This window comes from Streptomyces sp. NPDC052687, from assembly GCF_040678395.1.
GTDB lineage: Bacteria > Actinomycetota > Actinomycetes > Streptomycetales > Streptomycetaceae > Streptomyces.
This window is the reverse complement of record NZ_JBFATR010000007.1, coordinates 1-56,457: the sequence shown is the minus strand read 5'-3', so window position 1 is coordinate 56,457 and position 56,457 is coordinate 1. Positions and strand designations below refer to the sequence as shown.

Here is a 56,457-nt window from a genome sequence, read left to right as displayed (position 1 = left end):
TGGAGGCCACCCCGGCGATCAACGACTGGCTGGCCCAGCTGATCGAGGGCGACCCGGTGCTGAAGTCCACGGGCCTGACGATCATCCGCGAGCGGGCGGCCGTCGGCTACCGGCACCTGGAGTACGAGAAGGCCACCGACCGCTACTCGCCGTACCGCAAGATGCTCGCCGCGCTGTGGCGGGAGAGCCCGGTGCCCTCGCTGCGGGACGGCGAGTCCCTGGCGACGATGGCCTCCCTGCTGCACGTCGACCACGCGGGCGCCTCCTTCGCGGGCGCGCTGATCGCCCGCTCGGGCCTGGCCCCCACCGAGTGGCTGCGCCGCTACCTGCGGGCCTACTACACCCCGCTGCTGCACAGCTTCTACGCCTACGACCTGGTGTTCATGCCGCACGGCGAGAACGTGATCCTGGTGCTGAGGGACGGCGTGGTCGAGCGGGCGATCTACAAGGACATCGCCGAGGAGATCTGCGTCATGGACCCGGACGCGGTGCTGCCGCCGGAGGTCCAGCGGATCCGCGCCGAGGTCCCCGAGGACAAGAAGCTGCTGTCCATCTTCACGGACGTCTTCGACTGCTTCTTCCGCTTCCTCGCCGCGAACCTCGCCACCGAGGGGATCCTGGCGGAGGACGACTTCTGGCGCACGGTCGCCGAGGTCACCCGCGAGTACCAGGAGGCGACGCCCGAACTCGCCGACAAGTTCGCGCAGTACGACATGTTCGCCCCCGAGTTCGCACTGTCCTGCCTGAACCGGCTCCAGCTGCGCAACAACCAGCAGATGGTCGACCTCGCGGACCCGTCCGGCGCGCTCCAGCTCGTCGGCACGCTGAAGAACCCGATCGCCGGGTTCTGACCGATCCCCTTGAAGGCCAGGCGGGCGCCCCGGAGTACGGTCCTCCGGGGCGCCCGTCCGCTGTGTCCGCGCCGTGGCTATGCCGCGGGCCAGTCGACCTGCGGAGACCTGTGGTAGCCGATGCCGAGCGCGTCCCAGCGCGGCGCCTGCGCCGCGAGCCGAGTCCGGTAGTCCTCCCAGTCGTGGGCGGCGGCCGGCGACCAGCCCAGCTCGGCGACGCCGGGCAGCCGGGGGAAGGCCATGTGGTCGATGTGCGCGGAGTTCTCGATCGTCTCCGTCCACAGCGGCGCCTCGACACCCCGGACGGCATCTTGCGGCACACCCGGCAGATAGGTGCCCGGGTCCCAGTCGTAGGACCGCTTCACCTCGACGTATCCGGCCCAGGACAGGCCGAGCGGGGTGGTGCGGTCGTACTTCATGTCGAGGTAGACCCGGTCGGCGGGCGACAGGACGATCCCGGTGCCGCTCCGCGCCGCCTTCGCCACCTCGGCCTTCTCCTCGTCGCTGGTGCGGTCCAGGCCCCAGTACTGGGCGAGCGCGCCCCGGGCCGGGCTCGCGCCGGTCAGCTGGTGCCAGCCGACGACGGTCTTGCCGTACCGCGCGACGACCGGCTGCACCCGCTCCATGAACCGCACGTAGTCGGCGTGGCTGGTGGAGTGCGCCTCGTCACCGCCGATGTGCAGGTACCGGCCGGGGGTGAGGGCGGCCAGCTCCCGGATCACGTCGTCCACGAAGTCGTACGTCACCTCCTTGGGCACGCACAGCGAGCTGAAGCCCACGGCGGTGCCGGTGTAGAGCGGGGGCGCCACGCCGTCGCAGTTCAGCTCGGCGTACGAGGCGAGGGCCGCGTGGGTGTGGCCGGGCATGTCGATCTCCGGCACGACCTCCAGATGGCGGGCGGCGGCGTAGCGCACGATCTCCCGGTACTGCTCCTTGGTGTAGTGGCCGCCGGGTCCGCCGCCGACCTCGGTGGAGCCGCCGTACTCGGCGAGGCGCGGCCAGGAGTCGACGGCGATGCGCCAGCCCTGGTCGTCGCTGAGGTGCAGGTGCAGCTTGTTGAACTTGTACAGCGCCAGCCGGTCGATGTACCGCTTGACTTCGTCGACGGTGAAGAAGTGGCGGGAGACGTCGAGCATGGCGCCGCGCCAGGGGTAGCGCGGGGTGTCCCGGATGGTGCCGCCCGCGACCGGCCAGGGGCCGGGCTGGACGGTGTCCTCCTCGACGGCGGCGGGCAGCAGCTGGCGCAGGGTCTGCACGCCGTAAAAGAGCCCGGCGGGCCGGGCGGCGGTGAGGGTGACGCCGGTGGGGCCGCTGTCGAGGCGGTATCCCTCGGCGCCGTAGGGGCCGTCGTGGGCGAGGCGCAGCCGGATGCCGCCGGCGCCCTGGCGGGTGACGGGCAGCGGGTAGCCGGTGGCGGGCCGCAGCAGGTCCGCGAGGTACTCACCGGCCGCGCGGGCCGCACGGGAGTCACCGACGCGGATGCCGGTGGTGCCGGTGATGCGGTACGGGGGTCCGGCCGGGGTGACCGAGGCGGGGGCCGGGATCACCTGGGCGAGCGGCCTGGGCTCGACCGGCGCGGGCGCCGGGGCCGCGCCGGAGGTGAAGAAGCCGGTCGCCGCGACCAGGAGCAGGGAACCGAGAAGGTGCAGGGAACCGGGAAGGTGCAGTCTGTGCCGTCTCACGCGCGCTCCCTTCGGAATGGGTATAGACCACTCTCCCGCAGGCCCGTCTCCGGCAGAACCCTCCGGGCGGAACCGGTGAAACAATCCCCCCATGGCGGAAATCCTTCAGAAGGACGGGACTTGGGTCTTCGACGGCGACGCCCTGCGGCTGACTCCCGGGCGCGACAAGAACGTCGGCCTGCTGCGCAGGACCCTGGGTGAACTCGTCGTCCCGCTCGGCGCCCTGGCGGGCATCTCCTTCGAGCAGGGCCGGAAGTCGGGGCGGCTGCGACTGCGGCTGCGCGACGGCGCCGACCCCCTGCTGCAGGCGACGGGCGGCCGTCTGACCGAGCCTCACGACCCCTACCAGCTGGTCGTCGAGCCGGACCGGTACGGCGTGGCCGAGTACTTCGCCGAGGAGGTGCGCAACGCCCTGCTGCTGGACCAGGTGCCGGCCGGCCCGGTCACCGGGTATCTGCTGCCGGGCCCGGCCGTGCCGCTGTCCGCCGCCGCCGGGGACGCCACGGCGAGCTTCGACGGCGAGCGGGTCCGGCTGGAGTGGAACTGGAAGACGGAGGACGCGAAGGCCGCCGCCGGCACCCGTGTGCTGCCGGTCGAGGACATCCTGGCCGTGGAGTGGCAGCCGGCGGCCGGGCTGGAGAACGGCTACCTGCGCTTCACCGTGCGCAACGCCCCCACCAAGCAGCCGCCCAAGTACGACCCGAACGCGGTCGAGCTGTGGGGCTTCAAGAAGGACCCGCTGATGGCCCTGGTCGCGGCGGCCGTCCAGGCCCGCCTGCCGCACCCGTCGGCACCCGCCGCCCTGTCCGCGCCCGCGCCCGCCGACGCCGCTCCGCTCCCCGGCCCGCGGCCCGTCCCGGCCGAGGACGACCACGACGCCCTGCTGCGCCGCCTGCGCGAACTGGGCGAGCTGCACCGCTCCGGGGTGCTCACGGACGACGAGTTCACGATGGCCAAGCAGGCGGTGCTCAAGCGCATGCAGTGAGCCGCACCACAGGCGCTGCCGCACCCACCCCTGAGCCCTGCCCGGAATCGGGCAGGATTCTTGCAAAACCCCTCCCCTTACTCCAGGATCTACCGGGTGCACGACGAACTGGTTGATCATCTGACGCGGTCCACGCCCCTCAGCCGGGGCGAGGCGCTGCGCGTGGTCCAGGACGTGCTCGCCTTCTTCGACGAGACGACCGAGGAGTACGTCCGTCGCCGCCACCGCGAGCTCCAGGCCCAGGGCCTGGTCAACGCGACGATCTTCGAGCGGATCGGGGCGGACCTCAAATACCGCGCGGTAGCCCCGCCGGAGCTGACGCTCAGGCAGCTGCGGCGGATCGTCTACGGCTAGAAACGGCTAGGAATACCCATATATGTGCGGAATCGTCGGATACATCGGCAAGCGGGACGTGGCACCCCTGCTCCTCGAAGGCCTGCAGCGCCTGGAGTACCGGGGCTATGACTCGGCCGGCATCGTGGTGACCTCCCCCAAGGCCGCCGGCCTGAAGATGGTCAAGGCCAAGGGCCGCGTGCGCGACCTGGAGGCCAAGGTCCCGGCCCGCTTCAAGGGCACCACGGGCATCGCCCACACCCGCTGGGCCACCCACGGCGCCCCCTCCGACGTGAACGCCCACCCGCACCTGGACGCCGGGGGCAAGGTCGCCGTCGTCCACAACGGCATCATCGACAACGCCTCCGACCTGCGCCGCAAGCTGGAGGCGGACGGCGTCGAGTTCCTCTCCGAGACCGACACCGAGGTCCTCGTCCACCTGATCGCCCGTTCGCAGGCCGAGAAGCTGGAGGACAAGGTCCGCGAGACCCTGCGCCTCATCGAGGGCACCTACGGCATCGCCGTCCTGCACGCCGACTTCCCGGACCGCATCGTCGTCGCCCGCAACGGCTCGCCGGTCGTCCTCGGCATCGGCGAGAAGGAGATGTTCGTCGCCTCGGACATCGCCGCCCTGGTCACCCACACGCGGCAGATAGTGACCCTGGACGACGGCGAGATGGCCACGCTGAAGGCCGACGACTTCCGTACGTACACCACGGAGGGCACCCGGACCACGGCCGAGCCGACCACCGTGGAGTGGGAGGCCGCCTCCTACGACATGGGCGGCCACGACACCTACATGCACAAGGAGATCCACGAGCAGGCCGAGGCCGTGGACCGCGTGCTGCGCGGCCGGATCGACGACCGCTTCTCCACCGTGCACCTCGGCGGCCTCAACCTGGACGCCCGCGAGGCCCGCCGGATCCGCCGGGTGAAGATCCTCGGCTGCGGCACCTCGTACCACGCGGGCATGATCGGCGCCCAGATGATCGAGGAGCTGGCCCGCATCCCCGCGGACGCCGAGCCGGCCTCCGAGTTCCGCTACCGCAACGCGGTCGTCGACCCGGACACCCTGTACATCGCCGTCTCCCAGTCCGGTGAGACGTACGACGTCCTCGCCGCCGTCCAGGAGCTGAAGCGCAAGGGCGCCCGGGTGCTGGGCATCGTGAACGTGGTGGGCTCCGCCATCGCCCGCGAGGCCGACGGCGGCATCTACGTGCACGCGGGCCCGGAGGTCTGCGTGGTCTCCACCAAGTGCTTCACCAACACCTGCGTCGCCTTCGCCCTGCTCGCCCTGCACCTCGGCCGCACCCGCGACCTGTCGGTGCGTGACGGCAAGCGGATCATCGAGGGCCTGCGCAAGCTGCCCGGCCAGATCGCCGAGATCATGCGGCAGGAGGCGGAGATCGAGAAGCTGGCCAAGGCCTACGCCGACGCCCGCTCGATGCTCTTCATCGGCCGCGTCCGGGGCTACCCGGTCGCCCGCGAGGCCTCCCTGAAGCTCAAGGAGGTCTCCTACATCCACGCTGAGGCCTACCCGGCCTCCGAGCTGAAGCACGGCCCGCTGGCCCTGATCGAGCCGGCCCTCCCCACGGTCGCGATCGTCCCCGACGACGACCTGCTGGAGAAGAACCGCGCCGCCATGGAGGAGATCAAGGCCCGCAGCGGCAAGATCCTCGCGGTCGCCCACCAGGAGCAGGAGAAGGCCGACCAGACCATCCTCGTCCCCAAGAACGAGGACGAACTCGACCCGATCCTCATGGGCATCCCCCTCCAACTCCTCGCCTACCACACGGCCTTGTCCCTGGGCCGCGACATCGACAAGCCGAGGAACCTGGCCAAGTCGGTGACGGTGGAGTAGAGCGCCCTCCAGGGGCGCGGGGCTGTACCGATACGCGGCTCCGCCGCGCGGGCGCGACCAGCCCCCACCGCCCCGCAGCGGGCCCACGCACGAAAACGGACCCCCACGTGTCGCCCCAGACACGGGGGGTCCGTTTCCTGCGCGCCGGGGCACCGACACCCCGGCCGGCGCGGCTAGCCGGTAGCCGTCACACCCCGGCCTGCCGCACACCGAGGCAGCCCCGTCCGAGAGCGAGTCGGCCGGCGATGGTGGTAGTGCTTCCCGCGGAGACGTCGTGGTCCACGGCGGGCTCCCTTCGCGCATGTGCGGTGGTGCGGTGACCGGTATATGCCCTTCACAAGAGCACAAACACATCCACGAGTAAGCGGATTCTTCCGGCGCACAAAGGGAGTTGAGACTTCCCAGGGCTCATCTCGCCCGGGACGAAGGGGACTTACGGGATCACGACGACGGGGCGCTTCGCCCGCTTGGCCAGCCGTCCGGCGACCGAGCCGAAGATCCGGCCGACGATGCCGTGCGTGGAGCCGACGACGATCGCGTCCGCCTCGTACTCCCGCCCGACTTCTTCCAGTTCGTGACAGATGTCGCCACCGCGCTCGACCAGGATCCAGGGCACCTCGGCGAGATAGTCCGCGCAGGCCAGCTCCAGACCCAGCACCTCGGTGCGGTGGTCGGGGACGTCGACGAAGACGGGCGGCTCGCAGCCCGCCCACACCGTGGTCGGCAGCCGGTTGGCCACATGGACGATGATCAGGCCGGACCGGGAACGCTGGGCCATGCCGATCGCGTACGCCAGGGCGCGCTCACTGGACGTGGAGCCGTCGAAGCCGACGACGACGCCGTGCTTGAAGGCGGGGTCGCACGCGTGGCGCGCCTCTTCCGCCGCCAGGGGCTCGGCCGCCGTGGGATCGGCGACGGGCCGCTTGCGGTCCGCGGGTTCGAAGAATTCGTGACCGGCCATGGCTGTCTCGGCGTTGTGATCCTTTATGGGTGGGGACGACACACTGGGCGACGGCAATGTGCGGCGGAGCTGTGTCCGGGAATCATCTTCCCAACCCCATACCCCCAAGGGTACGGCGGCACGCCTCCTTAGCCCAGATCCCGCGCACCGTCCGTGGGCGGTTCACCGGAGCATGCACGAGGGTGCGCCCGTAACGCAATGGTTGCTGCCCCGTACAGGCGGTTTGCGCGAGATTCAGGCCACGGCCAGGTGACCGACCGGCCAACCGGCCGTTGATCACCGTGAACCATCCCCGCGCACCGTCCGGGGAGCGGCACAGGGAGCACACCACATGTCCTCACAGTCCGGGCCGGACAGTGTGACCGACGTCGTCCGCTGGGCGGCGTTCAGCTGTGTCCTCGTCCCGGTGGTGCTCCTCTGGTACGGCACGTCGCTCGCCGGCGCGGCGGGCACCGCGCTCGGTCTCGCCGCCGTCACCGCCGTCTGCCGGCTGCTGCTGCGCCGCTCCGAGCGGCGCGCGGCGCGGCCGCTCGCGGAGGACCCCGCTCCGCACCGCGGCCGGCACCACCGGACGGGCACCGGGGCGCACCGCGGCGGGCGGCCCGGCGGGCGCGGAAATACACCGGGCGGCTGACCGGTTTCCGCGCACGCGCCCGTATCTTTTCAGCCAACTTCTGGATGTCGTGCATCCCCCGTCCTGAGCACCCCCCACGCCCCGTTTGACCTGCACGGAAAGGGTCTCCGGTGCCGCGCGCACCCTACGCGCTTTGGCCACTGCGACGAGGCGCACTTCCCTGCACGGCCCGCGAGTGCAACGCTTCGTGATCGAATGCTTTACGCCAAGTTGCCAAGTCGACAATGTGCCTGGTGCCGAACTGGCCACCCCGGCACGGCGTGACGCAGTAGATTCGATTTCGATCTTGACTGTCTTACGGCGGGGGACTCGTGCAGGACCGAGGGGAAACGTGCAGGAGCGACACAACCGAGGAGCCGCGACCACCGAGGGGGGCTTAGCAGGATGAGCCACGACTCCACTGCCGCGCCGGACGCCGCGGCCCGGAAGCTCTCCGGGCGACGCCGCAAGGAGATCGTCGCGGTGCTGCTGTTCAGCGGCGGCCCCATCTTCGAGAGTTCCATACCGCTGTCGGTGTTCGGGATCGACCGCCAGGACGCCGGCGTGCCGCGCTACCGCCTGCTGGTCTGCGCCGGCGAGGAAGGTCCGCTGCGGACCACGGGGGACTGGAACTCACCGCACCGCATGGCCTGGAGGCGATATCGCGGGCGGGCACGGTCGTCGTGCCGGCCTGGCGGTCGATCACCTCGCCGCCGCCGGAGGAAGCGCTCGACGCACTGCGCCGGGCGCACGAGGAAGGCGCCCGCATCGTCGGGTTGTGCACCGGTGCCTTCGTCCTCGCCGCGGCAGGCCTGCTGGACGGCCGTCCCGCGACCACACACTGGATGTACGCGCCGACGCTGGCCAAGCGCTATCCGTCGGTGCACGTGGATCCGCGCGAACTCTTCGTCGACGACGGAGACGTCCTGACGTCGGCGGGCACCGCGGCCGGCATCGATCTGTGTCTGCACATCGTGCGGACCGACCACGGCAACGAGGCGGCCGGGGCCCTGGCCCGCCGCCTGGTGGTGCCGCCGCGCCGGAGCGGAGGCCAGGAACGCTACCTGGACCGCTCTTTACCGGAGGAGATCGGCGCCGACCCGCTCGCCGAGGTCGTCGCCTGGGCGCTGGAACACCTCCACGAGCAGTTCGACGTGGAGACGCTGGCGGCCCGCGCGTACATGAGCCGGCGCACCTTCGACCGCCGGTTCCGGTCGCTGACGGGCAGCGCCCCGCTCCAGTGGCTGATCACCCAGCGGGTGCTCCAGGCGCAACGCCTGCTGGAGACGTCGGACTACTCGGTGGACGAGGTGGCGGGCCGCTGCGGCTTCCGCTCCCCCGTCGCGCTGCGCGGCCACTTCCGCCGTCAGCTCGGCTCGTCCCCGGCGGCGTACCGCGCCGCGTACCGGGCGCGCCGGCCGCAGGGTGAGAAGCAGACGGACCCGGAGACCACGCCGGCGCAGAACTCGTCCGGCCTGGGCATGGGCGCAGGTCAGCAGGGTCCGGGCGGCGCCGGCCAGTCCGGGCACGCCGCCGCGCACCACCACCAGGACCACCCGGTCCCGCTCCAGGCGCGCCGCACGGCGGCCGCGAGCGCGGTGGGCTCCTCCGCGTCGATGCCGGCGGACCACCGCGACGCGTATGTGCCGTCCCGCGTCGGCCTGCCGGGCCAGCGCAGCGGAACGTGACCGTGTGACCGCACCGCGGGGCCACGAGGAACCTCCTCGTGGCCCTTCGGCGTCTGCGGGGCGCTGCCGCGCCCGACGCGGGGGATCCGGCGCCGGCGGTCGGCCGTAATGTGGACGCATGAACGATCGCATGGTGTGGATCGACTGCGAGATGACCGGCCTCTCGCTGTCCGACGACGCGCTCATCGAGGTGGCCGCCCTCGTCACCGACTCGGAGCTGAACGTGCTCGGCGAGGGTGTGGACATCGTCATCCGTCCGCCGGAGCGGGCGCTGGAGACGATGCCGGAGGTGGTGCGGGAGATGCACACCGCGTCCGGGCTGCTCGCGGAGCTCCCGAACGGTACGACGCTGGCGGACGCCGAGGAGCAGGTCCTCGCGTACATCCGCGAGCACGTCAAGGAACCGGGCAAGGCCCCGCTGTGCGGCAACTCGGTCGGCACGGACCGCGGCTTCCTCCTGCGGGACATGCCGACCCTGGAGGACTACCTCCACTACCGGATCGTCGACGTCTCGTCGATCAAGGAGCTGGCGCGCCGCTGGTACCCCAGGGCGTACTTCAACGCTCCCGAGAAGAACGGCAACCACCGGGCGCTCGCCGACATCCGCGAGTCCATCGCCGAGCTGCGCTACTACCGCGAGGCGATCTTCGTCCCCCAGCCCGGACCCGACTCGGACACCGCGAAGACGATCGCCGCCAAGCACGTCCTCCCTGCTCAGCAGGGCTGACGAGGCCCGTGGGAGGGGCGCCGCGGAATGTGTGCGCGAGCACCCCTTCGGACCCTGTACACTTTTTCTCGGCCGGTCGGGGAAACGACAACGTCAACCGCCGGTCATGGTGGGTGTAGCTCAGCTGGTAGAGCACCTGGTTGTGGTCCAGGATGCCGCGGGTTCGAGTCCCGTCACTCACCCTGAACGATCAGCCGGTGACCTTCGAAAGAGGATCACCGGCTGATCGCGTTTCCGGCCCCCGGACCCCGTCTCAGTGCAGCGCCTCGATCGCACGGAGAACCAGCGCCCTCGCGTCACCGCCGTACACGGCCATGGCGCGCAGCTGCTCGAACGCCTTGACGTACAGGGCGACCTGCCGCGCGCCTGCGCCCACTCCGCCGTCACACGGGCCCGCCTCCACCTCAGCCGGCCACCTGTCGATCATGCGGCGCACCCTGATGGAGTGGCCTCCTCGTCACGAACCGTCGGCTCGATGGTCACGCGCTCAGTGACGCTGTCGTCGGGTCTCCTAAGCCTCTGCCTGGCCATTGGTCAACTGCCGTCCGCTGGATACTGCCAGTGCCAGGGCAGCACCGGCGGCCGCCGGAGAGTGCGGCCACTGTGCTCGAGCACCGGCGGCGCGCAGTCATCCGGCAAGGGACCACCGTCCATCACGGCCTCTCAGGCGTTTCTCAAGAGGTTGCGTCCGGCCGTCGTGACGGGGGCGGGGGTGGGGCGAACGGCAGTCCGGCCACAGCGCGAAACACCTCTTCAGGGTCCCGGTCGCCCAGCGGGCGGTCCAGGTTTCCGGCGAGGAGGAGCGTCGCGAAGCCGTGGGCCAGTGACCAGGCGGACATGAAGGCCAGTTCCAGGTCGGTGCCACCACGGGCCGCGACGCCCTTGCGTAGCCGCTGAGCTGTGCCTTCTCTCGCCGCGACAAGTGCCGGGTCGTCGGTGCGCAACAGTTCCGGACGGAACATCACCTGGAAGTGCGCCGGATGCTGGATCGCGAAGCGGACGTAGCGAGCTCCCAGGTCGCGTAGGTCCTGTGCGTCCGCCAGCGTCTGCGTGAGCAGGATGTGTCCCTCGGTGGCGATGGCGGTCAGCAGTCCGGTCCGGTCCGTGAAGTGGTGGGCCGGGGCGGCATGCGAGACGCCGGCCCGGCGGGCGAGATCGCGCAGGCTCAGGGCAGACGGTCCGTCGGCGGCGATGACGTCGAGGGCCGCGGCGAGGACGGCGCGCCGCAGATTGCCGTGGTGGTACGGGCGCTGGCTGGTCATGGCAACCAGGCTACGCGGGATCTAGACATTGACAAGTTTCAGGTCGGCGAGCAATCTAGTCAGCGTCAAGTTCTGGGCGGCTACGAGGAGGAACAATGCCGCAAGACCTGGGCCGTGTACGGCATATGTGGCATCTGCTGGAACCTCTGCATGCCGTGCTCTACTACGCGCCGGAGGCTTTCGAGGAGGCCGCCGCGCTCGGCTTCGCGACCGATACGCGATGGCCGAGCTACTTCCCGTACCGGGCCGCGCCCCTCGGGCCAGTACGCCCCGGGCAGATCGCGTCGGTCTTCTACAGCTTCAGCCCGCGGACGGTCGAGCGGTATACCGCCCGCGTTTGGGAGACCGCCGCACCGGGCGATGTGCTCGCTGCCCGGTCCCGGGCGGTCGACCGGACCTACCGCAGGTTGCTCGGCAAGCGCATTGGCAGCCCGGAGCTCGCCGAGGCCGCAGCGCTCGCCCGCCAGGCCGCCGAGGCCGCGGTGACCGCCGGACGGCCGCTCGCCGCTGCCAACGCCGTACTGGAATGGCCCGACGCGCCGCAGCTACGGCTGTGGCACGCCGCGACCGTGTTGCGCGAGCACCGCGGCGACGGGCATCTGGTCGCTCTGCTCACCGCCGGCCTCGATCCGGTCGAGGCGCTGGTGTCCTTCGCCGCCATAGGCGCCGCATCCGACAGGACGTTCCAAAGCCGGGGCTGGAGCGCCGAGGAATGGGCCGCCGCCCGCGAACGGCTGGCCGCTCGAGGCCTGCTGCACTCCGACGGCACCGCTACCCCCGCCGGCCGCCGGTTGCGAGCGGAGATCGAACGGCGCACGGACGAACTTGCTGCCGGACCCTGGACCGCCCTCGGTGAGGAGGCCACGGCCCGGCTCGCTGATCTCCTGGGCGAGTTCTGGGTCGCCGTGCTTGGCTCTGGTCTGCTGCCGTCAGAGACGACGCTGGGCATCGGCAAGGTGTGACACCCACAGCGGACGGCCAGCGCGGTCCGAACCGAGCATGCCTGCAACAACTGAAACACTCACTGCCTCGGTTGAAGCGATCAGTCACGCCAACCACAGGCATTGACGATTACTCCGTGTCCTCGCCGGGCGTGAGCTCTTCGTCCCGAAGTAACTGGGACGGGGTGCTGCCTTGTGGTCACTGGACGTCTCCTGCGTCGAGGGTCCACAGGCGTTCGCGCTCGTCCGCCGATGTTCGTCAGCGTTGTCACGCAGTTAGACACTCACTCCCGCGCCTCCGGCTCAGTTCCTGCGGCGCGCCCTCTTTTTCAGCTCGGCTTGGCCGCGCTTCGTCCAGTCACCTTGGTGGAGGTAGCAGCGCGAGGTGCCCCTCACTGTCTTGTTCTGGCAGCGGCCACCGGCCGCCGTTGGCCGACCGCACTTCCCTTGCTTCCACTCGCCCACCGTCCACCCCCGGTAGTCCAGCTCACCTGTCGACAACCAGGGTGCGTGGCCGTGCAGACGTAGGGGAGGGCGCATGGCAAGCGGCTCCCGGGGCCCGACGCGCACGCGGTCAGTACACCCGTCGCATCTCCTTGATGTGCAGGCTTTCTGCCAGTGAACTTGTGCGGAGGCTCCCCGCTGGCCAGAACGGCAGCGAAGAGGCCAAGGCGAGGTACAGGGAACTGACAGGGAACGAGCTTCCTGACGGTTGCACCGTGGTTCGCCGGTGGCTCTACGAGACCGCGGCCTGAGCGGAGGGCACTGCGGCCTCTCATTTCCTGTGCAGTGCCGACGGAGCTGCTGCAAAACCCGCCGGGATTCGTACCGCAAACACCCGTTTTAGGAGAGCGGTGCTCTGTCCTCTGCGCGGGCTACGAAGGCAGGGGTGTGGGCGGGCTGGGGTGCCCGGCACACCGATCAGTCGGTCGCCGGACCGGGGGGCTGCGCCCGTCACGGCTCGCCCCCCGGATTGTCAGTGGCCGCTGACAGGATGGCGATCATGAGCCGGATCATCTCCTACAACACCGCCGACAAGGCCGACGTCCTCTCCTTCCTCGGCGCCGCCGGGAACCTCACCGCCGATCAGGAACGCGTGCTGGGCATGGTGCGCGAGCGGGCGCGCAGGAGTCAGGAGGAGCTCGACCGGCAGGGCGTCGACTGGGGTCTCGCCATACCCGACGCGCTGGAGCACCTCGTGGCCGGGCGGGCCGACTCGGACGCCTCCTACGCGGCCGGTGCCTATCACCGCGCGCTGCAGCACATCATCGACTGCAACGGCTCCGACCCCGCCGAGCTGGGCGTGTACTCCAAGCCCTCCACCTTCTTCGGCCTGCTCGACGACGAGCTGAGCCGCTGCGGGGTGAGCGGAGACCTCCTCTTCCACCCGTATCTCTTCTCCGGTCCGCCGCAGGAGATCCCCTTCCGGATCCCGTATCCGGTGGACGGACCGCACATCGGCATGTTTCCGCTCGCCAAGGCCAAGCCGGCCGCCGACGCCTACCGCGCGGTGCTCGACCGGGTGCAGGAGAGCTTCCGGTACGACCTGCGGGAGCTGATCGAGAAGCTGGAGTTCGAGCACTCCGAGTGGGAGTACGCGACGGCGGAGATCGATTGGTACACCCAGGACACGATCTTCTTCTCGATCACGGGCTGATCCGTACGCCTGCTAGGAAGAAGCCCGCTCCACCAGTTCCGTCGCCAGTACCACCTGCCGCCGCTCCAGCCCCCGGGACACCGCCGGTCGGCGGTCCGCGATCTCGTCGAGGAGGAGTCCGATCATGCGGCGGCCCATCTCCTGGATGGGCTGGCGGACGCTGGTGAGGGGCGGGTCCATGTGGCGGGCGATGGCGGAGTCGTCGTAGCCGACGAGGGCGACGTCGTCGGGGATGTGGCGGCCGGCCTCGCGCAGGGCGTGGCGGGCGCCCGCCGCGGTGACGTCGGAGGCCGCGAAGACGGCGTCCAGGCCGGGGTGGCGGGAGAGGAGCGCGGCCATCGCGCGCCGACCGCCTTCCTCCGTGAAGTCGCCGGGTTCGATCAGGCTCTCGTCCACCTCGTGGCCGGCGTCGGTGAGGGCGTCGCGGTAGCCGTCGACGCGGCGCTGGGCGCCGTAGACGTCGAGGCGGCCGGTGATGTGGGCGATGCGGGCGCGGCCGCGGGACAGCAGGTGTTCGACGGCGGAGCGGGCGCCGCCGTAGTTGTCGGAGTCGACCGAGGTCAGGGTCTCCGCCGCGGAGCGGGGGCCGCTGATGACCGCGGGGATCTCCAGCTGGGCCAGGAGGTCGGGCAGCGGGTCGTCGGCGTGGACCGAGACGAGGAGGACGCCGTCGACGCGGTGGGCGGCGAGGTACTGGGCGAGCCGGCGGCGCTCGCGGTCGCTGCCCGCGAAGATCAGCAGCAGCTGCATCTCGGTGTCGGAGAGTTCCGCGCCGACACCGCGCAGCATGTCCGAGAAGTACGGTTCCGCGAAGAAGCGGGTCTCCGGCTCGGGGACGACGAGCGCGATGGCGTCGGTGCGGTTGGCGGCGAGGGCGCGGGCGGCCGTGTTGGGGACGTAGCCGAGTTCGGCGACCGCCGCCTCCACCGCCGCGCGGGTCGCGTCGCTGACCCGGGGAGAGCCGTTGATGACCCGGGAGACCGTGCCGCGGCCGACTCCGGCGCGTGCCGCGACCTCCTCCAGGGTCGGCCGCCCGCCGCTGCGACCGCGCGCTCCGTGGCTTGCCATGGGCTTCGCCCTCCCTCGTACACCCGTTGGCCTGGAATGTAACAGTGGTTCGGGCTTCTGGCCCCGGGGGGAGCGCAGGCGACCCGACCGACGGATTCCAGTTAACAGGCCGATAACTGAACGCATCTCTCCGCGTCCGGTCCCTTGACACCCCCGCTCGTAGCCACGAACCTTCAACACATCACCGATGGGAGCGCTCCCACACTACCTGGCACATACACATCCCGCACGTTCCCCGCCCGAGCCGCAGCGTCATACAGCAATCAGGCAAGACCCACGTACCATCGCGCAACACTCTGCACCACGGGACAACCAAGCAATTCTGGCCGGGGGGTCGGCACGTCAGGGCAACAGGAGGACCCAATGCGAGCATCTACCCGAATCCGCCGCAAGGCGGTCGTCCTCGCGGCCGTCGCGTCGCTGGGCACCGGGCTGCTGGCCGGCTGTGCCGACGACGGCAAGAACGAGTCCCCGTCCGGCGACGGGGACGCCGCCGGCAAGACCACCATCACCCTGGGACTCTTCGGCACGTTCGGCTTCAAGGAGGCCGGGCTCTACGACGAGTACATGAAGCTCAACCCCGACGTCGTCATCAAGGAGAACGTCGTCGAGCGCAACGAGAACTACTACCCCGCGCTCATCAACCACCTGACCACCAACAGCGGTCTGATGGACATCCAGGGCGTCGAGGTCGGCAACATCGCCGAGATCGTCTCCACCCAGTCCGACAAGCTGCTCGACCTGTCGAAGTATGGCAAGAAGAGCGACTACCTGGAGTGGAAGTGGCAGCAGGCCACCACCCCGGACGGCCAGACGGTGGGCCTCGGCACCGACGTCGGCCCGATGGCCGTCTGTTACCGCAAGGACCTCTTCGAGCAGGCCGGCCTGCCCACCGACCGCGAGGAAGTCGCCAAGCTGTGGGCGGGCGACTGGAAGAAGTTCGTCGACGTCGGCCGTGACTACCAGAAGAAGGCGCCCGTGGGCACCACCTTCATGGACTCCCCCGGCGGTCTGATCAACGCGATCCTCAGCAGCGAGACCGAGCGGTTCTACGACTCCTCCGGCAAGGTCGTCTACAAGCAGAACCCGGCCGTGAAGGCCGCCTTCGACCTGACCGCCGAGGCCGCCGAGGACGGTCTTGTCGGCAACCAGACCCAGTTCCAGCCCGCCTGGGACACCACGATCGCCAACAGCAAGTTCGCCGCGATGTCCTGCCCGCCGTGGATGCTCGGCTACATCAAGGGCAAGTCGAAGCCCGAGGCGAAGGGCAAGTGGGACGTCGCCCAGGCGCCCAAGTCCGGCAACTGGGGCGGCTCCTTCCTCGCCGTGCCGAAGTCCGGCAAGAACGCCGAGGAGGCCGCCAAGCTGGCCGCCTGGCTGACCGCGCCCGAGCAGCAGGCCAAGCTGTTCAAGGTGCAGGGCAGCTTCCCGAGCACCCCGGCCGCGTACACCATGCCGGAGGTCACCGGCGCCAAGAACGACATGACCGGTGACGCCCCGATCGGCGAGATCTTCGCCCAGGCCGCCAAGAACGCCCCGGTCCAGGTGATCGGCCCGAAGGACCAGATCATCCAGCAGGGCCTCACCGACAACGGCGTCATCCTGGTCGCCCAGGGCAAGTCGCCCGAGGAGGCCTGGGAGAACGCCGTGAAGACCATCGACAACAACCTGGACCAGTGACCCGTATGACCACTGGGCACGACACAGCCGCCGCGGCCCCCTCCAAGGAGGGGGGCGCGGCCCCGGGCCGCCCGCCCGGCGATCCCGCCGCCGCCGACAAGGAGCGGCGCCGACGGGCCCGGCTGTCCCGCCGCTGGCAGCGGGACGTGCGCTGGAGCCCGTACGCGTTCGTCTCGCCGTTCTTCCTGCTGTTCGTGGCGTTCGGCCTGTTCCCGCTGATCTACACGGGCTGGGCCTCGCTGCACAAGGTGGAACTGACCGCGCCCACCGACATGGACTGGGTGGGCCTGCGCAACTACACCCGGATCTTCGACGACGAGTTCTTCTGGAACGCGGCGCAGAACACCCTGACGATCGGGATCATCTCGACCGTCCCGCAGCTGCTGATGGCGATGGGCCTCGCCCACATCCTCAACTACAAGCTGCGCGCCTCGACCTTCTACCGCGTCGCGATGCTCGCGCCGTACGCGACCTCGATCGCCGCCGCCTCGCTGGTCTTCGTGCTGCTCTTCGGCCGCGACTACGGCATGATCAACTGGGCGCTGGGCCTGGTCGGCGTCGACAACATCGACTGGCAGAACGAGACCTGGGCCTCCCAGGTCGCCGTGTCGACGATCGTGATCTGGCGCTGGACGGGCTACAACGCGCTGATCTATCTCGCGGCGATGCAGGCGATCCCGCAGGATCTGTACGAGTCGGCGGCGCTGGACGGCGCCAACCGCTGGCAGCAGTTCTTCCACGTCACCCTGCCCTCGCTGCGGCCGACGATCCTGTTCACCTGTGTCGTCTCCACGATCGGCGCCTCGCAGCTGTTCGGCGAGCCGCTGCTGTTCGACGCGAACAAGGGCGCCTCGGGCGGATCCCAGCACCAGTTCCAGACGCTCGGCCTGTACCTGTACGAGCAGGGCTGGGTGAACCAGCACCTGGGCCGGGCCTCCGCCATCGCCTGGACGATGTTCCTGATCCTCATCGTGATCGGCATCGTCAACTACGTCATCTCGCGCCGGCTGCGCGCCAGTAGTTAGGAGAACCGGCCGTGACGACGACGACCTTGACTCCCCCGGATCCGGACCGGACCGACCAGGCGCCCGCACGCTCGCGCCGGCCCCGGTCCGCGCGGGCGGGCGGGCAGCTGCACGCCGGCCCGGTCGCCTACGTGGTCCTCGCCCTGTTCACCATCGGCTCGCTGTTCCCGCTGGTGTGGACGGCGATCGCCGCCTCCCGCGACAACAACCGGCTGGCCCAGACGCCGCCGCCGTTCTGGTTCGGCGCCAACCTGTTCGACAACCTCGAACTGGCCTGGACCGACGCCAACCTGGGCGAGGCGTTCCTCAACACCACCATCGTGGCGGGCATCTCGGCGGCCACCATCGTCTTCCTGTCGACGATCGCCGGGTTCGCCTTCGCCAAGCTGCGGTTCAAGGGCCGCAACGCGATGATGCTGATCGTGATCGGCACGATGATGGTGCCGCCGCAGCTCAGCGTGATCCCGCTGTACATGATGGTCGCCAAGCTGGACTGGACCGACCAGCTCCAGGCGGTGATCTTCCCGTCGCTCGTCAGCGCGTTCGGCGTGTTCTTCATGCGGCAGTACCTGATCCAGGCGCTGCCCGACGAGATCATCGAGGCCGCCCGGATGGACGGCGCGAGCAGCTGGCGCGTGGTGTGGCACGTGGTGTTCCCGGCGGCGCGGCCCGCGATGGCCGTGCTGGGCATGCTGATGTTCGTGCAGACCTGGAACGACTTCCTGTGGCCGTTCCTGGTGCTGACCCAGACCGGCAACCCCACGGTGCAGGTCGCCGTGGCGGGCCTGGGCCGCGGCTACACCCCCGACCAGTCCCTGATCATGGCGGGTGCGCTGCTCGGCACGCTGCCCCTGCTGCTGGTCTTCGCGATCTTCGGCAAGCAGATCGTGGGCGGCATCATGCAGGGCGCGGTCAAGGGCTGACGCGGCATCCGCGCGCGTGCGCATCTCCTCGGGGGCCGGGTCACCGCCGCCTCGGCCCCCTGTCCTCCCCCGCCGCCTCGCCACCCCCCTTTCCTTCCTGTCCTCCATCGGTCTCCACGACCCTAATGGGAGCGCTTCCATGCCTGAGCCCGTGAATCCGGTGACCCCGGCGACCCCGGCCACCCCCGACTCCTTCCCCCCGGCCTTCCTCTGGGGCGCGGCCACCTCCGCGTACCAGATCGAGGGCGCGGTCCGCGAGGGCGGCCGGACGCCGTCGATCTGGGACACCTTCAGCCATACGCCGGGCAAGACGGCCGGCGGGGATCACGGTGACATCGCCGTCGACCACTACCACCGCTTCCGCGAGGACGTGGCCCTGATGGCGGAGCTGGGCCTGACCGCCTACCGGTTCTCCATCTCGTGGTCCCGGGTGCAGCCCACCGGCCGCGGCCCGGCCGTCCAGGTCGGCCTGGACTTCTACCGCCGCCTGGTCGACGAGCTGCTCGCGCACGGCATCAAGCCGGCCGTCACCCTCTACCACTGGGACCTGCCGCAGGAGCTGGAGGACGCGGGCGGCTGGCCCGAGCGCGACACGGCGTACCGCTTCGCGGAGTACGCGCAGATCGTCGGCGAGGCGCTGGGCGACCGCGTGGAGCAGTGGATCACCCTGAACGAGCCCTGGTGCAGCGCCTTCCTGGGCTACGGCTCCGGCGTGCACGCGCCGGGCCGTACCGAGCCGGCGGCGACCCTGCGCGCCGCGCACCACCTCAACCTGGCGCACGGCCTGGGCGCGAAGGCGCTGCGGTCGGTGATGCCGGCCCGCAACACGGTCGCGATCTCGCTCAACTCGTCGGTGGTCCGCGCGGTGTCGCAGGACCCGGCGGACCTGGCGGCCCGGCAGAAGATCGACGACCTGGCCAACGGCATCTTCCACGGCCCGATCCTGCACGGCGCCTACCCGCGGAGCCTGTTCGAGGCGACGTCCTCGCTCACCGACTGGTCGTTCGTGCAGGACGGCGATCTGGCGCTCATCAACCAGCCGCTGGACGCGCTGGGCCTCAACTACTACACGCCGACCCTGGTCTCGGCGGCGGACCCGTCAGCGGGCGGCCCGCGGGCCGACGGGCACGGGGCGAGCGAGCACTCGCCGTGGCCGGCCGCGGAGGACGTGGCGTTCCACCAGACGCCGGGCGAGCGCACGGAGATGGGCTGGACCATCGACCCGACCGGCCTGCACGAGCTGATCATGCGCTACACCCGGGAGGCCCCGGGCCTGCCGCTGTACGTCACCGAGAACGGGGCGGCCTACGACGACAAGCCCGACGCCGAGGGCCGCGTCCACGACCCGGAGCGGATCGCCTATCTGCGCGGCCACCTCGCGGCCGTCCGCCGGGCGATCACGGACGGCGCCGACGTGCGCGGGTACTACCTGTGGTCCCTGATGGACAACTTCGAGTGGGCGTACGGCTACGGCAAGCGGTTCGGCGCGGTGTACGTGGACTACGCGACGCTGGAGCGGACGCCGAAGTCGAGCGCGCTGTGGTACGGGCAGGTGGCGCGGTCCGGGGCGCTGCCGCCTGAGGTGGAGGAAGTGGCCTGACGACGGCTGCCTGACGACGGCTGCCTGACGCCGGGCGCCTGACCTAGGCCGCCCGACCCTGGCCGCCCGGCCTCGGCCGCCCGGCCCTGGCTGCCCGGCCCTGGGGAAAGGGGAGCGGGGCGCGACACTGTGGGGGTGTCGCGCCCCGCGCTTTTCCTGCGGGGGGTCACTTGTAGGCGGCGAAGGCCTTCGTGAAGGCGTACTTCTCCTGGAGGACGGAGCTGCACGTGGCGTCGGCGTGGTTCTGCGCGCCGCCGGGGCACTGCTTGTCGCGGGTGCCGGACCACATGGACAGCCAGCCGAGGCCCTTGGCCTTGGCGAAGTTCACCAGCTGGGTGGCGTCGTCGACCTTGAAGACCTCGGTGGTCACGTCGTTGACGCCGATCATCGGGGTGACGGCGACCGTCTTCCAAGCGGCGCTGTCGGAGAGCCCGAGGACGCTCTTGAGCTGGGCCTGGGTGGCGGTGGCGGCCTGCTCGGCGTAGGTGCCCATGTCGCCGCTGTAAGCCGGGCCGTAGTCCATGGCCATGATGTTGACCGTGCTGATCCGCACGCCGTTCCGCTTGGCGTCGGCGAGGAGGCTGACGCCGTCCTGGGTGAGACCTTCGGGCATGACCGGGAGGGTGAAGGAGACGTCCAGGCCGGGGTGGCGCTCCTGGAGCGCGGCGATGGCCTTGGCGCGGCGGGTGTTGGCCGCGGCGTTCGGCAGCGCGCCGCCCTCGACGTCGAAGTCGACCTTGGTGAGCCGGTAGGCGTCGACCACCTTGCCGTAGGCCGCGGCCAGCGCGTCCGCGGAGGAGCAGGCGGTGGCCAGTTCGCTGCCGGCCGCGCCGCCGAAGGAGACCCGGACGTCGCCGCCCTTGGCGCGCAGGGCGCCGATCTGCCCGGCGACCGCGTCGCTCTCCAGGTCGGTGACGCCGCCCCACTTGGGGGTGCAGCCGCCGCCGTCGGTGACGAAGGCGAGGTTGTAGTCCTTCACTCCGGTGGCCTCGGCGGCGGCGACCAGGTCGAAGGCCGGGTACAGGGAGGTGTCGACGTACGGGGCGAAGCCCGCGCCGGAGGGGGTGCCGGTGCCGGTGCTCTGCGTGGGCTCGGGGGCGGTGGGGGCCGGGGCGGTGGGGGTCGGCTTCGCCGTCTGCGAGGGGGCCGTGGTGGGGGTCGCGGTCGGGGACTGGGTGGGGGCCGGCGTGCGGGTGGGGCGGCCGGTCGGCTCGGGGGTGGCGCCGTCGTCGGTGGAACAGGTGGCGCCGTCGATACGGCAGCCGGTGGGGTCGCCGGTGCCGTTGACGACGAAGCCCACGGTGACGGTCTCGCCGGGGGCCAGGCCGTCCTTGTCCCAGGCGGGCGGGGCGACCGTGACGTGCTGTCCGCTCACCTTGGACTCGCCGTTCCACAGGGAGCCGAGGCGGGATCCGGCGGGCAGGTCGAACTCCAGCGTCCAGTCGGTCTTTGCCCGGTCGGTGTCGTTGGTGACGACGTACTGCCCGGTGTAGCCGGTGGACCAGTCGCTGGTCCGCGTGTACGCGGCGCCGACGCCGGCCGCCTGGGCGGTGCCGGTGAACAGGAGCGCGCCACCGCCCGCCACGGCCGCGGCGACGACCCCGCCGATCGCCTTGTTCCTGCCGCTGATCCTGCGCCGGTGCGTGCTCATCGTGTGGTGCCTCACTGCTCGGGGGTGGGGTGCGGCAGCACGCTAGCGATCCGGAATCGGGCAAAACTCCCCATCCGGTACCGGAGTTAAGGATCTTAGGGTGCGCTTAAGGAAGGGATCGGGACCGGTTAAAGGTCGCGGCCGTGACGCGCGGGCGGCGTCTTCGCACCGCCCCGCGGTGGCCTTTGCGCACCGGCTCCCGGCCGTCCAGCTGGATCCAGACGCGCACCTCGGTGCCGCCGAGCACCGAGCGGCCGATGCGGACGTCGCCGCCGGTGGACTCCGCGAGCCGGCGCACGATGTCCAGCCCGAGTCCGGTCGAGCCGTCGCTGCCGGAGCCCCGGCCGCGCGCCATCGCCGCCTCGGGGTCGGCTATGCCGGGGCCCGCGTCCGAGACCAGCACGATCACCGCGTCGTCGCCGTTGTGGACGTCGACCGCGAAGGCGGTGCCCTCCGGGGTGTGCCGGAAGACGTTGCCGAGCAGCGCGTCGAGGGCGGCGGCCAGGTCGGCGCTGGCGACGGGGATGCGCACCGGCCGGTCGACCCCGGCCAGGCGCACCGTACGGCCCTCGTCCTCGGCGAGCGCCGACCAGAACGCCATCCGCTCGCGGACCACCTCGGCCGCGTCGCAGCCGGCGCCCGGACCGGGTGCGGCGGTCTGCGGTTTGGCCTCGCGGGCGGTGCGGATGATGGTGTCGACCTCGCGCTCCAGCTGGGCGACGGCGGCCCGGGTCTGCTCGGCGGCCGGGCCGTCGCCGAGCGAGGCGGTGTTGAGCCGCAGCACGGTCAGCGGGGTGCGCAGCCGGTGGGAGAGGTCGGCGGCCAGCTCCCGCTCGTTGGCGAGGAGCTGGACGACCTGGTCGGCCATGGAGTTGAACGCGACGGCCGCCAGCCGCAGTTCGGTCGGGCCGTCCTCCGGCACGCGGGCGCCCAGCCTGCCCTCCCCCAGCTCGCGCGCCCCCTCGACCAGGCGCTGCGCGGGCCGCACCATGCGCACGCCGAGCCGGTCGGCGACCGCGACCGAGCCGACGATCAGGGCCAGGCCGACCCCGGCGAGCACCGCCCACGCGGTGCCGACGCCCTTGCTGACGGCGGTGTCCGGGATGTACACCTCGACGACGGCGAACCGGCCCGAGCTGAGCGCGACCGGCTGGAGCAGCGCGGAGCCGCCGGGCACCTCGGCGGTGGAGGCGCGGCCCAGCTTCCGGGTGGCGGAGATGTCCGCGTCGGCGGCCCGCTGCCGGCCGATCTCGACGGGGCCGGTGCCCTCTGCCGCCGGGATGTGCACGGCCATCCCCGCGTCGGAGCCGGCGGCGGCCACGACGCGTTCGAGCTGGGCGCGGTCGGTGGTGATGGACAGGGCGGGGGCGATCTCGGCGGCGTCCCGCTCGGCGTCGGAGAACGCGCGGTCACGGGCCATCTCCTTGATGACGAGCCCGAGCGGCACGGCGAAGGCCACGACGACCATGGCGGTGACCGCGAGCGCGACCTTGACCAGGGCCCACCTCATCGCGCGGGCTCCCCTGCCGGGGGCTGCGCCGCCGGGGGCTCCAGTTTCACGCCGACTCCGCGCAGGGTGTGCAGATAGCGCGGGCGGGCCGCCGTCTCGCCCAGCTTGCGGCGCAGCCAGGACAGATGGACGTCGATGGTCTGGTCGTCGCCGTAGGACTGCTGCCAGACCTCCGCGAGCAGTTCCCGGCGGGGGACGACCACGCCGGGGCGGGCGGCCAGGAAGGCGAGCAGGTCGAACTCACGGCGGGTCAGGTCGAGGCGTACGCCGTCCAGTTCGGCCTGGCGGCGCAGTGGGTCGACGGTGAGCCCGCCCACCCGCAGCACCGGGGAGGCCGGGGCCTCGCCCGTGCCCGCGCGGGAGCGGCGCAGCACGGCGGCCATCCGCGCGGACAGGTGCTCCACGGAGAACGGCTTGGTCAGGTAGTCGTCGGCGCCCGCGTTCAGCAGGCGGACGATCTCCGTCTCGTCGTCCCGGGCGGTGGCGATGATGACGGGGACGTCGGTGATGCCGCGCAGCATCTTCAGGGCCTCGGACCCGTCCAGATCGGGCAGTCCGAGGTCCAGGACGACCACGTCGAAACGGTGATGGGCGACCTCGCGCAGCGCCTCCAGCGCGGTACCGACACTGCGCACGGTGTGGGCCGCGTCGGTCAGATGCCGGATGAGCGCGGAGCGTACGAACTGGTCGTCCTCGACCACGAGCACACTTGCCATGCGCCGCACCGTACGCCATGCGGGCGACACGGGTCCGGGCCCTGTGGACAACCGGCGGGTTGTGGAAAACCCGGTGCCGGCGACGGCGGTGACTGTGACTGCTGGGACGGCAGTGGCCGGACGGAAGTCGGGACAGCGGGCGGACGGGAGTGGGGACAGCGGGCGGACAGGAGTGGCGGGCGTGGGGCAGTATGGCCCGCGATGCTCAGAGGAGTCGTACACGTACTGGCCTGGTCGCTCGCCACCGGCGCGGCGACCACCCTGTCGTGGTGGGGCGTTCACACCGTGATGGCGGGAACGGCCTACGATCCGCCGCGCGCCCTTCCGGTCATCTCGGCCGAGCCCACCGCCGTGCCGGACGAGCCGCCGCCGACCTCGGCGAGCACCCGCCGCCCGCAGCCGCCGACGAGCACCCCCGCCGCCACGCGCCGCCCGGACCCGGCACCGTCCCGGACCCCGACCACCCGGCCGAGCGCGTCCCCGCCGGCCTCCGCGACCGCGTCCGGCCGGGTGCGCAGCTACACCACCGAAGGCGGCCGGGCCGTGTTCGACCTCGGCGAGAGGTCGGCGACGCTGGTGTCGGCGACACCGGGGGCGGGCTGGTCGATGCAGGTGTGGAAGACGCAGACGTGGATCCGGGTGGAGTTCAGCTCGGGCGCGGAGCGGGTGTCGGTCTTCTGCACCTGGCACGACGGCCCGCCACGCGTGGAGATCGGCACGTACTGAGACGCCCGCCGCGCGTGGAGCGCGTGGAGCGCACTGCGGCGGCGGGAGCGGACGGCGGAGTCAGCGGAAGGCGGAGTCCGGGGGCGCGGGTGAGGCGACCGCCGCCGCGTCCGTGACGGGGGCGGCGCCGCCGGTGAAGTCGGTGAGCGCCCTGCCGTGCTCGACCCGGCCCGGGTGCGGGTCGGAGGCGGCCCGGCGGGTCAGCTCGGCGACCGGCAGGGGCAGGTCGGAGGCGACGAGTACGGCGTTGCCGAACCGCTTGCCGCGCAGCACGGCCGGGTCGGCGACCAGCGCCAGCTCGGCGAACCGGGCGGCGGCGGTGGCGATCTGGCCGCGCAGATGGGCGAGGGGCGGGCCGTCGGCGAGGTTGGCGGCGTAGACACCGCCGGGCTTCAGCGCCCTGCGGACCTCGTCCAGGAACTCCGTCGAGGTGAGGTGGGCGGGGGTGCGGGCACCGCTGAAGACATCGGCGATGACCAGGTCGGCCCAGCCGTCCGCGACCTTGGCGAGCCCTTCCCTCGCGTCCGTCGAGCGCACCCGGATCCGCGCGTTCGGCGCCAGCGGCAGCTCCCTGCGGACCAGTTGGACGAGGGGCGCGTCCCGCTCGACGACCTGCTGGGTGGAGCGGGGGCGGGTGGCGGCGACGTAGCGCGCCAGGGTCAGGGCGCCGCCGCCGAGGTGGACGGCGGTCAGGGGCCGGCCGGGCGGGGCGGCGAGGTCGATGACATGGCCGAGCCGCCGCTGGTACTCGAACGACAGATACGCCGGATCGTCCAGGTCGACGTGCGACTGCGGCGCCCCGTCGATCAGCAGCGTCCACGCCCGCGCCCGGTCCCGGTCGGGTATCAGCTGCGCCAGCCCACCGTCCACGGCCTCGGCGACCCCCTCCGCGGCACCCCCCGCCCGCCGGGCCTTCCTGGACTTTCCCATCCAGCCATTATCAGGGCACCGGCCTGGAGCGGCGCAGCAGGCCGGGGGCTATGAGCGCGGGCTCGGCGGGCCGGGGGGCCGGGGCCTGGTCGCCGGGGTCGAAGGCCCGAGGGGTCGGAGGCCCGAGGGGTCGGAGGCCCGAGGGGTCGGAGGCCCGAGGGGTCGGGCCCGAGGGGTCGGGCCCGAGAGGCGGGGGCAGCGGCCGAGGGGTCAGGGCCGGACGCCGGTGGGCCTGCGGTCGCCGACCCGGACGCCGACGGGCCGGACGCCGCCGGGCCGATGCCTGCACGGTAGATCGCCAGCCCGGCGGCCGACAGCCGGGAGGCCGGCAGGCCCGCCCAGATGGTCAGCGGCAGCTGTCCGCCGCCGCGATCATCCGGGCCGCCTCCCCCAGCGCGCGGCGCAGGACGGCGGGGTCGGTGGCGGTGTCGGACTCGCCGGGTGGGAGGAGCCAGCAGGTGCAGTCGCCGTCGGGGGTGCCGGGGGCGGCCGGTGCGGGGACGAGGCTGAGGCCGCGGCCGTCGGTCTCCGTACAGGTGCTGCCGGGGACGTCCCAGGCCGCCGCGGTGCCGGGCGGCACCAGGAAACCGAGGGTGTCGCCGTGGTCGTCGTGCAGGACGGGGCCGACGCCGTCCCCGTCGCCGCGCCGCAGGATGTCGACCGCCTCAAGGCCCTGCCGGGCCGGGACCGTCACCAGGTCCCAGGCGGCCTGCGCGTGCGTGTCGGTGCTCTGGCTGGTCTCCATCCCGGCCTCCACCACGGAACCCCTCCTTGCGCCGGCGGTTCGGGAGTCGGGCGGCTCCCGGTCCGTCGTGTCCAACGCGCGACGGCGTCAACGGCAACGGCGGAAGACCGCCGCAAATGATGGCAGTTCATGGCAGATGACGGATGACATATCCGGTTTTGTAGCCAAACACAGCGTGCCGAACCGGCGACAGCAGGTACGTTCTTGCCCGCCGGAAATCAAGGGCCTGACACCGATAAAGCCAGCAACAGGGCAGTTTGGTCAATTCGGCTCGGAATCCGGCATGGTTCGACGGTTCGCACGAGAGGACCCGGCCATGGCGTCGTCAACGGTGACCTCGTCTCAGCCCAGTCGGCCCCCGCGGCCGAACCTCGCCTTCCGGCAGCTGCGCGGGCGGCGTTCGCCCGCCGAGTTCGCGGCGGCTGTACGCCGGGCAGCCCGGGAGATCGGCGAGCGGGTCAGCTGTGACGCGCGCTACATCGGCCGGGTGGAGGCGGGCGAGATCCGCTGCCCCAACTACGCGTACGAGCGGGTGTTCCTGCACATGTTCCCCGGTCGCACGCTCACCGACCTGGGGTTCGCACCCCGTTCGTCCGTCCGCGGACGCGGGGCGCGCGCCGCCGCGGACACCACCCCCGCGCACGACAGGATCCGGACGCACACCACCTGTGAGACGGGTGCGGGGTTTGAACCGTATGACCCGCCGTACCCGCAATACCCGTACGACCTGTCCGACCCGTACGGCCCGCACACTGACTACGAGGAGAGCGACGTGCTGCGTCGCGCATTCATGACCGGCGGAGGCGCCACCGTGGCCGCCGCCTCGCTGGCCCCCATCGGGCTCGCCCTCGACGCGAGGGCCGCGCAGCGCCCCGTCCGCCGCGTCGGGGCGAGCGAGGCGAGCGCCCTGGAGGACGCCGTCCGCCGGATCCGGCTGCTCGACGACCGGCACGGCGCCGACGGCCTCTACCGGCGCGCGGCGGCCCCGCTGCGCGCCGCGTACGCGCTTCTGGACGCCGGTACGACCCGGCAGGCGACCGCCGACCGGCTGCACTCCGGCGCCGGTGAACTCGCCATCTCGGTGGGCTGGCTGGCGCACGACTCCGGCCGGTTCGACGACGCGCGCTCGCACTACGCGGAGGCGCTGGCCACCGCGCGGATGACCGGTGACGACGCGTTGGAGGCGCACGCCTTCTGCAACACGGCGTTCCTCGCGCGGGACGCCGGGCGCCCCCGGGAGGCGGTGCGCGCCGCGCAGGCCGCTCAGCGCATCGCACGCCCCCTGGGCTCGTCCCGGCTGATGTCGCTGCTCGCACTGCGCGAGGCGGGCGGCTGGGCGGGGCTCGCCGACCGCGCGGGGTGCGAACAGGCCCTCACGCGCGCGCAGGCCCTCTTCGCGCGGGGCCCCTCGGACGCCGACCCGGAGTGGATGAGCTTCTACGGCGAGGCCGAGCTGGAGGGGCTGGAAGCGCAGTGCTGGTCGGCCCTGGGCGACTGGCGGCGCGCCGCGCGGCACGCGGGGCGGGCGGCGCGGCTCCAGGACCCGCACTTCACGCGGAACATCGCGCTGTACACCGCGGAACTGGCGGACGACCTCGCCCGCGGCGGACGCCCGGACGAGGCGGCCGCCGCGGGGATGCGGGTGCTGGACCTGCTGGACCAGGTGCAGTCGTCGCGGGTGCAGACGATGCTGGCGGGCACCGCGCGGGTGCTGCTGCCGCACCGGCGGGCGGCCGGGGTGTCGGAGTTCCTGGACCGGCACGCGGGGCGGGCGCGTACGGCGTGAGCCGGCCGCTTCCCGGACGGTGCCCGGACGCTGACCGCGCGCGGTGACGGGACGGTGCCCGGACGGTGGCCGCGCGCGGTGACGGGACGTTGCCCGGACGGTGACCGCGCGGGGAGAACCGGGGCGCGTGGTTGCCCGACGGAAACGACCGCCGCCGCGCCACCCTCGGCGACGGGTCAGCCCGCCAGGTGCCCCACGTCGTTCCAGCTCTCGATCGCCGGTTCGCCGTAGGCCCAGCCCAGGACCGACAGGGACGTCGGGTTGAGGCGGATGCGGGACGCGAAGGAGATCGGCAGGCCCAGCCAGCGGGCGCCGATGGTGCGCAGGATGTGACCGTGGGCGAAGACGAGGACGTCACGGTCGGCCTCGCGGGCCCAGGCGACGACCTCGTCCGCGCGGGCGCTCACCTCGGCCAGGGTCTCGCCCTCGGGGACACCGTCGCGCCAGATGAGCCAGCCGGGACGTATCGCGTGGATCTCGGCCGGGGTCATGCCCTCGTACGCGCCATAGTGGAACTCCATCAGCGTGTCCCAGGTCCGCGCGCGGTCCCCGAACCCGGCGAGTTCGCAGGTCTCGCGCGCGCGGGCGAGCGGGCTGGTGCGCACCTCGGCACCGGGCAGGCCGTCGAACGGCGCCCGGTGCAGCCGCTCGCCCAGCAGCTTCGCGCCGCGCCGGCCCTCGTCGAGCAAGGGCACGTCGGTCCTGCCGGTGTGCTTACCGGACAGCGACCACTCGGTCTGTCCGTGCCGGGCCAACAGGATGCGCGGTGCCATGAATGACCTTTCCGGGGGAAACCAGAGGCGGAACACGTCCATCATCGCGCACGCTGTGTGGGGGCAACCCCGGGGGCGATCTCTGCGTCTTTCAAGGCCGGAGCGCCCCTGAGAGGCGCTATCTCGACACATGAGACGAAGGGGGAGGGCGATCGGATGCCGCAGTCCGAGTCACCAGGCATCGAGGCATCCGTACGGACCCGGCTGCGCTGGTGGACCGAGCTGCCCCTGATCCTCCTCGTCTACGCCTGCTACTCCGCGGGCCGGCTCCTCGCGCGCGGTGACGTCACCACCGCCGTCGACCACGGCCTGGCCATCCTGCGGATCGAGAAGGCCCTGCACCTCAACTTCGAGCACCCGCTGAACCGCCTGTTCACGCGGGAGGCCTGGATAGGCATACCGGCGGACTTCTGGTACGCCTCGCTGCACTACCTGGTCACCCCGGCGCTCCTCATCTGGATCTTCCGCTCGCGCACCGTGCACTACCGCGCGGCCCGCACCTGGCTGATGACCTCGACCTTCATCGGCCTGATCGGCTTCACCCTGCTGCCCACCTGCCCGCCCCGCCTGCTGTCGGCGGGACACGGCTTCGTGGACACCATGGCGCACTACAGCGCGTACGGCTGGTGGGGCGGCGAGGCGAGCGCGCCGCGCGGGCTGGGCGGCATGACCAACCAGTACGCGGCGATGCCGAGCCTGCACGTCGGCTGGTCGCTGTGGTGCGGCGTCATGCTGTGGCGGTACGGCGGGACGCGGCTGACGAAGACCGCCGCCGTGGTGTACCCGCTGGTGACGACGATCGTGGTGATGGGCACCGCGAACCACTACTTCCTCGACGCGGTCGCGGGCGCCGCCGTGATGGGCGCCGGACTGCTGCTCGCCCCGTACGTGATGCGCTGCGCGGACCGGGTCAAGGCCCGTCTGACGACCCGTGCCGCCCTCGTCCCCGCGGCCGCCGCCACGCCCGCCGGCACGCCGCCCGTCGGCGCACCGGCCACGGCCGTCCCGGCGGTCCCGGTGGCCACCGCGTCCTCGATTGTCAGTGACGGATGCCAGACTTCGGCGGGTGAGCGAATTCCACGGCAGCGCGAGTCACGGTTCGCACCGGGAGCCGGGCCGAGTGCCGCACCCTCGGAGGCAGGGGGCGGCGCTCCGGCACCGGCTCGCTGAGCTGCGCGGTCCCGACGTACCGGCCAAGGCGCTCGACGCGCGTGCCCTCGCGGCGCTCGCCGCGAACCCCGGCTGCGCGCGGCGCGCCGTCCTCGACGGGGCCGGGGTGGACAAGACGAGACTGGCGGACGCGCTGGGCTCGCCGTCCGCCTTCGGGCAGTCGCAGTTCGCCCTGACCCGCGGCAACGCGTTCGAGGCGCGGGTGAAGGCGGACGGCGGCGCGGAGCTGGTGCGGCTGGCGCACCGGAAGCTGGATCCGGGCGCCGAGCCGCCGGAGCGGGCGGCGGTGCCGGACCTGTCCGCGACCGGCCCGGAGGGCCGGGCGGCGCGGACGGCGCTGGCGCTGCGGGAGGCCGTCGAGGCGGGCGGCTGGACGCTGCTCGACCATCCGATGCTCGCCCTCGACGTCGCCGGGTCCCCCGCGTTCCTGGAGCCGGACGCGGTGGTCGTGCACCCGGACGGCAGCTGGACGGTCGTGGAGATCAAGTCGTTCCCGATGCTGGACGGCTCCGCGGACCCGGCGAAGGTGGGCGCCGCGGCCCGCCAGGCGGCGGTGTACGTGCTGGCGCTGGAGGACGTCGCGGCCCGCCTGGACCACGCCCCGCGGGTGCGGCACCGGATCCTGCTGGTGTGCCCGAAGGACTTCTCCAACCTGCCCGCCGCGTCCGCGGTGGACGTGCGCAAGCAGCGCGCGGTGACCCGCCGCCAGCTGGCGCGGCTCACCCGGATCGAGGAGATCGTCGACACGCTCCCCGAGGGCACCTGTTTCTCCCCCGAGCTGCCGGCCGCCGAGCTGACCGCCGCCGTCGAGGCGGTGCCCGCGACGTACGCGCCGGAGTGCCTGTCCGCGTGCGAGCTGGCCTTCCACTGCCGGGAGCGGTCCCGCACGGCCGGCGCGGTGACCTCGCTGGGCCGCGCGGTCCGCGCCGAGCTGGGCGGGCTTACCACCGTCGGCGCGGTCCTGTCGGCGGCCCGCGGCGAGACCGGCGACCCGGCCGACCCGGCGGTCGCCGCCCTGCGCCGCGCGGCCCGCCTCCGCGCGGAGGCCCTGGCCACCGCGGACGCCGCGGGTGCCGCCACCGCGGAGGTCGCCCCGTGTCCCTGATCGCCACCCTCGCCCGGCTCGAGGCCGTCGACACCGGCCGGGCCCAGCCCGCCGCCACCGTGCGCCACCGCCACCTGTCCGAGCGGCCGCTGGTCCTCGTGCCGCTGACCACCGCCGGTGAGGCGGGGGCGCCGCTCGGCGCGCTGGTCGGCACCGACCGGGACGCGCCCCGCCTGCTCGTCGTCCCGCAGCCGCGCGACCGGGACCTGCGGTTCGCGTTCCTCGCCGACCTGGCGGACGTCGTCCTGCCGTACATCGACGGGTACGCGGACGCCGTCGAGGCCGCCGAGCGCACCGAGACCGACCCGGAGACCGGCAAGCGCGTCAAGGTCGAGGTCGACCTGTGCGCGGACGCGCCGCAGCTGATCGTGCCGAGCCGCGCGGGCATCGACTTCGTACGGCTGCTGGGGCGTTCCATGCGCTTTCGGCGTACGGCCGAGCAGGACCCGCAAACGCCGCATCCGGCGCCCCCGCGGGTGCCGCTGCTGGGCCGCTGGCTGACGCACTACGCGGAGCGGTCCCGGGTGCCGGGCTCGTCGCTGCTGCTGGCCGTGACCGACGTGCTGGCCCGGCACTGGGCGACCGGTCAGTCCGGCCTGGAGGACCAGCACCTGGGCGCGCTGCTCGCCTGGATCGACCCGCCGGAGGGCCTGCGCGGCGACGAGGCGGCGCTGCGCGCGGAGCTGGCCCGGGACGAGCGGGGCCAGCTGCGCTGCCCGCCGGCCGGCCCGGCCACCGACCCGGCGTTCGACAACAGGCTGCTCGCCCCGGCGATCGAGCGCTACGACCGTGCGCGCGGTGCCCTCGCCGCCGCCGAGGACGGTCCGGAGGCCGACGAGCGGCTCGGTGCCGTCACCGCCGCCGAGCGGGAGATCCGCGCCTTGGTGGAGAGTGTCACCCGTCCCACCTGGGACGCGGTGTGGCGGGGCCTGGACCTGCTGCGGGCCCTGCCCGAGGGCGGGCACGTCGAGGAGCGCTGGACGCGCGACCGGTGGTCCTTCACCGGGCACCGCGACCGCGTGCTGTCCGGCGAGCCGCCGCAGCCGCGCCACGACGACGCGGTGACCGCGGCGAACAAGCTGGCCACGCGGGAGCGGGAGCAGGCCCGGCTGGAGGCGCAGGAGGCCCTGGACGATCCGCTGGTGATGGCGGGGCGGCGGCTGGCCGGGGAGGCGTTCGCGGGCGAGGTCGTCGACGTCGAGATGGCGTACAGCGAGGGCAAGCGCCCGAGCCCGCGCCCGCTGGTCACCGTCCGCACGGAGGACCGGCCGCACCTCGGGGAGCGGGCGAAGGTGTACCGCTCGCTGGGCGGCAGGCCGCAGTCCGCCGAGTTCGTGGCCGCCGAGGAGGACGGCGCCCTGGTCGTCCTGCGCGTCCTCGACAAGATGGGCCGCGGCAAGGAGCCGGAGCCGGGTTCGGTGCCGGAGAAGGGCGACCGGCTGTGCTGGACGCTGTTCGAGCACGAGCAGCGCGGCGGGGCCAAGCTGCCCGACCCGGAGGACACCCCGTGGACGCACGGCGGACCCCCCGGCGAGGAGCCCGCCCCTGAACCCGCCGACCCCGTGACCGAGGAGGACCTCCTGTGACCGCCGAGGCCGCCGCCACCGCCCCCGGTACGCCGTCCGACCCCCGGGCCGCCGCCACGACCTCCCTCACTCCCGGCTCCCCTCTCGCCTCCCCCGTCGACCCCGCCACCGCCGCCGCGCGGGCCACCGACGCGATCCTCCGTGACACCCTGCACGGCCCGGACCGCGGTGTCGTCGTGGACTCCCCGCCGGGGGCCGGCAAGTCCACCCTCGTGGTGCGGGCGGCGCTGGAGCTGGCCGAGGCGGGGCGGCCGCTGATGGTGGTGGCGCAGACCAACGCGCAGGTCGACGACCTGGTGCTGCGGCTCGCCGAGAAGAACCCCGAGCTGCCGGTGGGCCGTCTGCACAGCAGCGACGCCGACCCGTACGACAAGGCGCTCGACGAGCTCCCGCAGGTCCGTACGTCGGCGAAGGCGGCCGACCTCACCGGTCTGCCCGTGGTCCTCTCCACCGCCGCGAAGTGGGCCCACGTGAAGGTCGACGAGCCGTGGCGGCACGCGATCGTCGACGAGGCGTACCAGATGCGCTCGGACGCGCTGCTCGCCGTCGCCGGGCTGTTCGAGCGGGCGCTGTTCGTGGGCGATCCGGGCCAGCTCGACCCGTTCGCGATCGTGGGCAGCGAGCAGTGGGCGGGGCTGTCGTACGACCCGTCGGCGTCCGCGGTCACCACGCTGCTGGCGCACAACCCGGGGCTGCCGCAGCACCGGCTGCCGGTGTCCTGGCGGCTGCCCGCCTCGGCCGCGCCGCTGGTCTCGGACGCCTTCTACCCGTACACGCCGTTCCGCAGCGGCACCGGCCACGGCGACCGCCGGCTGGCCTTCGCGGTGCCGTCGGACGGCTCGGGCCCGGACCGGGTGATCGACGAGGCCGCCGCGTCGGGCTGGGGTCTGCTGGAGCTGCCCGCGCGGCACACCCCGCGCACCGACCCGGAGGCGGTGCGGGCGGTGGCGACGGTGGTGCGCCGGCTGCTGGACCGCGGCGGTGCGGCCACCTCCGAGCGTTCTCCCGGTCCGGCTCCGCTGACCGCCGACCGGATCGCCGTGGGCACCGCCCACCGCGACCAGGCGGCGGCCGTCCGCGCGGCCCTCGCCGAGCTGGGTGTGCGCGATGTCACCGTGGACACCGCGAACCGGCTCCAGGGGCGGGAGTACGACGTGACGGTCGTCCTGCACCCGCTCTCCGGCCGCCCCGACGCGACCGCGTTCCACCTGGAGACGGGCCGGCTGTGCGTGCTCGCCTCCCGGCACCGGCACGCGTGCGTCGTGGTGTGCCGCGCGGGCGTGGGCGAGCTGCTGGACGACTATCCGTCGACGGAGCCGGTGCAGCTGGGGACGCTGGTGAAGTTCCCGGACGGCTGGGAGGCGAACCACGCGGTCCTGGCGCACCTGGCGGAACACCGGGTGAGCTGGCGGCCGTAGGACCCGCCACCGGGTGAGCCGGCGGCCCGCCACCGAGTGAGTGGGCGGCCGCAGGGCCCGCGCCGGGTGGGCGCGCGGGGGGGCCTCGGTCCACCAGGGAATGAACCCCCCGCCACCTCCCGTTGACGCCCATGGCCCGACCGCATGGCGACGAGAGCAGGAGGCCCCACCGTGGCGGCAGACGACACCCGGGACGCCGAGACCCGCACCGGCGAAGGCGACGGCATCCAAGGCACCGCCCACGGCTCCGCCCCCGTCCCGCTGTCCGTCCTGGACCTGGTCGCGGTCGGCGCCGGCCACACCTCCACGGACGCGCTGCGCACCAGCGTCGCCCTGGCCCGGCTGGCGGAGTCCCGCGGCTTCCACCGCTACTGGGTCGCCGAGCACCACTCGATGCCGGGCGTCGCGTCGTCCTCGCCCGCGGTGATCCTCGCCCACCTCGCCGCCCACACCAGCCGCATCCGCCTCGGCTCGGGCGGGGTGATGCTGCCCAACCACGCGCCGCTGGTGATCGCGGAGCAGTTCGGCACCCTGGAGGCCATGGCACCGGGCCGGATCGACCTCGGCCTCGGGCGCGCCCCCGGCACGGACGGGGCGACCGCGGCGGCGCTGCGCCGCACGGACCGGCCGGAGGAGGCGGCGGACGAGTTCCCCCGGCTGCTCTCCGAGCTGACCCGTTTCCTGGACGACGACTTCCCCGACGGCCACCCCTACCGGCGCATCCACGCCGTCCCGGGCCCCGTGCAGGGCACCTCCCCCGGCGGTGTGCAGTCCCCGCACCGCCCGCCCATCTGGCTGCTGGGCTCCTCCGGCTACAGCGCCCGGCTGGCGGGCCTGCTGGGCCTGCCGTTCGCGTTCGCCCACCACTTCTCGGCGCAGAACACCATCCCGGCGCTGGACCTTTACCGGGAGTCCTTCAAGCCGTCCGGGGTGCTGGCCGAGCCGTACGCGCTGATCGGTGTCTCGGCGCTGGCCGCGGACGAGCAGCGGGTGGCGCGGCGCGAGGTGCGGGCGGCCGTGCTGAGCATGGTGCGGCTGCGCACCGGGCGGCCCGGACTGGTGCCGAGCCCCCAGGAGGCGGAGGCGTACGAGTTCTCGCCGCTGGAGCGGGAGTTCGCGCAGCAGTGGAGCGCGAACGTCATCCACGGCACCGCGGACGAGGTCCGTACCGGCCTGGACGATCTGCAGAAGCGCACCGGCGCCGACGAGTTGATGATCACGGCGAGCACGCCGACCGGTGAGGTGCGGGTGCGCAGCTACGAACTCATCGCGGACGCCTACGGGTTGCCGGCGGCCTGACCGGCCGGGCAGGCCAGCAGTTCGGAGATACGATCCGCCGCCACCGGCCGGGAGTAGAGCCAGCCCTGGCCGGTGTCGCAGCCGATCCGGCGCAGCCGCCCGGCCTGCGCGGAGGTCTCCACGCACTCGGCGGTGACGGTCAGTCCGAGCCGGTGGGCGAGCTGGATCATCGCCTCGACGATGACCTCGTCCGCCGGGCTGGCGTGCGCGCCGCTGTCCTCGTACTGGAAGCCGCGGACGAACGACCCGTCCAGCTTCAGCACGGACACCGGCAGCCGGCTGAGGTAGGCGAGGTTGGAGTAGCCGGTGCCGAAGTCGTCGATGGCGATGCGTACGCCCATGTCGCTGAGGGCCTGCAGGGCGCGCAGCGGGCGGCCGGAGGAGCCCATCACGGCGGACTCGGTCAGCTCCAGCTGCAGCAGGTGCGGGGCGAGGCCGGTATCGGCGAGGGTCTCCGCGACGTCCGCGACCAGGTCGGAGTCCCAGACCTGGCGTACGGCCACGTTGACGCTGACGAAGATGGGCGGCTCGTCGGGGTGTTCGAGCTGCCAGCGGCGGGCCTGGCGGCAGGCGGTGGCGAGGATCCAGCGGCCGAGCGGGACGATCGCGCCGTCTTCCTCCGCCAGTCCGATGAACCGATTCGGCGTCAGGGTGCCGAACTGCGGATGGTTCCAGCGCACCAGTGCCTCGACCCCGCTGAGCCGTCCGTCGGCCATGCCGACCAGGGGCTGGTACTCCAGGGTGAACTCGCCGCGGTCGATGGCCGGGCGGAGGGTGGAGGCGAGGGCCTGGCGGGTCATGCGGTGGGCGTTGCGCTCGGGGTCGAAGAGCGTCCAGCGGGCCTTGCCGTCGGCCTTCGCCCAGTACAGCGTGGTGTCGGCGGCCTGCATCAGCCCGGTGGCGGTGGTTCCGGCGGCCTGCCGTTCGACGACGCCGATGGAGGCGGAGACGCTGAGCCGCTGCCCGGAGAGGTCGAACGGGGCCTGGAGCGCGGTGAGGACGGACTCGGCGAGGTCGGCGAGCTGTTCGGTGCCGGTGGAGTCCTCGACGAGGAGGGCGAACTCGTCGCCGCCGAGCCGGGCGACCAGGGGCGCGCCGGAGCGGGTGTAGCCGGCTTCCTCGGCGCAGCGGGTGAGCCGTTCGGCGACGGCGGCCAGCAGCCGGTCGCCGACGCGGTGGCCGAGGGTGTCGTTGATGGCCTTGAAGCCGTCGAGGTCGAGGTAGCACAGGCCGATCCGGCCGGTGCCGCCGCGGGTGTGGGCCTCGGTGTCGAGGGCGGCGGAGAGGCGTTCGAAGAACAGGGTGCGGTTGGGCAGCCGGGTCACCGGGTCGTGCATCTGCAAGTGCCTCAGCTGCGCCTGGAGTTCGCGGCGGGCGCTGATGTCGGTGACGGAGAGCAGGACGCCGGGTGTGCCGTCGGCGAGCGGGGCGACGGTGATCTGCGCCCAGACGGCGTGTCCGTCGGGGTGTTTGAGCCGCCGGGTGCAGCGCAGTTTCGCCTGCCGGCCGCGCAGCACCTCGCGGTAGGCGTGCCAGGTGCGCGGGTCGGAGGAGAGGTCGAGCAGGTCGGCGGCGACGCGTCCGACGAGTCCGCCGGGCGGGCCGCCGAACAGGTCGGCGAGGGTGTCGTTGGCCGTGGCGATCCGCCCGTCGCGGTCGACGACCGCCATGGCGAGCGGCGCCGCGGTGAACGCGGACCGGTAGGAGGCGGCGTCGCCGCCCGCCGGGTCCGCGGCCGCGTCCGGGTCCCGGTCCGGGCGTGGAGGCACGAAGGCGACAGCGTCCGTACCACCCGACGCCTTTGCGTCACTCTCTGTGACCGTCGGCCGGATGAGGTCTGCCGCGGGCGTCGGCCCTTCGGAGGTTCCGCTCACCGCTCGCTCCCGCAGTGCACTCGATCGTCGTCCGCGCAGGAAAGTGTGCCGATCATAGAGGGTGTCCTCCGGCCCTTCCAGCCACTGCCCGCCACTCAGGACATACCCACTTCGCGGGCGGATCGTTTCTGCTCACGCCTGGACGCCTTCTTCGACCTCACGACCAGTGGTGACGTTCCGTGAGCACTTCGGGGGTGCCACCGATCGGACCGGTCGCCCGCCTCACTCGTCCGGGCCAGACAAACAGGACGCAGTACGACAATCTGCCACAGGCTGGATGCGGTGTCCCCCCGACCGCATCCGGAGGTTCCCGTGCCGCGTCCGCTCCCGCGCGCCCGACTGCGCAGCACCGCGGCCGTGTTCACCACCCTGACGGCTCTCGCCGCCACCTCCCTGGTCACCGGGCCCTCGGTCGCCGGCCCCTTCTCGGCGGCGCCGTGCTCCCTGGAACGCACCGACGCGCACCACTCGGAGGGCCTGGACACCTGGAACGCCGCCTATCCCCGGCCGACCCGCGCGCTGGACGCGGTGATGATCTTCCTGTCCTTCCCGGACTCCGCGCCGCTGACCACGCCCGCGGAACTGACGGCCGACCACTTCCCCGCCACCAGCCGCTATTTCGCGCAGGCGTCCTACGGCCGGTTCACGCTGCGCCCGCATCCACTGCGGCACTGGATCCGGATGCCGCGCCCCTCGACGGCGTACGCCATACAGCGCGACTGGACCGCCTCGCACCGCGCCGCCTATCTGCGCGACGCGCTCGCCGCGGCCGACGGGCAGGTCGACTTCTCGCGCTACGACGTCGTCTACTTCGTCGCCGATCCGCACGCGCCCGGTGTCGACTCGGACGCCACGAAAGTGGTCAACCTGGAATCGCCGCTGCGGGCCGACGGGACGGACATCCGCCGGGTCGTCACGGTGTTCGAGAACCATCCGCCGGACCGGCTGGTCCTCGCCCACGAGACCGGCCATGTCTTCGACCTGCCGGACCTCTACCACCGCCCGACGGACGGCAAGGGCGACTGGGACACCCACGTCGGCGACTGGGACCTGATGGGCAGCCAGTTCGGCCTCGCGCCCGACCTCTTCGGCTGGCACAAGTGGAAGCTGGGCTGGCTGGAGGAGCGGCAGGTGGTGTGCGTGCCGGGCGGTGAGCCGACCCGGCTGACCCTGGAGTCGCTGAGCGCCGGACCGGACGTGCCGGTGACGGGGGCCGCCGGGGCGCCGGTCTTCGGCTCCGGGCGGGGCACCAAGCTGGCGGTGGTGCGCACCGGCCCCGACAGCGTGCTCGCCTTCGAGGCGCGGGGCGCGGTCGGCAACGACCGGTCCGCCTGCCGGCAGGGCGTCCTGGTCTACCGGGTGCGCAGCGGCGCCGCCTCCGGGGGCGGTCCGGTGCAGGTGATCGACGCCCACCCGGAGACGGAGGCCTGCTGGGAGAACTCGGTCTACCCGGCGCTCGCCGACGCCCCCGTCGACGTCGGGGAGAGCTTCACCGTGCCCGGCGAGAACGTGCGCGTCGAGGTGGAGGGCCGGACGCCCTCGGGAGCTTGGACCGTAAAGATCTCGCCACTGCGGTGACGGGACGGCGGGCAGGACCCCGGACAAGCGAAAGGGCGTTCTCGATACCGAGAACGCCCAGGTCAGCGACCTAATCGCTAGTGCGCCGCCAGGGACTCGAACCCCGGACCCGCTGATTAAGAGTCAGCTGCTCTAACCAACTGAGCTAGCGGCGCCTGCTGACGTCGTAGACCTTAGCATCCTGGTCGGCGGGAGGCGAAATCGATATCCGCACCGCCGCCCGGGCCACCCGGACGGCCGCCCAGAGCAGCACCTCCGGGCCCGGCAGCCAGGGATGGCGGGTGTCGGGGGCGACGATCCAGCGCGCCTCCGCGGCCACGCCCGCCGCCGGGGGGCCGGCCAGCGGGGGGACCGTGACGGCGTCCCCGGTGCCGTGGCACAGCAGTGGCGGGATCTCGCCGGTGCGTCCGTGGCCGCTCCACTCCTCCCACTCCATCAGCGAGGGCAGCCGCTGGGCCGTGCCCGGCGCGGCGAACAGCAGGACGCGGCCCCGGAAGGCGGCCACCGGGCCCGAGCCCGGCCCGTCCTCCCACAGCCGGTCGAGCATGCGGCGCCCGAAGACGGCGGGCGCGCTCACCACGTCGAAGGCGGTGCCGCAGGGCAGCACGGCCGGGGCGTCGGGCCGTTCCTCCCACAGGGCACGGGTGCTGCGCGGATACGTTCCTGCCGAGACGAGCCAGTCGACTCCGTCGGCGGTGACTGTGCTGCTGCTCATGTCACCCAGGTCTACCGGTTGTACACGTTCCGTTCCACAGAGTTGCCGGAAACGGGGACAGGAGAGGGAGCGAGCGGGTATCTTGCCCGCCTGGCATATGCCAAGCGGATCACCGGGCGGGCACGCGCCCGAACGGGGCCGCTCTCCGGACGATCGGGCCGGGGGCTTCGAAGGGGCCTCGGGCCGAATGCTGGGGCCAGGCGCCCGGACCGAGATGCTGGGGCCAGGCGCCCGGACCGGGGTGCTCGGGCGAGGCGCCCGGACCGGGGTGCTCAGACCGTGTCGGGCCCCGGCTCGTCCGCCCCCCGCAGCAGATCGCGGCCGAACTCGACCATCTTCCTGGCGTAGTCCTCGGTCCACTCCGCCCGGTCGGCGATGTCCGCGGCGGTCAGCCGGTCGAACCGGCGCGGGTCGGCGAGCTGGGCCGCGGCCATCGCCTGGAACTCCATCGCCCGGTCCGCCGCCGCGCGGAACGCCTGGGTCAGCTCGGTCGCCCGCGCCAGCAGCTCCCGCGGGTCGTCGATGGACTCCAGATCGAAGAAGTGCTCCGGGTCGCCGGCCGCCTCGGCCGGCTCGAAGAGCAGGGGCGCGGGGCGTAGCCGCGGTTCGTGGCGACGCGGCGTGGGCTCCGCCATGTCGTGTCCTCCTCTGACGGACGGATCGGCTGGCCCGCCCCCCGACATCGCGGCCGGACCACTCCCATTCTCCCCCGCCCGCGCAAGGAGGCCGCAGGGGTTCGTGCGGGCGCACGCCCGCTCGTGCGGGGGCGGGCCTCAGACCTGGACGATCGGCTCCCGGGTGAAGAGGGCGCCGAGGCCGGGGGCGTTCACCCGGCGGTCGGTCAGGCGCAGCGCCTCCCAGACGGAGACCTGGTGGGCGGTGAGGACCGGCTTGCCCAGCTCCTTCTCCAGGGCGGTGAGGTGGGAGGCGGTGTGCAGGGCGGTGTCCGGCAGCAGGACCGCCTCGGCGTCCGCGTGGTCGGCCGCGCGGGCCAGCGCGAACAGCTCGGCCTCGCCCCAGGTGCCGGCTACGGCGGCGGTGATCCCGGCGGCGTGCACGGCGACCGGCTCCAGTCCGGCCGCGCGCAGGAAGTCCGCGAAGAGTCCGGCGACGTCGTCCGGGTAGGTCGCGCCGATCGCGACGCGCCGCAGCCCCAGCTCACGGCTCGCGTGCACGAACCCGAAGGAGGTCGAGGAGGCCGGCATCCCGGCGGCCACGGCGAGGCCGCGCACCTGCTCGTGGGCGCCCTCCCAGCCGTACGCGAAGCTGCCGCTGGTGCTGGCCCACACCACGGCCTCGGCGCCGGCGTGCCGCAGTTCCTGGACGCTCGCCGCCAGCCGCTCCGGGGAGCCCATCACGCGCAGCGCGTCCTCGCGGCGGGCGTCCTCGCCGCTGTCCGTGTGGACCAGGTCCACCCGGATGTCACTGCCCAGCAGCTGCTCGATACGGGGATAGTCGTCCTCGGCCGAGTGGCCCGGGTAGAGGAATCCGAGTGCGGTCATGTCCAGCCTTCCTGCTGTTCTTCCGGCAGCACGGGGGGTGTTCCGGCGGAGCGGGGAGGCCGTGTGCGCGCCTCCTCGTCCGGCAGAGCCTGGTACGGCTCCACGGCTCGGGTACCCCGTCGGCGCGCCGCCGCCCACATCGTCACTTGGTTGGCCGAGATCACCGGGATCCGCGGCCCGTCCCCGCGGGTGCGGGACGGGAAGGGGCGCGGGCGCGGACAACGCGGCGTGCGGGGGGCCGTGTTGACGACGCCGGGTCCGGGTGCGAGCGTGGTGGATCCGCGCATGTCCGACGCGCCCCCGAGAACCGCCGCAGGTCAGACGCCGCCCGTGAGGACCGGTGCGCGTCGGATGCCGCCGGCGGACAGCCGGCGTGCGTCAGGCGCCGCCGGTGCGAACCGGCGTACGCCGGACGCCGCCGGTGGGCGCCGAGCCGCTGGGAGAGACGGCTGCCGATGACCGACCCCACCCTGCTCGTCCTGCTGGGCGCCGACCCGCCGCCCCGGCTGGGCCGGCTCACCGGCCGGGCCCGGATCGTGCACACGGACGAGGCGGGGCTCGCGGCCCGGCTGCCGGAGGCCGACGCGCTGCTCGTGTGGGACTTCACCTCGCACGCCGTGCGCGAGGTGTGGCCGGGCGAGGGGCCCCGGCCGCGCTGGGTGCACACCGCGAGCGCGGGCGTCGACCATGTGATGTGCCCGGAGCTGACGGCGTCGGACACGGTGGTGACGAACGCGCGCGGGGTGTTCGAGCAGCCCATCGCCGAGTACGTGGCCGCGCTGGTGCTGGCGATGGCGAAGGACCTGCCGCGCACGCTGGAGTCGCAGGGGCGCGGCGAGTGGCGGCACCGGGAGACGCAGCGGGTGGCGGGCACGCGCGCGGTGGTCGTGGGCTCGGGGCCGGTGGGCCGGACGGTGGCGCGGCTGCTGAAGGCGCTCGACATCCGTACGGCGATCGTCGGCCGCACCCCGCGCACCGGCGTGCACGGCCCGGACGACCTGGACCGGCTGCTCGCGCGCGCCGACTGGGTGATCGCGGCGGCCCCGCTCACCGACGACACGCGTGGCATGTTCGACACCCGCCGCTTCGGGGTGTTCCAGCCGTCCGCCCGGTTCGTGAACGTCGGCCGGGGCGCCCTGGTGGACGAGGAGGCGCTGGCCGCGGCGCTCGCCAAGCGGTGGCTCGCGGGGGCCGCGCTGGACGTCTTCGCCACCGAACCGCTCGGCCCGGACAGCCCGTTGTGGCGGGTGCCGGGGCTGATCGTGTCGCCGCACATGAGCGGGGACACGGTGGGCCGGCTGGATGAGCTGGGCGCGCAGTTCGTGGAGCTGTTCGAGCGCTGGGCGGCGAACCGGCCGCTGTTCAACGTGGTCGACAAGCAGCGCGGGTACGTGCCGGGGCACTGAGCCGCGGCGAGCGGGCGAACCGGACGCCCGGCCCGGACAGCCCTTGCCGCCGACATATGCCACCGGCCCGACCCTCAGCCGGCAGGGGCGGATTCTCGTCAACAGCCGCTCACTACCGGCCTCTTGCCGGTTATCGTGGAGAGGATCCGAACAGCGGGTCACGGCACATTGACTGAGCGCACAGGGGGAAACCGTGGCGCTGAAGCACGAGCCGACCGCGCCGTACCACTCGGCTCAGGACGCCCTCCGCGTCCTGGAGACGGTGGCCCGGCACTCCACCGGTGTCACCGACACCGAGATCGCCCGTCACACCGGCCTCGACACGGAGCGGCTGACCACCCTCCTGCGGATGCTGCGTCGTGAGGGATACGTCGAGCAGGTGGCCGACGGGGCGTACGTCACCGGCGCCGCCCTCGCCCGCCTGGGTTCCGCGCACGGCCGTGACCGGGCCCTGCGGGACCATCTCCAGCACACCCTGAACCGGCTGCGCGACTCGGTGGGCGCCGCCGTCTACATCAGCCGTTACGTCGACGGGGAGGTCCGGATCACCCATTGCGCCGACAGCCCGGCCACGCCCGCGGTCAACGAGTGGGTGGACTTCCGCTACTCCGCGCACGCCACCGCGGTCGGCAAGAGCCTGCTCGGCCAGCTCGACCACAACAGCCGCCGCGACCATCTGGCCCGGCACAAGATGGCGCGGCTCACCTCGCGCACGATCACCAGCGACAAGCTGCTGCTCTCCCGCCTGGAGGCGCAGCCGCCGACGGTGCCGGTGCTCGATCTCCAGGAGTACGCGGTGGGCACGGTCTGCGCGGCCGTCCCGATCACCGCCGGGTCCTCCGTGGGCTGCCTCGCGCTGTCCCTGCCGGTGGAGCACGCGCACCGGCTGCGCCAGGCGGCGGAGACGCTGAACCGGAACGCGGCGCCGGTCCTGCTGTCCCTGGCGATCTAGCGGGACCCCGCAGGGGGTCCCGCCTGGCGCGCTCTTCGCCCTGGTCCCCGGTGGTCACGAGCACCCCCGGGGACCAGGTAGTATTTTCTTCGTCGCCGGCCGCGAAAAGCGGAAGGCGAGAGTCATGCGCCGCTAGCTCAGTTGGTTAGAGCAGCTGACTCTTAATCAGCGGGTCCGGGGTTCGAGTCCCTGGCGGCGCACAGCAGAGGGCCCCCTCGCGAGAGCGAGGGGGCCCTTTCCGTTGCCGTCTAGAACGTGACGTCCGAGCAGGCGTAGAACGCGTTGCCGGTGTCCGCGATCGTCCACACCGCGAGGATCACGTGCCGTCCGCTGAGCCCGGACGGCAGCGTGCCGCTGTGCGAGAGGGTCTGCGGCGGGCGCTGGCCGCCGTAGGGCACCGTCAGGAACGGCGTGAGGTTGAGGTCGGAGCGGGACAGGTTGTGGTTCTGGTTCCAGCCCGGCTTGGTGATGTAGTACTTGAAGTCGGTCGTGGCGTGCATCGCCGTGAACTGCCAGCGGAAGGTGTAGCTCTGCCCGCCGGTGACCTTGGTGGCCGGCCACGCGCCGCCCGAGGGGGTCTTCGGGCTGTCGAGCTGGGCGAAGCGGGTGTTGTTGCCGGAGCAGAGCTGCCCGTCGGCGGGCCCGGACGCGGGGAAGCCCTTGGGGCCCTCGACGCTCTGCGGCTCCCACTGGATGGCGCCGCAGTTGGTCACCGTGCCGTTCTGGCACAGCTTCTGCCTGCTGATGGGGAGGTCGGTGTAGCCGTGGCCGGTGGCCGCGCCGGAGGAGAGCACGAGGGCTCCGGTCGTCGCCAGTCCGACCGCGACCGCGGACAACTTGGTCTTGGTGCGCATGCTGCCGCTCCTCGGGGATGTGGGGGAGGTTCGGTGAGCCGTGCAGTGGTGCACGTAGGTCTAGACCAAGTCCCAGACTATTGCCGATAGTTGAACATGTCCATACCAATAGCGGAGTGAGGCGCGTCCCGGCACCCCCTTGCGCGACACGCGCCCGCGAGGGTCACGCACCCCCCGGCTCACGCGCGCCCTTCACCGGGGTCACGCGCCCGTCTCCCCCCGCCCCGCGCAGAACGCCACCGTCAGGTCCTTCACGAGCGCCTTGCGCTCGTAGTCGTCCAGCTCCACCAGGCCGCGCATGGTCAGCCGGGTCACCGTGTCCTCCACCGAGTCCACCACCGAGGAGAGCACGCTCGCCCGGTGCTGGGCGTCCAGCGCGGCGATCTTTCGGCGGTGCATCGCGGCGGCGACCTCGGGGGCGTACTCGATCCGCACCGGCTGCACCGAGAACACCTCCAGGCCCACCGGTGCCGTGTCCGTCGCCACCAGCCGGGTCAGCGTCTCCGCGGCGGCCGGCACCGAGCCGCCCCCGCCCGGCGTCTCCACCGGCACCCGGGCCAGCGCCGCCTCCACGCACTCGCGCAGATAGCCCTCGTGGTCCTCCATCCCGAGCACGGCCCGCGCGGTGTCCCGCACCCGCCACACCACCAGCACCACCACCCGCAGCGCCACCCCGCTGCCGTCCGAGGCGGGCATCGGCTCGCTGCGCCAGTGCCGCAGCCGCACGTCGACCCGGCGGCGCAGCAGCAGCGGGTTGACCCAGAGCAGGCCGGTGCGGCGGACGGTCCCCCGGTAGCGGCCGAACAGGTCCAGCACCCAGGCCCGCCCGGTCCGGCCCCGGGCCAGCCCGCCGAACCCGAACAGCCCGAGCGCCCCGGCCCCGGCGTACGCCGCCCACTGCGCGGGGCCCAGGCCGGCCGGCGCCGCGGCGGGCAGCCCGAGCGCGGCGACCGCGAGCGGCGGCAGCGTGCCCGCCCACCAGGAGGTGGCCAGCGCGCCGGCCGCCCCGGCCGTGCCGGCCAGCACGCCCACCGCGCCGGGCAGCACCCGGGCGGGCCGCTCGGCCAGCTCCGGGTCGACCTCGGGCACCGGCCGGGTCCGCGCGGGTGCCGGGCGCCGCAGCCGCGGCTGTTCGCCGGTGCCCTGCCGGCGGCCGACCACGGCCGGCCTCAGCGGCACCGGCGCCGGGTCGGGGTCGTCCCGGAAGAGCAGGTGGACGGGGATCTCGGTGGTCGCCTCGTTCTGGATGAGGCGACCCGGGCGGGCTGTGCCGCCGGGGTCGGGTGTGTGTGCGGGGGTCGTACTCATGCGTGCCTCCAGCCTCCGCGCCAGATGCGTCACAGATGGGCCCGTACGGGTCGTCCGTACCGGGGTCGTGCGGGGTGGGCGTACGAGGTGGTCGTACGGGTGGTCAGGAGAAGAGCCGGCGCCACGTCTCCGGGCCGGGGTAGCCGTCCGCCGCGCCGCCGCGCCAGCCCTGGGCGCGCTGGAAGGCCTCGACGTTGCGCCGGTCCGCCTCGCCCCAGAGGGGTCCGGGCCCGGTGGTGTAGTGCCGGCCGAACCCCTTCTTCACGAGCTGCCGGCCGAGCAGCGTGACGTACTCGTTGCGGGCGCCCGGCCGGAACATCGCCCGGCCGGGGAAGGCCGGGACCCGCCCCGTCTGCGCCCCGGACGCGCCCGCCGTCCCCGCGGTGACGTTCCGGCCGCGGCCGCTGATCAGCAGGTCCCAGGTCTTCGGCCCGGGCAGCCCGTCCGCCGCCGCGCCCGTCCAGCCCTGGGCCAGCTGGAACGCCTGGGTCGCCCTGCGGTCGGCCTCGGTCCAGCGCGGTCCGGGCCCCGAGGTGTAGAAGCGCCCGGCGCCGCGCTGGACCAGCATCCGGCCGAGCAGGGTGACGTACGGGTTGTTCGCGCCGGGGCCGAAGTAGGCCACACCGGGGAAGGGCGTGGCCACCGGGCCGCCACCGCCGCCTCCCCCAACCCCTCCGCCTCCCCCGGCCGCTCCGCCCGGCTGGGCGCCCGGGGTGCCCGACGCCTTCAGCCCCTTGTAGCGGTAGGCGACATAGCGGTCGGAGTTCGTCCAGTAGGCGTAGGGGGTGGCCTGCCCGCGGGCGTGCGGGCGGGTCGACTCGTAGGCGATGTAGAAGGAGCGGGTGTAGTCCGTCCAGCCGCCGAAGATCACCACGTGGGAGCCTCGCTCGGGGTCCGCCGGATTGTGGAAGAGGAGGATGTCGCCGGGCTGCAGCTCGTCCTTGCCGATGCGCACGCCGTACTGGTGCAGGGTGCCCGTCCACTCGTTGCCCGGCAGGCCCCACGCCATGGAGACGAACCCGGAGCAGTCCTGCCGGTACCCGTCGGACCAGTACCGGGTCATGCTGTACGGCACTCGCGCCGCGACCCAGGTCTTGGCCCGCCGGATGATCTCCGCCCGGGTGGTGGCGGGCGCCTTCGCCGGGAGGTTCGGGGTGGCCGGTTTGCCCGCCGGGCCGTGCAGGGGCGCCTTGCTCCCCTGGGGGGTCTCGGGCTCGTCACCTGCGGGAACGCCGGGGTGCTGGGGGGCGTGCGGGGCGGCGAGGGCCGGTGCCGGGGTGGGGGCCGCGGCGAGAGCGGCCGCCGTCGCGGCGGTGACGGCCACGGCACGGGGGGTGAGGGAACGGCCCCCGGGAGGGGGCGGCAGGGCGCGGCGCGCGGTGACGCAGCCGGGGCAGTCGCAGTCGCGCGGGGGATCGAGCTCTGCGAAAACCGGAGTCTCCATGCGATTCCCCTCACACTCCTGGCGGGAATGTCCACACTTGTGCACGTTGATCAGTTTCACAACTGTCGCCGGGGCCCGCATGTTGACGGTCCGAATGATGTACGGGCGGGCCTGACCCCGGACCGGCGACTGTCATGCACAGGGCGAGCGGTCGGGAGCACCCCCGGACGTCCTGTAGAGTTATCGACGTCAGCAGGCGCCGCTAGCTCAGTTGGTTAGAGCAGCTGACTCTTAATCAGCGGGTCCGGGGTTCGAGTCCCTGGCGGCGCACAGACGAAAAAAGGCCCCTCGCTTCAGGCGAGGGGCCTTTTCGTTGTCGTTCGCACGGATGATCGAAGGTGTGGTGCGGGGCGTGCACCAAAGACAGGGAAGAAGCACGCCGAGGCATTGAACGAAACACCTTCGCCATCCGTACGCATTCGTGCACGACTGGCCACAAGCGCACCAGCAGAAGCCATCATGCGCACCAATGAGCGCGTATAGCCGGTAAATACCGTGTATCGCGTCTTGCGATCATGCTGAACGCCGTAGAACCCTGGCTCTCAAGAGGCCGCGGATACGCGCCAATTGGGGGGCAGGGAAATCCGGTTGCCGGATGCGGCGGGGAGAAGGAGGCCCCGGTTCATGGAGCGATGCCGAGGGGGGCATCATGCAACCGGAAGCTCGCAGTTCCATGTCTATAGGGTGTGGACCATGTGGTGAACTGCGGCGCACCACTGACACGCCCGGGAAGGTCGAGGGGGACCGGAACGGGCGAAGGAACCGACTGACACGCGCTGACCCGCGTGTGGGGGGATGACTCATGACGTCGACGCCGACGGGCGCCCGGCAGAACTTCGACCCGTCCCAGACCACTCAGCTGAGGGTGCCGGGGCACCGGCTGGGCACCACCGGGACTTTCCGGCGCATCAAGAAGACGCTGCCGAAGTACGACTACGAGCACTACAGCCGGCTCGCGGGTCCCCTCACCCAGCCCGACCCGAACAAGCCGTACACGGTGCAGTACCGCTCCCTGATCTCCCAGGAGCCGCACCGGATACGGGTGGCCCTGATGCTGATGGCCGCGCCGGTGCTCTCGGTGGTCCTGCTGGTCTGGCTGCTCCAGCCGGAGCACTGGACCGAGCGGGACTACCCGGCGTACGACTTCCTGCCCGCGCTCGACGTCGTGATGCTGGTCTCGATCGGTCTGATCGAGTTCTTCCGCTGCATGAACGTGGTGTCCAACGCGCACGCCACGCTGGTCGCCCGCGACCCGGTCCCGGTGGTCCCGGAGACCGGCACCAGAGTGGCCTTCCTCACCTCCTTCGTGCCCGGCAAGGAGCCGCTGGAGATGGTGACGAAGACCCTGGAGGCGGCCGTGCGGATCCGCCACCGGGGCGTGATGCACGTCTGGCTGCTCGACGAGGGCGACGACCCGGAGGTCAAGGAGGTCTGCGCCCGGCTCGGCGTGCGCCACTTCTCCCGCAAGGGCGTCGCGAAGTGGAACCAGGCCAAGGGCCCGCACCGCGCCAAGACCAAGCACGGCAACTACAACGCCTGGCTCGACGCGCACGGCGACGACTACGACTACTTCGCCTCCGTCGACACCGACCACGTGCCGCTGCCCAACTACCTGGAGCGGATGCTCGGCTTCTTCCGCGACCCGGACGTCGGCTTCGTCATCGGCCCGCAGGTGTACGGCAACTACGACAACTTCGTCACCAAGGCCGCCGAGTCGCAGCAGTTCCTCTTCCACGCGCTGATCCAGCGGGCCGGCAACCGCTACGGCGGCCCCATGTTCGTCGGCACCTCCAACGCGGTGCGCATCAAGGCCCTCAAGCAGATCGGCGGCCTGTACGACTCGATCACCGAGGACATGGCCACCGGCTTCGAGATCCACCGCCACAAGAACCCGGCGACCGGGCGGAAGTGGAAGTCGGTCTACACCCCGGACGTGCTCGCCGTCGGCGAGGGCCCGAGCGCCTGGACGGACTTCTTCACCCAGCAGATGCGCTGGTCGCGCGGCACGTACGAGACGATCCTCAAGCAGTACTGGAAGGGCTGGTACTCGCTGCCGCCGAGCAAGCTCTTCAACTACACGATGATGATCATCTTCTACCCGATGTCCGCCCTGAACTGGATCCTGGCGGCGCTCAGCTGCGCGCTGTTCCTGGGCCTGGGCGCCTCGGGTGTGAACATCGACCCGACCGTGTGGCTGATGCTCTACGGCAACGCGTCCGCGCTCCAGATCGGCCTGTACATCTGGAACCGCCGCCACAACGTCTCGCCGCACGAGCCGGAGGGCTCCGGCGGTGTCGCCGGCATGGTGATGTCCGCGCTGTCCGCGCCGCTGTACGCCAAGGCGCTGATCGACTCCGTGCTGCGCCGCAAGAGCAAGTTCGTGGTGACGCCCAAGGGTGACTCGGCCAGCCCGGACCGCTGGCTCGGCACCTTCCGGTACCACTGGTACTTCATCGTGATCTTCGGCGCCTCGATCGTCGCCGGGTTCGTCCTCGGCAACGCCCACCCGGCGATGGTCGTCTGGGCGATGTTCGCGATGCTGATCACCGCCTTCCCCGTCTTCGTCTGGCGTCATGAACTGCGGCAGGCCAGGAAGAAGCCCGCGGCGAGGCATGCGCGGGCCGCCGCCGAGCCGCACCGGACGCAGCCGCTGCCCATCCCGCAGCAGCAGTCCGTCCCGCAGCAGCCCGCCGCGCCGCACGCCCCGCAGCCCCGGCCCACCTGGGCCGGCGCCGACGCGGGAAACGACGGGGACAACGACCAGACCATGCAGATCGCCCTTGGTGGACTTGGGGGACGTAAGGAATGAAAGACCGTGCCGGCCGCCGCCGCGCCCGTCGATTCGCGATAGGCACGGCGGTGGTAGTCGCGCTGGCCGGGATGAACGGACCGTGGCTCTACCGCTTCGGTACCGAGAAGTACCACCAGTACCAAATCAACCGACCCGAGTACAAAGCGGAGAACGGCCACTGGGAGATCGTCGAATTTCCCGAGGAATACCGGCTCAACACCATTCACGCGGCGCTGCTGCGCACCGGCAAGGTGCTGCTCGTCGCGGGGTCGGGAAACAACCAGGACAACTTCGACGCGAAGAAGTACGACACCCGGATCTGGGACCCGGTGAAGGGCACCATCAAGAAGGTGCCGACGCCCAACGACCTGTTCTGCACCGGGCACACACAGCTGGCGAACGGCAACCTGCTCATCGCCGGCGGCACGAAGCGGTACGAGAAGCTCAAGGGTGACGTCACAAAGGCCGGCGGCCTGATGATCGTCCACAACGAGAACCCGGACAAGCCGATCACGCTGCCCGCCGGCACCGAGTTCACCGGCAAGGAGAACGGCAAGACGTTCGTCTCCCAGGACCCGGTGCTGGTGCCGCGCGCGAAGAAGGTGTTCGACCCGGCCACCGGCCGGTTCCTGCGCAACGACCCGGGCCTCGGACGTATCTACGTCGAGGCGCAGAAGAGCGGCGCGAAGTACGAGACCGGTACGCAGGACAACTACCGCGTGCAGGGCCTGACCGGCGCCGACGCCCGCAACACCTACGGCATCGCGCAGAAACTCGCCCTGGACAAGAAGGACTTCCAAGGCATCCGGGACGCCTACGAGTTCGACGTGGTCGCCGAGAAGTACATCAAGGTCGACCCGATGAAGGAGGCCCGCTGGTACCCGACGCTCACCACGCTGAGCGACGGGAAGATCCTCAGCGTCTCCGGGCTGGACGACATCGGCCAGCTGGTGCCGGGCAAGAACGAGATCTACGACCCGAAGACGAAGAAGTGGGCGTACACCGGCAAGGTCCGCCAGTTCCCGACGTATCCCGCGCTGTTCCTGATGCAGAACGGGAAGATCTTCTACTCGGGGTCCAACGCGGGCTACGGCCCGGACGACGTGGGGCGTGACCCCGGTGTCTGGGACGTGGACCGCAACACGTTCACGAAGATCCCCGGCATGAGCGACGCCGACCGGCTGGAGACCTCCGGGACGGTGCTGCTGCCGCCCGCGCAGGACGAGAAGTACATGGTGATCGGCGGCGGCGGGGTCGGCGAGTCCAAGCTGTCCAGCGAGAAGACCCGGATCGTGGATCTGAAGGCGGACCGGCCGCGGTTCGTGGACGGGCCGTCGCTGGACAAGGGCACGCGCTACCCGCAGGCGTCGATCCTGCCGGACGACAGCGTGCTGGTGTCCGGCGGCTCGGAGGACTACCGGGGGCGGGGCGACTCCAACATTCTGGAGGCGCGGCTCTACCACCCGGACGGCAACTCCTTCGAGCGGGTCGCCGACCCCCTGGTCGGGCGGAACTACCACTCCGGGTCGATCCTGCTGCCGGACGGGTCCGTGATGTTCTTCGGCTCCGACTCGCTGTTCGCGGACAAGGCGAACACCAAGCCGGGGAAGTTCGAGCAGCGGATCGAGATCTACCGGCCGCCGTATCTGTTCCGCGGGTCGCGGCCCTCGCTGTCCGGGGGGCCGCAGACGATCGAGCGCGGGGAGTCGGGGACGTTCACCTCGTCGCACGCCTCGTCCATCAAGAAGGTGCGGCTGATCCGGCCGAGCGCGTCCACGCATGTGACGGACGTGGACCAGCGGTCCATCGCGCTGGACTTCACGACGTCCGGGGACAAGGTGACCGTGACGGTGCCGGAGAACCGGAACCTGGTGCAGGCGGGGTGGTACATGCTGTTCGTCGACGACGAGCAGGGGACGCCGTCCGAGGCGCAGTGGGTTCGGGTGCCGTAGCGCTCCCGCGGGGTCGTTGTCGGGTGCCGCAGCGCTCCCGCGGATTCGTTGTCGGGTGCGGGAGCGCTGTGGTACTTCGCGCAGTTCCCCGCGCCCCTAACCCCTTGATGCCCGGGCGAGTTCCAAGGCGTAGTCCGGCCACCACTCGCCCGCCTTCGGGCCGCCCTTGCATTCGCCGTCCGATTCTCCGGGGCGTTTGATCCAGAGGTAGGCGTCGACCAGGGGGTCGGCCGTCTCGGTGGTGGGGGTCTCGCCCAGGGCGCGGCCCGGGGGGTTGCACCAGCGTTCGTCGGGGTTGCCCTCGGTGTAGGGGCCGTTGCCGTTGCGGCTGGTGTCGATGACGAAGGGCTTGCCGCCGACCTTGGCGGACAGTTCCTTGCCGTAGGCGATGGAGTCCTGGGTCGTGTAGAAGTTCGAGACGTTGACGGCGAAGCCGTCGGCCTGGTCGATGCCGGCCCGCTTGAGGGGTTCGAAGATCTGGTCGGGGTGGCCCCAGCCGGCGTTGCCCGCGTCCAGGTAGACCTTGGTGTTCTTCAGGGACTTCAGGGTGGTGACGGCGCCCTTGAGCAGGTCGTAGCGCTCCTCGTGGTACTCGGGCGCCGTGCAGTTGTCGACCATGTGCAGGACGGCGTCCGGTTCGAGGATCACCGCCGCGGGGCGGTCGCCGATGCCCTGGGCGACGCGGTCGACGAACGCGCGGTAGGCGTTGCCGTCGGCGGCGCCGCCGCCGGAGAACTGGCCGCAGTCGCGGTGCGGGATGTTGTAGAGGACGAGCAGCGCGGTGCGGTCGGCCCGGGCGGCGGCCTCGGTGAAGCCGCGCGCCTGCTCCTCGGGGTTCTCGGGGCTGATCCACTCGCCGGTCGGCTGCTGCGCTATCTTGCGGATCTGCCCGGCCTCGGCCTTCTTGCCGGCCTTCTCGTAGGCGGCGACCTGCTGGGCCGCGTTGCCGTCCGGGTTGACCCAGAACGGGGCGATGCTCTTGGGCTGCTGGGTGATGCCCGCCGCCGCCCCGTGCGCGGGTTCGTCCTCGTCGTCGGAGGAGCATCCCGCGATCAGCAGTGCCGCCCCCAGCACCGCCGCGGTCGCCCGCACTCCGGCCGCCCCCCTGCTGCCGTACATCCCACTCCCCCTCGGGTGCAGCGCTGTTCCCGGCTCAATCCTGGCACAAGTCGCCGAGGCGGGTCAGAGGACCGTGCCGGTGAGGTACGCGGAGACGATCACGTTGGCGGTGTAGCTGCGGCTCGCCTTGTCGAAGCTGCCACCGCAGGTGATCAGCCGCAGTTCGGCGCGGCCGTCCTTGCGCGGCCCGTAGGCCTGCTGGGCGTCGAAGCGGTCGCGGGTGACGACCTGGATGTCGTCGACGGTGAACTCGGCGACCGTGCCGTCGTCGCGGACGACCCGCACGGTGTGTCCGGCGCGCAGGGCGCTGAGCTTGTAGAAGACGGCGGGCCGGGTCTCGGTGTCGACGTGGCCGACCATCACCGCGGTGCCGGCCGCGCCCGGTGCGGCGCCGGCCGCGTACCAGCCGACGACGCCCGGCTGGTCGTACGGCGGCGGGTCGACGGCGCCCTGGGCGTCGAGGCCGCGGGCGACCACCGGTGCCTGGATGCCGAGCCCGGGGATGTCGAGGCGCTGGGGCAGCGCCTCGCCGAGCGGGCTGCGGGCGGGTGGCAGCCGGACGTCCGGGGGACGCCCGACCGCCGCCATGTCACCGGTCTTCGGCCCGGATATGCCGTGCCCCACATCGGTCGCCTCGCGGCCCCACAGCCACAGCCCGAGCAGCAGTACCGCCCAGGCCACGCCGGCGATGAGCCGTCCGGTGCCCGTGGTGTATTCCCGGTCGGACATGGTCAGCCCGCCTTGCGGCCACGGCGGGCGCGGCCGGTCATGACGACCGCGGCGGCGCCGGCCGCGAGGAGCAGTCCGGTGACCGCGTGGGCGGCCCCCGGTCCGGTGGAGTCGGTGTCGACGGCCGCCAGGTGCGCGGTGCCGCCGCCGCCCGCACGGACCGGGGCGGTCGGCGAGGCGGGCGCGGTGGGCGTCATCGGGTTCGGGGCGGCCGGCGACGCGGGTGCGATGGGCGCCGCTGGGTCGAGGGCAGCCGAGTCGGGCGCGGTGGGCGCCGCCGGGTCCGCGGAGGCGGCGAGGCCGACGGTGAAGCGGGTCTTCAAAGACTTCTCGCCGCAGACGATCCTGACGTCGTACGGGCCGGGGCGGACCGTGGAGCGGACCTGGGTCTCCCCGGCGAGCGCGCCGTCGTCGGCGACCGTCAGCCGGGCGGCGGAGACGAACGCGTCCGAGGCGGCGGTGCCGGTCCTGCCGGGGCACCCGGTGCCCCGCAGCGCGATCGCGCCGCCGGGCGCCGGGGAGGACGGGCTGACGTGCTCTCCGCCGTCCGTCGCATGGGCCGGGGCCGGCGCGAGCGCGGCGGTGGCGGCCAGGACGCCGGTACTGAGAGTGAGTCGCAGAGAACTCATCGTGAACCTCCAGACATCTGGAGACTCCCCCGCGCGGCCCGGTCCCGCATCCTCAGCGGGGGCCGGACTGGTCCGAACGGGTGGCGTTCGCCCCCCGGGTGGTTGACCCCGGTGGCGGAGACCCCTAGACGAGGTCCACGAGGTCGGCAATCGAGTCCACGACGTGCGAGGGCCGGTACGGGAAGTCCTCGACCTGCTCGGGCCGGGTCAGGCCGGTGAGCACGAGGAACGTCTGCATCCCGGCCTCGATGCCGGCCAGGACGTCGGTGTCCATCCGGTCGCCGATCATCGCGCTGGTCTCGGAGTGGGCGCCGATCGCGTTCAGGCCGGTGCGCATCATCAGCGGGTTGGGCTTGCCCGCGAAGTACGGCTTGCGGCCGGTCGCCTTGGTGATCAGCGCGGCGACCGCGCCGGTGGCGGGCAGCGGGCCCTCGGTGGACGGGCCGGTCTCGTCCGGGTTGGTGCAGATGAACCGGGCGCCGCCGTTGATCAGGCGGACCGCCTTGGTCATGGCCTCGAAGGAGTAGGTGCGGGTCTCGCCGAGGACGACGTAGTCCGGCTCGTGGTCGGTGAGGATGTAGCCGATGTCGTGCAGCGCGGTGGTCAGGCCCGCCTCGCCGATGACGTACGCCGAGCCGCCGGGGCGCTGGTCGTCCAGGAACTTGGCGGTGGCCAGGGCCGAGGTCCAGATGTTCTCGACCGGCACCTGAAGGCCCATGCGGTTCAGGCGGGCCTGCAGATCGCGCGGGGTGTAGATCGAGTTGTTGGTGAGGACGAGGAAGGGCTTGCCGGACTCGCGCAGCTTCTTGATGAAGGCGTCGGCACCGGGAATGGGGACGCCCTCGTGGATCAGAACCCCGTCCATGTCGGTGAGCCACGACTCGATGGGCCTGCGGTCTGCCATGTGCTGCAACTCCTGGCGTACGTGCGGATGTACTCGGGGGCGCCGGAACCACGGCGTACCGACGCCCCCAGCGTAGTCAGGAGGTGGTGATCCTGACCCCGTCGATCACCTGGTACCCGTGACCGGGCTCCTGGTGCCGCACCGGCCGGCCGCTCGTCCGGCGGACGATCGGGCCGCGCCTCGGGGCGCTCAGGCGCGGCGCCCCCGTGCGCGGTACAGGGCCGTGCCGGCCAGGAAGAGCAGGGCGACCGCGAGGGCGCCGTGGGCGAGGAGGACGGGGCCAGTGGCGGCGAGCTCGTCGGCGCGGCCGGGGAAGGGGGTGGTGTCCCGCAGCCCCGGGGAGAGCGAGGCGTCGGGTTCCGCCTCCGGGGACGCCTCGGGATCGCCCTCGGGGGCGGGAGTCTCGCCCGGAACGGTGCCGATGCCGAAGCGGTAGTCGTTCGACTGCCCGACCCAGTCCCCGTCGTCCTCCCGGCGCTGCACGACGGCCGCGGTCGCCGTGACCTGGTTCGGCCGGGCGTCCGGGGTGAACGCGAGGCGCACCTTCACCCTCACGGTCCCCTGCGGGCCGACCGTGAACCCGGGAAACCCGTCGTCGAACGCGCCCACCAGCTCGTCCCGGTCGGTCGCCACGAAGCGGACGGGGTGCGGCTCGGCGCGGGTGCCGTCGTAGAACTCCAGGCGCGCCTGGGAGGGCTTCAGCGTGCGCTTCTCGTCCACCAGGACGACCACCGGGTGGATGCCCGCGCAGGGGCGGTCGGTGGTGTTGGTGAGGTCCAGGTACCAGGTCGCGTATCCCCCGCCGGCCGTGTACGCGTCGGGGCCGCCGTGGATGCGGCTGGTGAGGGGGAAGGCGCGGCTGTCGGGGGCGGCGCAACTGGGGGCCAGTGTGACCACCGGGCTCGGCACCGGGGTGGCGGCGGCGTGCGCCGGGACGGGGGCGGGGAGAAGGGCGGCGGCGTGCGCCGGGACGGGCGCGGGGAGAAGGGCGGCGGCGTGCGCCGGGACGGGCGCGGGGAGAAGGGCGGCGGCGTGCGCCGGGACGGGGGCGGAGAGGAGGGCGGCGGCTGCTGCGAGGCAGAGGGGGGCGGGGGTGCGGTGGTGCCGGCGCGGTCTCGGAAACAGTCGCATGAACACATGACCATGCCGGGTGGGGGCGGGGGTGGGGAGCAGGCGCTCCGGGTGGGGCGGGAAGTGCGCTCGATCAGCGGAGGGGTGGGAAGCGGCGGGAGCGGGGGCACGGAGGGCGGCGGGTCGACCGTGGTCGGTGTCGGTCAGCCCGTCCGGCGTTCGAGGACGAGGCCCGTTCAGGGCCGGAGCGGGGGCGCGGGGGCGCTGTCAGGGCGGTTGGGCGACCGTGCGGCGGTCCGGCGGCGGCGGGTTCACTCATCCCTCACCTGTCCTTCGCGTCACCGCCCCAGTGAGGGC

Annotated in this window: 46 protein-coding genes, 4 tRNA genes and 3 pseudogenes (1 of these 53 only partly in view); 28 read left to right on the top strand and 25 right to left on the bottom strand. The window is 72.5% G+C overall.

Features of this window, described 5'->3' with window-relative positions:
• On the top strand, positions 1-851 hold the end of the coding sequence (locus tag AB0K92_RS09885) for an IucA/IucC family siderophore biosynthesis protein (protein ID WP_365921131.1). The gene continues 919 nt to the left of window position 1, outside the view; only the last 851 of its 1,770 coding nucleotides appear in the window; its start codon lies beyond the left edge, outside the window; its stop codon occupies positions 849-851.
• Positions 852-928: 77 nt separating this feature from the next.
• On the opposite strand, the gene AB0K92_RS09880 is transcribed toward AB0K92_RS09885, so the two are convergent.
• On the bottom strand, positions 929-2,626 hold the full coding sequence (locus AB0K92_RS09880; protein ID WP_365921129.1) for a beta-N-acetylhexosaminidase: 1,698 nt from the start codon (positions 2,624-2,626) through the stop codon (positions 929-931).
• On the opposite strand from AB0K92_RS09880, the gene AB0K92_RS09875 reads away from it, so the two are divergent.
• The 3 genes from AB0K92_RS09875 to glmS all read left to right on the top strand — a co-directional run bounded on the left by AB0K92_RS09875 (position 2,625) and on the right by glmS (position 5,712).
• On the top strand, positions 2,625-3,518 hold the full coding sequence (locus AB0K92_RS09875) for a DUF4429 domain-containing protein (protein WP_365921127.1): 894 nt from the start codon (positions 2,625-2,627) through the stop codon (positions 3,516-3,518). The genes AB0K92_RS09880 and AB0K92_RS09875 overlap by 2 nt on opposite strands.
• Positions 3,519-3,614: 96 nt before the next feature.
• Positions 3,615-3,872, top strand: a complete 258-nt coding sequence (locus tag AB0K92_RS09870) for a hypothetical protein (protein WP_165998870.1) — start codon at positions 3,615-3,617, stop codon at positions 3,870-3,872.
• Between the two features lie 22 nt (positions 3,873-3,894).
• On the top strand, positions 3,895-5,712 hold the full coding sequence (gene glmS, locus AB0K92_RS09865) for a glutamine--fructose-6-phosphate transaminase (isomerizing) (protein WP_365921125.1): 1,818 nt from the start codon (positions 3,895-3,897) through the stop codon (positions 5,710-5,712).
• A 433-nt stretch (positions 5,713-6,145) separates the two neighbouring features.
• On the opposite strand, the gene AB0K92_RS09860 is transcribed toward glmS, so the two are convergent.
• A complete protein-coding gene (locus AB0K92_RS09860) occupies positions 6,146-6,673 on the bottom strand; it encodes a universal stress protein (RefSeq protein WP_165998874.1) in 528 nt (175 codons plus the stop codon).
• Between the two features lie 331 nt (positions 6,674-7,004).
• Here AB0K92_RS09860 and AB0K92_RS09855 point away from each other — a divergent pair, with 331 nt between their 5' ends.
• From AB0K92_RS09855 to AB0K92_RS09840, 4 genes and pseudogenes are all read left to right on the top strand, one after another.
• Entirely contained in the window at positions 7,005-7,307 is a 303-nt protein-coding gene (locus AB0K92_RS09855; protein WP_365921122.1) for a hypothetical protein, read from the top strand.
• Between the two features lie 384 nt (positions 7,308-7,691).
• A pseudogene (locus AB0K92_RS09850) lies at positions 7,692-8,974 on the top strand (helix-turn-helix domain-containing protein).
• 118 nt (positions 8,975-9,092) lie between these two features.
• Positions 9,093-9,701 carry an oligoribonuclease gene (gene orn, locus AB0K92_RS09845; protein ID WP_365921120.1) on the top strand — a complete coding sequence of 203 codons (609 nt, stop codon included), beginning with the start codon at positions 9,093-9,095 and terminating at the stop codon, positions 9,699-9,701.
• Between the two features lie 109 nt (positions 9,702-9,810).
• A tRNA-His gene (locus tag AB0K92_RS09840) sits at positions 9,811-9,883 on the top strand.
• A gap of 71 nt (positions 9,884-9,954) precedes the next feature.
• Here AB0K92_RS09840 and AB0K92_RS09835 read toward each other — a convergent pair.
• Together AB0K92_RS09835 and AB0K92_RS09830 are read right to left on the bottom strand one after the other, a co-directional pair.
• Positions 9,955-10,059, bottom strand: a pseudogene (locus tag AB0K92_RS09835) (transcriptional regulator); the annotation flags it as partial.
• Positions 10,060-10,375: 316 nt separating this feature from the next.
• Positions 10,376-10,963 (bottom strand): TetR/AcrR family transcriptional regulator, encoded by a 588-nt coding sequence (locus tag AB0K92_RS09830; RefSeq protein WP_365921117.1) that lies wholly within the window; start codon positions 10,961-10,963, stop codon positions 10,376-10,378.
• Positions 10,964-11,058: 95 nt separating this feature from the next.
• On the opposite strand from AB0K92_RS09830, the gene AB0K92_RS09825 reads away from it, so the two are divergent.
• Together AB0K92_RS09825 and AB0K92_RS09820 are read left to right on the top strand one after the other, a co-directional pair.
• On the top strand, positions 11,059-11,925 hold the full coding sequence (locus tag AB0K92_RS09825) for a hypothetical protein (protein WP_365921115.1): 867 nt from the start codon (positions 11,059-11,061) through the stop codon (positions 11,923-11,925).
• 982 nt (positions 11,926-12,907) lie between these two features.
• Complete coding sequence (locus AB0K92_RS09820) at positions 12,908-13,561, top strand: hypothetical protein (protein WP_365921113.1); 654 nt, start codon at positions 12,908-12,910, stop codon at positions 13,559-13,561.
• A 12-nt stretch (positions 13,562-13,573) separates the two neighbouring features.
• Here AB0K92_RS09820 and AB0K92_RS09815 read toward each other — a convergent pair whose 3' ends face one another.
• Positions 13,574-14,629: a LacI family DNA-binding transcriptional regulator gene (locus tag AB0K92_RS09815; RefSeq protein ID WP_365921111.1), complete on the bottom strand. Its 1,056-nt coding sequence runs from the start codon at positions 14,627-14,629 to the stop codon at positions 13,574-13,576.
• 363 nt (positions 14,630-14,992) lie between these two features.
• Between AB0K92_RS09815 and AB0K92_RS09810 the strand changes: the two genes are divergently transcribed.
• The 4 genes from AB0K92_RS09810 (at position 14,993) to AB0K92_RS09795 (ending at position 19,857) form a co-directional block, all read left to right on the top strand.
• Positions 14,993-16,309, top strand: coding sequence for an extracellular solute-binding protein (locus AB0K92_RS09810; protein WP_365921109.1), 1,317 nt, complete (start codon positions 14,993-14,995; stop codon positions 16,307-16,309).
• 5 nt (positions 16,310-16,314) lie between these two features.
• Positions 16,315-17,334 carry a sugar ABC transporter permease gene (locus AB0K92_RS09805; protein ID WP_365921107.1) on the top strand — a complete coding sequence of 340 codons (1,020 nt, stop codon included), beginning with the start codon at positions 16,315-16,317 and terminating at the stop codon, positions 17,332-17,334.
• An 11-nt stretch (positions 17,335-17,345) separates the two neighbouring features.
• Positions 17,346-18,257, top strand: coding sequence for a carbohydrate ABC transporter permease (locus AB0K92_RS09800; protein WP_165998888.1), 912 nt, complete (start codon positions 17,346-17,348; stop codon positions 18,255-18,257).
• Positions 18,258-18,396: 139 nt separating this feature from the next.
• The gene (locus AB0K92_RS09795; protein ID WP_365921105.1) at positions 18,397-19,857 is read left to right on the top strand and encodes a GH1 family beta-glucosidase; all 1,461 of its coding nucleotides are present in this window, start codon (positions 18,397-18,399) and stop codon (positions 19,855-19,857) included.
• A gap of 166 nt (positions 19,858-20,023) precedes the next feature.
• Here AB0K92_RS09795 and AB0K92_RS09790 read toward each other — a convergent pair whose 3' ends face one another.
• The 3 genes from AB0K92_RS09790 to AB0K92_RS09780 all read right to left on the bottom strand — a co-directional run bounded on the left by AB0K92_RS09790 (position 20,024) and on the right by AB0K92_RS09780 (position 23,734).
• Positions 20,024-21,508: a cellulose binding domain-containing protein gene (locus AB0K92_RS09790; protein WP_365921103.1), complete on the bottom strand. Its 1,485-nt coding sequence runs from the start codon at positions 21,506-21,508 to the stop codon at positions 20,024-20,026.
• Positions 21,509-21,614: 106 nt separating this feature from the next.
• Positions 21,615-23,018 (bottom strand): HAMP domain-containing sensor histidine kinase, encoded by a 1,404-nt coding sequence (locus AB0K92_RS09785; protein WP_365921101.1) that lies wholly within the window; start codon positions 23,016-23,018, stop codon positions 21,615-21,617.
• A complete protein-coding gene (locus tag AB0K92_RS09780) occupies positions 23,015-23,734 on the bottom strand; it encodes a response regulator transcription factor (RefSeq protein ID WP_365921099.1) in 720 nt (239 codons plus the stop codon). The genes AB0K92_RS09785 and AB0K92_RS09780 overlap by 4 nt, the downstream gene beginning before the upstream one ends.
• Positions 23,735-23,935: 201 nt before the next feature.
• Here AB0K92_RS09780 and AB0K92_RS09775 point away from each other — a divergent pair, with 201 nt between their 5' ends.
• Positions 23,936-24,460 carry a hypothetical protein gene (locus tag AB0K92_RS09775; RefSeq protein ID WP_365921097.1) on the top strand — a complete coding sequence of 175 codons (525 nt, stop codon included), beginning with the start codon at positions 23,936-23,938 and terminating at the stop codon, positions 24,458-24,460.
• Between the two features lie 60 nt (positions 24,461-24,520).
• Here the strand turns inward: AB0K92_RS09775 and AB0K92_RS09770 are convergent, their stop codons facing one another.
• Together AB0K92_RS09770 and AB0K92_RS09765 are read right to left on the bottom strand one after the other, a co-directional pair.
• Complete coding sequence (locus AB0K92_RS09770; RefSeq protein WP_365921095.1) at positions 24,521-25,390, bottom strand: fused MFS/spermidine synthase; 870 nt, start codon at positions 25,388-25,390, stop codon at positions 24,521-24,523.
• 346 nt (positions 25,391-25,736) lie between these two features.
• A complete protein-coding gene (locus tag AB0K92_RS09765) occupies positions 25,737-26,135 on the bottom strand; it encodes a hypothetical protein (protein WP_365921360.1) in 399 nt (132 codons plus the stop codon).
• Positions 26,136-26,451: 316 nt separating this feature from the next.
• Between AB0K92_RS09765 and AB0K92_RS09760 the strand changes: the two genes are divergently transcribed.
• A complete protein-coding gene (locus tag AB0K92_RS09760; RefSeq protein ID WP_365921093.1) occupies positions 26,452-27,921 on the top strand; it encodes a tetratricopeptide repeat protein in 1,470 nt (489 codons plus the stop codon).
• 176 nt (positions 27,922-28,097) lie between these two features.
• Here the strand turns inward: AB0K92_RS09760 and AB0K92_RS09755 are convergent, their stop codons facing one another.
• Positions 28,098-28,694, bottom strand: a complete 597-nt coding sequence (locus tag AB0K92_RS09755) for a histidine phosphatase family protein (RefSeq protein ID WP_365921091.1) — start codon at positions 28,692-28,694, stop codon at positions 28,098-28,100.
• A 156-nt stretch (positions 28,695-28,850) separates the two neighbouring features.
• On the opposite strand from AB0K92_RS09755, the gene AB0K92_RS09750 reads away from it, so the two are divergent.
• The 5 genes from AB0K92_RS09750 to AB0K92_RS09730 all read left to right on the top strand — a co-directional run bounded on the left by AB0K92_RS09750 (position 28,851) and on the right by AB0K92_RS09730 (position 35,272).
• Positions 28,851-29,864: a phosphatase PAP2 family protein gene (locus AB0K92_RS09750; RefSeq protein WP_365921089.1), complete on the top strand. Its 1,014-nt coding sequence runs from the start codon at positions 28,851-28,853 to the stop codon at positions 29,862-29,864.
• A complete protein-coding gene (locus AB0K92_RS09745; protein ID WP_365921087.1) occupies positions 29,815-30,969 on the top strand; it encodes a hypothetical protein in 1,155 nt (384 codons plus the stop codon). Before AB0K92_RS09750 ends, AB0K92_RS09745 begins: the two co-directional genes overlap by 50 nt.
• Positions 30,960-32,555, top strand: a complete 1,596-nt coding sequence (locus AB0K92_RS09740) for a hypothetical protein (protein ID WP_365921085.1) — start codon at positions 30,960-30,962, stop codon at positions 32,553-32,555. Before AB0K92_RS09745 ends, AB0K92_RS09740 begins: the two co-directional genes overlap by 10 nt.
• A 134-nt stretch (positions 32,556-32,689) precedes the next feature.
• Positions 32,690-33,973, top strand: a complete 1,284-nt coding sequence (locus tag AB0K92_RS09735; protein WP_365921358.1) for an AAA family ATPase — start codon at positions 32,690-32,692, stop codon at positions 33,971-33,973.
• Between the two features lie 144 nt (positions 33,974-34,117).
• On the top strand, positions 34,118-35,272 hold the full coding sequence (locus tag AB0K92_RS09730) for an LLM class flavin-dependent oxidoreductase (RefSeq protein WP_365921083.1): 1,155 nt from the start codon (positions 34,118-34,120) through the stop codon (positions 35,270-35,272).
• Here AB0K92_RS09730 and AB0K92_RS09725 read toward each other — a convergent pair.
• Positions 35,251-37,146 carry an EAL domain-containing protein gene (locus tag AB0K92_RS09725; protein WP_365921081.1) on the bottom strand — a complete coding sequence of 632 codons (1,896 nt, stop codon included), beginning with the start codon at positions 37,144-37,146 and terminating at the stop codon, positions 35,251-35,253. The two genes, AB0K92_RS09730 and AB0K92_RS09725, sit on opposite strands and share 22 nt — an antisense overlap.
• A gap of 312 nt (positions 37,147-37,458) precedes the next feature.
• On the opposite strand from AB0K92_RS09725, the gene AB0K92_RS09720 reads away from it, so the two are divergent.
• A complete protein-coding gene (locus AB0K92_RS09720) occupies positions 37,459-38,724 on the top strand; it encodes a M6 family metalloprotease domain-containing protein (RefSeq protein ID WP_365921079.1) in 1,266 nt (421 codons plus the stop codon).
• An 81-nt stretch (positions 38,725-38,805) separates the two neighbouring features.
• Here AB0K92_RS09720 and AB0K92_RS09715 read toward each other — a convergent pair.
• From AB0K92_RS09715 to AB0K92_RS09695, 5 genes and pseudogenes are all read right to left on the bottom strand, one after another.
• Positions 38,806-38,879, bottom strand: a tRNA-Lys gene (locus AB0K92_RS09715).
• Positions 38,870-39,439 (bottom strand): bifunctional DNA primase/polymerase, encoded by a 570-nt coding sequence (locus AB0K92_RS09710; RefSeq protein WP_365921077.1) that lies wholly within the window; start codon positions 39,437-39,439, stop codon positions 38,870-38,872. The genes AB0K92_RS09715 and AB0K92_RS09710 overlap by 10 nt, the downstream gene beginning before the upstream one ends.
• Before the next feature lie 272 nt (positions 39,440-39,711).
• Positions 39,712-40,074 carry a hypothetical protein gene (locus AB0K92_RS09705; protein WP_365921075.1) on the bottom strand — a complete coding sequence of 121 codons (363 nt, stop codon included), beginning with the start codon at positions 40,072-40,074 and terminating at the stop codon, positions 39,712-39,714.
• A gap of 138 nt (positions 40,075-40,212) precedes the next feature.
• Positions 40,213-40,941, bottom strand: a complete 729-nt coding sequence (locus AB0K92_RS09700; protein WP_365921073.1) for a decarboxylase — start codon at positions 40,939-40,941, stop codon at positions 40,213-40,215.
• A pseudogene (locus AB0K92_RS09695) lies at positions 40,938-41,114 on the bottom strand (decarboxylase); the annotation flags it as partial. The pseudogene AB0K92_RS09695 and the gene AB0K92_RS09700, both read right to left, overlap by 4 nt.
• Positions 41,115-41,396: 282 nt before the next feature.
• Here AB0K92_RS09695 and AB0K92_RS09690 point away from each other — a divergent pair.
• The 3 genes from AB0K92_RS09690 (at position 41,397) to AB0K92_RS09680 (ending at position 43,499) form a co-directional block, all read left to right on the top strand.
• On the top strand, positions 41,397-42,347 hold the full coding sequence (locus AB0K92_RS09690; protein ID WP_365921071.1) for a D-2-hydroxyacid dehydrogenase: 951 nt from the start codon (positions 41,397-41,399) through the stop codon (positions 42,345-42,347).
• A gap of 193 nt (positions 42,348-42,540) precedes the next feature.
• Entirely contained in the window at positions 42,541-43,299 is a 759-nt protein-coding gene (locus tag AB0K92_RS09685; protein ID WP_365921069.1) for an IclR family transcriptional regulator C-terminal domain-containing protein, read from the top strand.
• A 126-nt stretch (positions 43,300-43,425) separates the two neighbouring features.
• A tRNA-Lys gene (locus AB0K92_RS09680) sits at positions 43,426-43,499 on the top strand.
• A 48-nt stretch (positions 43,500-43,547) separates the two neighbouring features.
• Here the strand turns inward: AB0K92_RS09680 and AB0K92_RS09675 are convergent.
• The 3 genes from AB0K92_RS09675 to AB0K92_RS09665 all read right to left on the bottom strand — a co-directional run bounded on the left by AB0K92_RS09675 (position 43,548) and on the right by AB0K92_RS09665 (position 46,905).
• Positions 43,548-44,153 (bottom strand): lytic polysaccharide monooxygenase, encoded by a 606-nt coding sequence (locus tag AB0K92_RS09675; protein ID WP_365921067.1) that lies wholly within the window; start codon positions 44,151-44,153, stop codon positions 43,548-43,550.
• 201 nt (positions 44,154-44,354) lie between these two features.
• Positions 44,355-45,461, bottom strand: coding sequence for an SPFH domain-containing protein (locus AB0K92_RS09670; protein WP_365921065.1), 1,107 nt, complete (start codon positions 45,459-45,461; stop codon positions 44,355-44,357).
• A gap of 103 nt (positions 45,462-45,564) precedes the next feature.
• Positions 45,565-46,905: a peptidoglycan-binding protein gene (locus tag AB0K92_RS09665; protein ID WP_365921063.1), complete on the bottom strand. Its 1,341-nt coding sequence runs from the start codon at positions 46,903-46,905 to the stop codon at positions 45,565-45,567.
• Positions 46,906-47,101: 196 nt separating this feature from the next.
• Between AB0K92_RS09665 and AB0K92_RS09660 the strand changes: the two genes are divergently transcribed.
• The 3 genes from AB0K92_RS09660 to AB0K92_RS09650 all read left to right on the top strand — a co-directional run bounded on the left by AB0K92_RS09660 (position 47,102) and on the right by AB0K92_RS09650 (position 51,648).
• A tRNA-Lys gene (locus AB0K92_RS09660) sits at positions 47,102-47,175 on the top strand.
• 532 nt (positions 47,176-47,707) lie between these two features.
• The gene (locus tag AB0K92_RS09655; RefSeq protein WP_365921061.1) at positions 47,708-49,714 is read left to right on the top strand and encodes a glycosyltransferase family 2 protein; all 2,007 of its coding nucleotides are present in this window, start codon (positions 47,708-47,710) and stop codon (positions 49,712-49,714) included.
• Positions 49,711-51,648: a kelch motif-containing protein gene (locus AB0K92_RS09650; RefSeq protein ID WP_365921059.1), complete on the top strand. Its 1,938-nt coding sequence runs from the start codon at positions 49,711-49,713 to the stop codon at positions 51,646-51,648. Before AB0K92_RS09655 ends, AB0K92_RS09650 begins: the two co-directional genes overlap by 4 nt.
• A 96-nt stretch (positions 51,649-51,744) precedes the next feature.
• Here AB0K92_RS09650 and AB0K92_RS09645 read toward each other — a convergent pair whose 3' ends face one another.
• The 5 genes from AB0K92_RS09645 to AB0K92_RS09625 all read right to left on the bottom strand — a co-directional run bounded on the left by AB0K92_RS09645 (position 51,745) and on the right by AB0K92_RS09625 (position 56,160).
• Positions 51,745-52,767 (bottom strand): glycoside hydrolase family 6 protein, encoded by a 1,023-nt coding sequence (locus tag AB0K92_RS09645; RefSeq protein WP_365921057.1) that lies wholly within the window; start codon positions 52,765-52,767, stop codon positions 51,745-51,747.
• A 63-nt stretch (positions 52,768-52,830) separates the two neighbouring features.
• Positions 52,831-53,496, bottom strand: coding sequence for a class F sortase (locus AB0K92_RS09640; protein WP_365921055.1), 666 nt, complete (start codon positions 53,494-53,496; stop codon positions 52,831-52,833).
• Positions 53,497-53,498: 2 nt separating this feature from the next.
• Positions 53,499-54,125: a hypothetical protein gene (locus AB0K92_RS09635; protein ID WP_365921053.1), complete on the bottom strand. Its 627-nt coding sequence runs from the start codon at positions 54,123-54,125 to the stop codon at positions 53,499-53,501.
• Positions 54,126-54,249: 124 nt separating this feature from the next.
• On the bottom strand, positions 54,250-55,029 hold the full coding sequence (locus AB0K92_RS09630; RefSeq protein ID WP_365921051.1) for an HAD-IIA family hydrolase: 780 nt from the start codon (positions 55,027-55,029) through the stop codon (positions 54,250-54,252).
• A gap of 189 nt (positions 55,030-55,218) precedes the next feature.
• On the bottom strand, positions 55,219-56,160 hold the full coding sequence (locus AB0K92_RS09625) for a hypothetical protein (RefSeq protein ID WP_365921049.1): 942 nt from the start codon (positions 56,158-56,160) through the stop codon (positions 55,219-55,221).
• Positions 56,161-56,457: the final 297 nt, after the last annotated feature.

Coding starts and splice junctions, on each gene's coding strand:
- AB0K92_RS09875 (WP_365921127.1), top strand. CDS start 2,625: ATGGCGGAAATCCTTCAGAAGGACGGGACTTGGGTCTTCGACGGCGAC.
- AB0K92_RS09880 (WP_365921129.1), bottom strand. CDS start 2,626: ATGGGGGGATTGTTTCACCGGTTCCGCCCGGAGGGTTCTGCCGGAGAC.
- glmS (WP_365921125.1), top strand. CDS start 3,895: ATGTGCGGAATCGTCGGATACATCGGCAAGCGGGACGTGGCACCCCTG.
- AB0K92_RS09860 (WP_165998874.1), bottom strand. CDS start 6,673: ATGGCCGGTCACGAATTCTTCGAACCCGCGGACCGCAAGCGGCCCGTC.
- AB0K92_RS09855 (WP_365921122.1), top strand. CDS start 7,005: ATGTCCTCACAGTCCGGGCCGGACAGTGTGACCGACGTCGTCCGCTGG.
- orn (WP_365921120.1), top strand. CDS start 9,093: ATGAACGATCGCATGGTGTGGATCGACTGCGAGATGACCGGCCTCTCG.
- AB0K92_RS09830 (WP_365921117.1), bottom strand. CDS start 10,963: ATGACCAGCCAGCGCCCGTACCACCACGGCAATCTGCGGCGCGCCGTC.
- AB0K92_RS09825 (WP_365921115.1), top strand. CDS start 11,059: ATGCCGCAAGACCTGGGCCGTGTACGGCATATGTGGCATCTGCTGGAA.
- AB0K92_RS09820 (WP_365921113.1), top strand. CDS start 12,908: ATGAGCCGGATCATCTCCTACAACACCGCCGACAAGGCCGACGTCCTC.
- AB0K92_RS09815 (WP_365921111.1), bottom strand. CDS start 14,629: ATGGCAAGCCACGGAGCGCGCGGTCGCAGCGGCGGGCGGCCGACCCTG.
- AB0K92_RS09810 (WP_365921109.1), top strand. CDS start 14,993: ATGCGAGCATCTACCCGAATCCGCCGCAAGGCGGTCGTCCTCGCGGCC.
- AB0K92_RS09805 (WP_365921107.1), top strand. CDS start 16,315: ATGACCACTGGGCACGACACAGCCGCCGCGGCCCCCTCCAAGGAGGGG.
- AB0K92_RS09795 (WP_365921105.1), top strand. CDS start 18,397: ATGCCTGAGCCCGTGAATCCGGTGACCCCGGCGACCCCGGCCACCCCC.
- AB0K92_RS09790 (WP_365921103.1), bottom strand. CDS start 21,508: ATGAGCACGCACCGGCGCAGGATCAGCGGCAGGAACAAGGCGATCGGC.
- AB0K92_RS09785 (WP_365921101.1), bottom strand. CDS start 23,018: ATGAGGTGGGCCCTGGTCAAGGTCGCGCTCGCGGTCACCGCCATGGTC.
- AB0K92_RS09780 (WP_365921099.1), bottom strand. CDS start 23,734: ATGGCAAGTGTGCTCGTGGTCGAGGACGACCAGTTCGTACGCTCCGCG.
- AB0K92_RS09775 (WP_365921097.1), top strand. CDS start 23,936: ATGCTCAGAGGAGTCGTACACGTACTGGCCTGGTCGCTCGCCACCGGC.
- AB0K92_RS09770 (WP_365921095.1), bottom strand. CDS start 25,390: ATGGGAAAGTCCAGGAAGGCCCGGCGGGCGGGGGGTGCCGCGGAGGGG.
- AB0K92_RS09765 (WP_365921360.1), bottom strand. CDS start 26,135: ATGGAGACCAGCCAGAGCACCGACACGCACGCGCAGGCCGCCTGGGAC.
- AB0K92_RS09760 (WP_365921093.1), top strand. CDS start 26,452: ATGGCGTCGTCAACGGTGACCTCGTCTCAGCCCAGTCGGCCCCCGCGG.
- AB0K92_RS09755 (WP_365921091.1), bottom strand. CDS start 28,694: ATGGCACCGCGCATCCTGTTGGCCCGGCACGGACAGACCGAGTGGTCG.
- AB0K92_RS09750 (WP_365921089.1), top strand. CDS start 28,851: ATGCCGCAGTCCGAGTCACCAGGCATCGAGGCATCCGTACGGACCCGG.
- AB0K92_RS09730 (WP_365921083.1), top strand. CDS start 34,118: ATGGCGACGAGAGCAGGAGGCCCCACCGTGGCGGCAGACGACACCCGG.
- AB0K92_RS09710 (WP_365921077.1), bottom strand. CDS start 39,439: ATGAGCAGCAGCACAGTCACCGCCGACGGAGTCGACTGGCTCGTCTCG.
- AB0K92_RS09705 (WP_365921075.1), bottom strand. CDS start 40,074: ATGGCGGAGCCCACGCCGCGTCGCCACGAACCGCGGCTACGCCCCGCG.
- AB0K92_RS09700 (WP_365921073.1), bottom strand. CDS start 40,941: ATGACCGCACTCGGATTCCTCTACCCGGGCCACTCGGCCGAGGACGAC.
- AB0K92_RS09690 (WP_365921071.1), top strand. CDS start 41,397: ATGACCGACCCCACCCTGCTCGTCCTGCTGGGCGCCGACCCGCCGCCC.
- AB0K92_RS09675 (WP_365921067.1), bottom strand. CDS start 44,153: ATGCGCACCAAGACCAAGTTGTCCGCGGTCGCGGTCGGACTGGCGACG.
- AB0K92_RS09670 (WP_365921065.1), bottom strand. CDS start 45,461: ATGAGTACGACCCCCGCACACACACCCGACCCCGGCGGCACAGCCCGC.
- AB0K92_RS09665 (WP_365921063.1), bottom strand. CDS start 46,905: ATGGAGACTCCGGTTTTCGCAGAGCTCGATCCCCCGCGCGACTGCGAC.
- AB0K92_RS09655 (WP_365921061.1), top strand. CDS start 47,708: ATGACGTCGACGCCGACGGGCGCCCGGCAGAACTTCGACCCGTCCCAG.
- AB0K92_RS09650 (WP_365921059.1), top strand. CDS start 49,711: ATGAAAGACCGTGCCGGCCGCCGCCGCGCCCGTCGATTCGCGATAGGC.
- AB0K92_RS09645 (WP_365921057.1), bottom strand. CDS start 52,767: ATGTACGGCAGCAGGGGGGCGGCCGGAGTGCGGGCGACCGCGGCGGTG.
- AB0K92_RS09640 (WP_365921055.1), bottom strand. CDS start 53,496: ATGTCCGACCGGGAATACACCACGGGCACCGGACGGCTCATCGCCGGC.
- AB0K92_RS09635 (WP_365921053.1), bottom strand. CDS start 54,125: ATGAGTTCTCTGCGACTCACTCTCAGTACCGGCGTCCTGGCCGCCACC.
- AB0K92_RS09630 (WP_365921051.1), bottom strand. CDS start 55,029: ATGGCAGACCGCAGGCCCATCGAGTCGTGGCTCACCGACATGGACGGG.
- AB0K92_RS09625 (WP_365921049.1), bottom strand. CDS start 56,160: ATGCGACTGTTTCCGAGACCGCGCCGGCACCACCGCACCCCCGCCCCC.